This window comes from Arthrobacter sp. BE255, assembly GCF_031457335.1.
Classification (GTDB): Bacteria; Actinomycetota; Actinomycetes; order Actinomycetales; family Micrococcaceae; genus Arthrobacter.
The window spans coordinates 169,551-210,615 of record NZ_JAVDWK010000009.1 but is presented as its reverse complement, the minus strand read 5'-3'; the positions used below and the strand labels follow the sequence as shown (position 1 = coordinate 210,615).

Here is a 41,065-nt window from a genome sequence, read left to right as displayed (position 1 = left end):
CAATCAATAAAACAATTGGTATCAACAAACTTGGCACACTATTGAGTTCTCAAACAACAGACACACCCGGCACCACCACAACCAAACAAACAGCCGTGGATCGCTCCGGAGCAACCTCTCAAACTTACCCGGCTTCCCGCCCCGATGCAAATCCGTATTTCAGGATCTTCATCGGCAGGAAACGCGTCCCCACCGAATTGAGGCGCTCTCATGAGCTACCAGAATTTGGTCTTGAATTTGGGGGTTTGGCCGCCCGCGGTAACCAGCTCTTCGCTGTCTCCCTCGCGGCGACTTAGAAAACAATACACCCAGTGAACCCCCACGGCAAATCCACTCTTCAGGCGGCCCAAAACCCCGCCGTTCCGGGCTCGTAGGTCCAGTGCCCGGCTAAAGCCGGGTGCCGCCGTCGTACTTCGCTTCTGTGTGCTGCAGCACAGGTGGCCGGCAGGGCGGCATCGCCGGACAGGCTCGACCACCGGACTGGTTCGACCACCGACACCTTGGATCCCCGGACGAGACCGACCGCCGGATGCCTTAAACGCAGAAGGGCCGGCAACCAAATGGTTGCCGGCCCTTCTCAAGCAGCTGGAATCAGCGGTGCTGAATTACCAGGAAGACTTGGTGATGCCCGGAAGCTCACCGCGGTGAGCCATGTCGCGGAAGCGAACACGGGAGATACCGAACTTCTGGAAGGTACCGCGCGGACGGCCGTCGATGATGTCGCGGTTACGCAGACGGATCGGGGAGGCGTTGCGGGGCAGCTTCTGCAGGCCGAGGCGTGCAGCTTCGCGTGCTTCGTCGGTTGCGTTTGCGTCAACCAGGGTCTTCTTCAGTTCGAGGCGCTTGGCAGCGTAACGCTCAACGATGACCTTGCGCTGCTCGTTGCGAGCAATCTTGGACTTCTTAGCCATGGTTTAGCGCTCCTCTCGGAATTCGACGTGCTGGCGGATCTTGGGGTCGTACTTCTTCAGAACCATGCGGTCCGGATCGTTACGACGGTTCTTGCGGGTTACGTAGGTGTAACCCGTTCCCGCGGTCGACTTGAGCTTGATGATCGGACGTACGTCCTTGTCCTTAGCCATTAGAGCTTCACTCCCCGAGCAAGGATGGCGGCGACGACTACGTCGATGCCGCGTACGTCGATGGTCTTGATGCCACGTGCAGAAACCTGCAGCGTGACGTTACGGCGCAGGGACGGAACCCAGTAGCGCTTCTTCTGAATGTTCGGATCGAACCGACGCTTGTTGCGACGGTGCGAGTGCGAAATGCTGTGCCCAAAGCCCGGCTCGGCCCCGGTCACTTGGCAGTGTGCTGCCATGACTTCTCCTCAAGAATTGAATGTAATGATCCGCATATCTGCTGCAGGATCATGCGTCTAAGTGCGACCCAAAGTGATCAGGGTGAACGGTTAGTCACGCAACTTGAGCCCCTAACTACCGGCTACCCTGGAGAAAATTACCGGGCCACCGGAGCAATTGCGCACGCTCCGCGCACTTAGCGCCTACCAAGTCTACGAGTTCAGGCAATTAAAGACCAATCCGGCCGCAGATGGTGTATAGGCGCCGGAGCTGCGGATGGTCCAATTCATTGCTTCCGGGCGGGTAATTTCACAGCTGAATGAAAGCTTCCGCCCGCATCTTTGACTCATGAACACACAGCTTCTGCCGGCTCCTCCGGCGCACAAGAGACCTGATGGCCCCGGGCCGCAGCCGGATTCCGGACGTGGCGCCGGATCTGGCCGCTTCGCTGTCCAGCACCGGCGGCGCATGCTCCGGACGGACCTCCTGACTGTCGCCGCCTGGGCGTCGGCGGCTGCCGCCGTCGCGCTGTGGCTGGCCGACGGCGGCGCTGCCGGAATCAGTTCACCCGCCTCAGCTGTGACTGCGGCCGGGATCGTGGCCGGCCTGGTGGGCATGGACCTGGTCCTGCTGATGCTGCTCCTTGCGGCCCGCATTCCGCTCATCGACCGGACGATCGGCCACGACCGCGCCCTGGAGTTCCACCGGATGCTCGGCAAGCCGTCCCTGTACCTGCTCCTGGCGCACGGGCTCCTGATAGCCGTGGGTTACGGTATGGCAGAGGGCCTGGACCCCATCAGCGAGTCAGTTGCCCTCTGGGTGCTGGTGCCGGACATGTGGCTCGCGTTCGTGTCGATGGGGCTGTTCATCGCCGTGGTGGTGACTTCACTGGTGGCGGTCCGCCGCCGCTTCCCCTACGAGTTCTGGTACGCCGTTCACCTTCTGACCTACGTTGCCGTGGGCACGTCGATCCCGCACCAGTTCAGTGTTGGCGGCCTCTTCGCCGAGGGCACGTGGCAGCGCTGGTACTGGCTGTCCATCTGCGCTGTCACAGGCGCCGCACTGCTGTATTTCCGGGTGGTCCAGCCGCTGGCCGCCACCTCGCGGCACCGGCTGACGGTGAGCCGGGTGGAGAGAATTGCCCCAGGCGTTGTGAACATCGAAATGACCGGGCTTCAGCTCAACCGGCTGACCGGGAACGGGGGCAGGTTCTTCGTCTGGCGGTTCCTGGGCCGCAGGCTGTGGTGGCACTCCCACCCGTTCAGTCTCTCCGCCGAGCCGCTCGCAGCAGGGCCGGACGGTGCGGGCACGCTCCGCATCACGGTCCGCAACCTCGGCCGGGGCTCGGCCCAGCTTGCACGTCTCAGGCCAGGAACAAAAGTGGCCGTGGAAGGGCCACACGGGTTGTTCGGCACGGCTGCACGCAGCCGCGACAAAGTGGTGTTGATCGGCGCCGGAATCGGGATCACCCCCCTGCGTGCGCTGCTGGAAACGACCCCGTTTGCCCACGGTGACGCCACGGTCCTGCTCCGCGGGAGCACGGAGCAGGAGTTGTACCTCAGCGACGAGCTCCTGGAGATCTGCCGCCGCCGCGGTGTGCGCCTCTTCCACCTCGTCGGCCCCCGCGCCCGCTGGGACTCCCGCAGCTGGTTGCCCGCGGAGGCAGCCCGGAGCGGATACAACCTGGCCGCGTACGCACCGGACATCGCGGACGCAGATGTCTTTATCTGTGGCCCATCCCGGTGGGCCGGCAACGTCATCGCCGACGCCCGTGCAGCGGGGGTCCGGCCCGAGCAGATCCATCACGAAAGGTTTGACTGGTGAAAGCACGAGGAGCAGTTTCAGCGGCCCTGGCTTCTGCGGGCATCCTCCTGGCCGGCTGGCAGGCCGGCGCCCAGGTAGTCGAAACCGGCAGTGCCGTCGCGGCATCCGCAGGTACAACAGGCACGGGGACCACAGGGGCGGCCGGCTCCGGTTCGTCGGGAACCGGCGCCGCCGGGTCGTCCTCGAGTTCCGGATCCGGGAGTTCCGGCGCGGCCGGGTCTTCGGGGTCATCCGGCGCGGCGGCAGCGTCTGCCACGTACAAGGGCGCCGTGGTCCAGACCCGGTTCGGCGCCGTACAGGTGCAGATCACCGTCAGCGCCGGCAAGGTTACCGAGGTAACGGCCCTCCAGCTCACCGATGACGACCGCAAGTCCGTCCAGATCAGCAACCGGGCCGCCCCGCTGCTGCGGAGCGAGGTGCTGGCTGCCCAGTCCGCGGACGTCCAGACGATCGGCGGCGCGACGGTCACCAGCGACGCCTATCTCACGTCCCTCCAGGCAGCCCTCGATGCCGCGAATCTCTGACGCAGCATCTCCCCGGCACCACCTGCCCGCGCTGAAGGCCAGCACCTTCCGCTGCATGGGCACCGTGATCAGCCTGACCATGCCGGCCCGGCGCGCTGCAAATGGACCCGCCATGGAAGGGGACACTGCGGAAGAGCACACTGCTGAGGACGAGCTCGCGGCCGCTGCCGCCGTCGTCGAACGGCTCTTCCGGGAACTGGACCAAACCTTCAGCCTGTACCGTCCGGATTCGGAGGCGAGCCGCCTGGCCCGGGGCGAGATCACCCTGCGCGGCGCCTCGGACGCGATGCGCGAACGGTATGCCGAGGCGCTGGAATGGCGGCTCCGCACAGAGGGGGCGTTCACGCCGGAGCGGGCAGACGGCGTGCCGGATCTGTCCGGGCTGATCAAAGGGCACGCCATTCGGGAGGCGGGGACCTCGCTGCTGGCGCTGGGACGGGAGGACTGGTGCCTGAACGCGGGCGGCGACGTGCTGGTCAGCGGCTCCCCGGTTCCCGGCAGCGGGCAGACGTGGCGGGCCGGGATTGTGGATCCGGCGGACCGGCACACCCTGGTGGCCGGTTATCCGCTGGGCAATGGACGACGGCGGCGCCCCGCCTTGGCGACGTCCGGTTCGGCAGAGCGGGGAGACCACATCTGGTCCCCGGCAGGTGCGGCCCCGGCTTTTGTGCAGATATCGGTTGCGGCTGCCGACATCGTGACCGCGGATGTTCTGGCGACCGCCATTATTGCCGGCGGAAGGCCGATGCTTGACCGCGCCACCGACGCCTGGGACGTGGACGTCCTCGCGGTCAGCGCCGACGGGACACTGCTGGCGAGCCCCGGGTTTCGGGGCCAGGGGATTACGCCTGTAGGCGCGTGAGCTGGGCGTATTTCGGTGCCAGCCCGTCGCCGGAGGACTTGCCCGTCACGCGGCGGACCACCCACGGCCCGGCGAATTCCTTGACCCAGCGGGCGTTGGCCCGGAGGGCATCCACGCGGCCGAGTTCGGGCACCGGCGTCATGGGAGGGACCTCGATCGAGTGGTCGTGTTCGAGCACATCGAGGACGCGCCTGGCCATGTTCGCGTGCCCGGCAGCTGACATGTGCATCCGGTCCTGCGCCCACATGCCCCAGTCGTAGTACTCGTTGAAGCGCCAGTAATCCACCAGCAGCGCGCCGTGGTCCCCCGCGATTCCGCGGACCAGCTCGTTGTAGATGGCAGTGCGTCCCCGCATGGTGCTGAAGACTTTGGAGCCTCGGGCGTCGAACCCGGTGAAGAGGACCACCGTGGCGCCGGTGGCGCTCAGTTTGCGGATCCCGTCGTCGTACTCGGCCAGCAGATCGTCAATATCGATCCGGGGTCGGAGGATGTCATTGGCTCCGGCGTAGACGGTCACCAAGGTGGGTTTAAGTTCGACGGCGGCATCCACCTGTTCGGCCATGATCTGGCGGAGCTTCCTGCCGCGGATGGCGAGGTTGGCGTAGCCGAAGCCCGGGTCTGCTGCCCCCAGCTGCTCCGCCACCCGGTCCGCCCAGCCGCGGACACCGTTGGGACGGGCAGCGTCGTCGTCCCCGACGCCTTCCGTGAAGGAGTCACCAAGGGCTACGTACCGGGCCGAAAAATCCATAGCGCCAGTGTGTCATCTGTTGCTGGGAGCAACCAAGTGCTGTTCCCGCGCGCGGTCAGGGCTAGCCTGGCGCCGGCTCAGTTTTCGCGGAGGATCCAGTGGTCGTCGTCGAGGCGGGCCACGATTTTCTCGCCGATCCGCGCCAGGTCCGCCACGTCCCGCTCCGTCAGGGCATCGAGGAACTTCGCGCGCACCGCCTCCACGTGCCCGGGTGCGAGGGCCACCAAAGTGGCCATGCCGGCGTCGGCCAGGTGTGCAGTGGTGACGCGCGCGTCTCCCGGATGCGGCCTCCGCTCCAGCCAGCCGCGCTTCTCCAGCTTGGTGACCACGTGCGACAGCCGCGACAGCGAGGAACTGGTGCGGGCAGCCAGTTCACTCATGGGAAGGAAGCGGCCCTCGGCCTCGGAGAGCATGGCCATCACGTTGTAGTCGAACAGCGACACCTTGCCTGCGGTGTGCAGCTGGTTGTCCAGGGCTGCCGGGAGCATGGTGTTGATGCTCAGGAGGGCCAGCCAGGCACGGCGTTCATCGGCGTTGAGCCAGCGCGGTTCGGTCATGGATTCATTCTAGGAGCAGGCCGTGGTTGAGCGTTCAAGTGACGCACCGGACGTGGTGGCCCCGTCCCGGTAGGCTGGCCCTATGTTTGTTGTGTCGTTGACCTACAAGGTGCCCGAAGACATTGTTGACTTCCACCGCCCCGCGCATATGGCCTGGGTCAAGGAAGAGTTCGACGCCGGCGTGTTCCTCGCGTCCGGACGCAGGGTTCCGGCGGTGGGCGGCGTCCTGCTGTCCGGCGCCGACCGCGCCACCCTGGATGCGTCGCTGGCCCGGGACCCGTTCTTCAGCAACGGCGTGGCCGAGTTCGAGATCATCGAATTCAAGGCCACCAGCGTCGCGGAAGGCTTCGAGAACCTCCTGGACACCTAGAACCAGGCCACGCTGCTCCAGTAGGCGCAGGCTCCGGGGAACTGCCCGGCATCCCCGGCAGTTCCCCGGATGGACCTACTGTTCCAGAACCAGGAGCTGCGCCTTGTCCGGCTCCCAGGCGACGAACAGCTCCCCGCCCGACGCGGGCCGGACCGACGCATCCGAACTGAGTTCGCGGACCTGGAGTTCGTGGCCGCCGGCCGTCAGCCGGTGGCGCACCGTGGCGCCCAGGTTCGTCGAGGAGACCAGCGTTGCGCGGCCACAGTTGTCCGGGCTGGCCTCGGAGCTGAACTTGAGGTGTTCCGGACGGATGGACACGGCATACTTATCGCCGGTGACACCGCGGTCGCGCACCCTTCCTATGCCCAGGCCCCCGAGGTCAACCAGTGCCTCGCCGTCCCTGCGTTCCAGGACGGCGCACGGGATCAGGTTGGTGTCGCCCAGGAAGCTGGCCACCCAGTCCGTGAGCGGGTGGTTGTAGACCTCTTCGGGCGGGCCCGACTGGACGATCCTGCCGTCCTTCATCACCACGATCCGGTCGGACATGGCCATGGCCTCGTCCTGGTCGTGCGTGACGAACAGGACGGAAATGCCCAGGCTTTTCTGAAGCGTCTTGATCTCTTCCTGCATGTGTTCGCGGAGCCGCTTGTCGAGGGCAGCCATGGGCTCGTCCAGGAGCAGCGCGGCGGGGTTGAACACCAGGGCGCGGGCCAGGGCAACGCGCTGCTGCTGGCCGCCGGAGAGCTGGCGGGGCTTGCGGTCGCCCATCGTGCCCAGGCCCACGCGGTCCAGCGCGGTTTCCGCGCGTTGGCGCCGTTCGGCCTTGGGCACCTTGCGCATCCGGAGCGCGAACTCCACGTTTTCGCGGGCGGTCATGTGCGGGAAAAGGGCGTAGTTCTGGAAGACGACGCCGAGGTTCCGGTCCCGGGGCGGCAGCGCATCCACTGGCTTCCCGTCAATCAGGACGCTCCCGGAGGTGTGCTCCTCGAAGCCGGCCACCATCATCATGGTGGTGGTCTTGCCGGATCCGCTGGGTCCCAGCAGGGTGACGAATTCTCCCGGTTCCACCACCAGGTCAAGCTCGTCGACGGCAACCACATCGCCGTACGTCTTGCGGACCTGTCGGAGTTCTATCGAACCTTGCGCGGACGCCGTGGTCCGGGTGTTTGCTGCCGCGGAAATCACTGAAGTAGTCATGGGCCTTCCTTAGTTTGGTGCGGACACGGCCAGCGGCAGCATCCTGGCGGTGGAACGCCGTTTGAGAACGAACATGACCTGGAACAGGAGCCCCAGGGTGGCCACGGTGACCAGCAGTGCCGAGGACACAGCGATCTTGGGGGTCAGGTTGAACTGGATATCCGTGAACATTTTCACGGGCAGGGTCGTGGCGCTGGGCGTCTGCATGAACAGTGACATCACGGTCTCGTCAATGGAGACCGAGAAGGCGAACAGCGCCCCGGAAACCAAGCCCGGCAGGATGACCGGGAGGTAGACGTGCCGGAACACAGACAGCCATCCGGCGCCCAGGCTCTGTGCCGAACGGACCAGCGCCGGGTTCAGGCCTGCGAGGCTGGCCCGGGTGGTCAGGTACACGTACGGGGTGGCAATCACGGCATGGGCCAGGCCAATGGGGAGGATGCTGCCCAGCACGCCGAGCGAGATGAAGAACTGGTAGAACGCCAGGGCCAGCACCACGGTGGGGACGATCATCGGGGCCAGGATCAGCCCGACCACAGCCTGCTGCCCGGGAAACTTGCGCCCGTGCAGGCCGATCGCCGCCGTCGCGCCGAGAAGCACACCTATGACGACGGCGATCGCTGCCGACTGGAGGCTGGCCGTCAGGGCCGAGGTCCAGGCCTTGTCGGCGAAGAAGCCGGCGACGGCCGCGAACGAGATCCCTTCGGGCGGGAAGGTGATGTAGCGGCTGTCGTTGAGCGCAACGGGCACCACGATCGCCGTCGGGACCACCAGGAACAGGAACACCGGGATGGAAAGCAGCGTCAGCAGCCGCTGCCGGGGATTAGTTGTCTGCATGTTGGCCTCCCGCCTTGAGCACACGCTGGTAGATGGCAACGAGGATGCTGACCAGCACCGTCAGGATCACAGCCAGGGCCGCGGCTCCGGAGAAGTCGGTGAGCTGGCGCGCGTAGTAGTCGATCTGGTTGGCGATCATCATGTCCCCGGGTCCGCCCATGACCACCGGAGTGATGAAGAAGCCCGTGCTGATGATGAACACCAGCAGGCCAGCTGCGGAGATGCCGGGCGCACTGAGCGGCAGGGTGATCCGGCGGAAGATCGATGCTTCCTTGGCTCCCAGCGACCGGGCAGCCAGGGCCAGCCGGTCATCGATGGAGGTCAGCGACGAGAAGATCGGGAACACTGCGTACGGGAGCAGGCAGTGCACCATGCCGATGATCACGGCCAGGCGGTTGTGCAGCAGCTCGATGGGGGCATCGGTGAGGCCCACCGCCTGGAGGAAGGAGTTCACGATGCCGTTGTCCTGCAGGAGCACGGCCCACGCGAAGTTCTTCACCAGGATGCCCGTCCAGAACGGCAGGAGTACCACCGCGAACAGGATCACGCGCGTCACCGTGCCTGAATGCCACAGCACCAGTGCGATCACGTAGCCGAGGACCACTGTAACGATGGTCGAAGCCAGGCTGATGCTCAGGGTGTTTACCAGCGACCGGATCACCAGCGGGTCTTCGAGGACCCGCTGGTAGGCGTTGCCGGTGAAGCTCGAGCCCACCAGTTTGCCCAGCGGCGTCAGGAAGAGCAGGACGTCGAACGCCAGGATCGGGGCGAGGAGCAGCCACCAGGCGGTGCGCCGCCGTCGGGGTTTCTCCTGTTCAGGGGCCGGGGCGCGTCCCTCCGGACGCGCCCGCTGCAAGGTTGCGTTGCTCATGTCAGCTGGCCTGCCAGAGCTTGAACTGCTGCTCGGTCTTCTTCAGGTTTTCCGACCACCACTTGTCGTCACGGACCAGGATCTTGTCGGCCAGGCGCGGGCTGGTGGGCAGGGTGTCCGCGACCTCCTTGGGCAGCTTGGACAGCGCCGGCGTGTTGGCCAGGGTCAGGTTGGTGACCTGGTCGAAGGCGGCTCCCGCGTCGGCATCGTTGGACATGAAGTTCATCAGCTTGAACGCGGCTTCCTTGTTTTTGGCCCCCTTCGGCACCACGAAGTAGTCGCCGGCGAGGACGGCGTTCTCCGCGCTGAAGTTCAGCTTGGCGCCGTCGTTCCGGGCAGCGTTGATGCGGTTGTTGAAGCTGGTGGACAGCGAGACCTCGCCGGAGGTGAGCTGCTGGATGGGCTCCTGGTTGGCCGCATGGTAGAGCAGGCGGTCCTTGCCGGGATGGTGGCCCAGCACGCGAAGGGCGCGGTCGACGTCGAGCGGGTAGATCTGGTCGAACGGCACGCCGTCAGCCAGGAGGGCGGCTTCCAGGACGGAGCTGTCAGAGAGCTGGTTGTAGACCGAGCGCTTGGTGTCGTATTTGCCCTGGTCGAAGAACTGCGCCCAGTCCTTGGGAGCCTGCGCGTCCGGGATGGCTTTCTGGTCCCAGGCCATCACGAACAGGAAGCTCAGGTACTTGATGCCGTACTCGGCCTTGGCGTAACCGGGCAGGCCCTTGTCGCTGATGATGTCGTAGTCGAACGGCTCCAGGAGGTCCTCTGCCACGGCCGTTTCGTACTCTGGCGCTGTGATTTCAACAAGGTCCCACTGCACGTCGCCGGACTGCACCTGGGCCTTGAGGGCTGCCAGGCTGGTGTTGGCGAGCAGCGTGGTCTGGATCCCCGACTGTTTGGAGAAGGGGTCCAGGATGGTCTGGGTGAGCTGGTCATTGTAGGAGCCGCCGTAGGACGTGACCGTGACGGTCTTGTTGGCTGCCGCACTGTCCACGGGCTTTGCCCCGCAGCCCGACAGCGCCAGGCCTGCGAACGGGGTCAGGGCTGCTGCTTTCAGGAGCTTCCGGCGGTCAAAATGAAGGGAACTGTCAGTCATCGCGGTGGTGCCTCTCAAGGCTGTGGCCCGCCCGGCGCGCGCCAAATAACGCCGCGTGCCGGAGGGGGCAGGTTGGGGATTCCACGTTCACGCTGGGATCCCGACGGCGGCGGTTCACGCTTCCGTACGGTCCACGCAGCGTTGAGCGGACTTGGACTGACGGATTGAGTCGTCGCCAGTGCCGCAACAGTAACTGTGATGTTGCCCACAAGTCAACAGCTGTTTACGTATTAAATACTTTTGGACTTTCCTACAGTGCAGCGTCCCTGTCCATTAGCTTTTTCAGGCCGCCTTTCCGCGGCACCTTCACGGGCTGGGGCCAGCGCGGACTGAGCGCGTCCCCCAGCGTGATGCCCCTGATTTTCCGGCCGAACAGCGGCAGCACCCAGTCGTTCACCCAGCGGCGCTGCCGTCTCTCCCATTCGCGCAGGCTGAGCCTGGCGGGCGGATCCCAGTTCTTGGGCGTGATTTTGTGTGGAATCCCCAGCTGGTCCAGGACCTGCCCGGCGAGATACTTGTGGCCCGCCTTGGACATATGGAGCCGGTCCGAATCCCACATGCGCCGGTCGTGGAAAGCGTCCAGGCACCAGTAGTCCACCAGCACGGCGCCATACGTGGCGGCGATCTCCCGTACGCGCTGGTTGTATGCCGCGTTCCGTTTCTTCAGCGGCTCCAGCAAGGCCGACACCTTGACGTCGAAACCGGTGAACAGCACCACCGTTGCCCCCGTACCGGCGAGGCTGGCCACCAGGTTTTCGTAGTCGTCCATCAGGGCAGCCATGTCCGTGCCCAGGTCAAGGATGTCGTTCCCGCCGGCGTACAGCGTGACCAGCGTGGGCTTCATGGCCAGCGCCGGTGCGAGCTGTTCACTGATGACGTGCCGGAGCCGCTTGCTCCGAATGGCGAGGTTGGCGTACCTCCAGCCGGACTGGGCTTTCGCCAGCTTCTCCGCTACCCGGTCAGCCCAGCCCCGCACTCCGTTGGGCAGCCGCTCGTCCCGGTCCCCCACGCCCTCGGTAAATGAGTCCCCCAAAGCAACGAATACCCGCCGGCCCTCCCGGTCCGGAACTAAAGGATTGCAACCCATCCAATGAAGGTAAACGCCCAAAGAGACGCCAAGGTAAACGGACCGCAACAGGATGTGCAGAATGGCGACAGCAACAGGCGGAGTCCACGAATCGGGGCCGGATCGGTCCGATCAGCGGCTACTCGGCCGCTGTCATATTTTTGCGGCTGATGGTCACGATCAGGTAACGTTGGCGGCTGGCCCCAATGCAGGGCCCCGGGCGCCCGATCACTGGACCCCCGCTGCGCCCCTTCGGCGCCTGCTAGCTCCGGCCCCGCCAAGGGGCCCCAAGGATGCTTTCCGCACTCGTCAATGTCTCAAGTGCATCAGTAGTTTCTTCCTGCCCTAAGCCCGGAGGTATCTTGTTCAAGAAAATAGCCATCGTCATGACCATGGGTGCCGTGTCCCTGACAGGATGCGGCCTGGCCCCTACGACCAACGGGGCGTCTGAAACATCCTCGGCCGACGGCGCGTCCTCACCTGCCACTCCAGCCCCAACTGCCACGACCACGGCGTCACCGGCCCCCACGGCTTCGAGCACCGAGACTCCCGCTGCGGCGGCGGCAACCGAGGCGGCAGCCGTCACCTCGGCGCCGGCGCCTGCAGCTGCCCCGGCGCCCGCTCCTGCGGCCGCCCAGCCGGTCAGCCAGGCTCTCGCGACGACGGGTGACGGTGCGCAGGCAGCTACCGCCTTCGGTTGGGGCCCGGTCCTGACGGGCGACGAATTCTCCTACACCGGCGCACCGGACCGGACGAAATGGAGTGTTTATAACAGTGCAGGGCATGCAGGCAAAGGTCTGCGCAGTCCCCAGGCCTGGTCGGTTGCCAACGGCGTGGCCACCGTTAGCGGAGACGCAGCCGGCACCACTGGCGGCATGTCGGCAAAGTTCGCGGAACAAAGGTATGGCCGTTGGGAAACGCGCATGAAAACCAATGCGCGGGACCCGAAATACCACCCGGTCCTGATCCTCAACAACAACAGCGCCCCGAACTGCGCCGAGATCGATTATGCCGAGGGCAGCTCAGTCACCTCCGTGATGCGGTTCTTCCTGCACTACGCCTGTGGTGGAGCGGACTTCCAGACCACAGCGGCGACGCCCGTCGATGGCACCCAGTGGCACAACTACGCGGTGGAGTGGACCCCGGCCGGCATCAGCGGATACGTCGACGGAGTCAAGACCTTCACTGACACGAACCCGGCGCACCAGCCCTCTACCGTAATGAAGCAGACATTGCAGCTGGACTGGTTCCCGGACGGCTCCGCCACCAAGCCCTCGCAGATGCAGGTCGATTGGGTCCGCGTCTACAAGTGAGACAGCCCTTTCCGGCCGGGGCTAGAGCTCGGCCTTGCCCCGGCGCCAGTAACCCATGAACGCGACCTGCTTGCGGTCGATTCCGACGTCGCGCACCAGGTACCGGCGCATGTCCTTGATCACGGCGGCTTCCCCGGCGATCCAGGCGTAGAAGGGCATGGCGCCGGCGGGCATGTCGGGGTTCTTGGTGGCCTCGATCTCCGCTGTTTCCATCCGCGCGGGGGTCTCCCAGAGGATGTCCACGTCCACGTTGACGTCTTCGGGCTCCGGGCCGGCGCCGCCGTCGGACGCTTTGATGCCAACCCAGCCAGGTTCAGGAACCGCCGCCCGCACTGCCTGCTGCAGCAGCTCGCCGTGCGGGCGTGAGCGGCCGATCGCCGCGCCGCGGGCCAGCCAGGTGATTTCGACGTCGGCCGGCGAGGTGAGTTCCAGGAAGTCACCGGCCTCGGGGACCTCCAGGAAGGCGTGGCCGGTCATGTAGGACGGCAGGCTTTCCAGGATGGCGGAGATGGCCGGGACGGCTGTTTCGTCGCCGGCAAGCAGGATGCGCTGCGCCATTCCGGGCCGCCATTCGATGCCGCCGTAGATCTCGGCGGTGTAGCACTGGGCGTGGCGGTTGTTGGGGCCGATGATGGTGATCGCATCGCCCGGTTTGGCGTTCCGGGCCCAGTTTGCGGCAGGACCGCCGTGGCCGTCGGCGTCGAAATGCATCACGAAGTCGACGTCGATCTCCGGGTAGACCGAATCCAGCCGTGACTGGCGGACAGTGTAGGTCCGCATGGAGCCCCGTTCGGCGGGGTCCATGGCCAGCCACTCCCGGTACCAGCCGGACTGCGTCATTTCGAAGACCGGCAGCGGAAGCTCCGTGCCGTCCTCCGCCAGTGAGGGGATCATCAGCTTGATCCGCAGGTCAAGGGTTTCGCCGTTCACGCCGAAGTCGCGCAGGCAGTAGCCGCCGAACGTGATGCGGCGGAAGTTGGGGCTCAGCTCCTGCACGGAGGAGACAGTGACCTCGAAGGCCAGGGTCATGGGCTCGGTGGCGGCGATGTCGCGGGTTTTCATGAAACGAGCTCCAGTTCGGTGGCGGTGGTGTGGTGGCGGCCGATGGGAATGATCAGGGGCGTGCCCGAGACCGGGTCGGGTATCACCCGGGACTCAAGGCCGAAGACGGTGCGGACCAGCTTTTCGGTGACTACCGTCGTCGGGTGGCCGAGGGCAACCACCTCGCCGCCCTTCATGGCGATGACGTGGTCCGCGTAGCGGGCGGCAAGGTTGAGGTCGTGCAGGACGATCGCCACGGTGGTGCCGCGCTGGCGGTTCAGGTCCGTGATCAGGTCCAGGACTTCCACCTGGTGCGCCAGGTCCAGGTACGTGGTGGGTTCATCCAGCAGCAGGACGTCCGTCTCCTGGGCCAATGCCATGGCAATCCACACGCGCTGGCGCTGGCCGCCGGAGAGTTCGTCGACGTTCCGCCCGGCGAGTTCCAGCGTTTCCGTCGCTTCCAGCGCGCGCTGCACCGCGGCGTCGTCCTCGGTGCTCCAGCTGCGGAAGAAGCCCTGGTGCGGATAGCGCCCGCGGCCCACGAGGTCGCGGACGGTGATGCCGTCCGGCGCTGTGGGGTGCTGCGGGAGGAGCCCGAGGGTCCGGGCCAGTTCCCGGGCCGGGCGGGAGTGGATATCCTTGCCGTCAAGCGTCACCACGCCGGCCGCCGGTTTGAGGAGGCGGGACAGGCCGCGGAGGAGTGTGGACTTGCCGCAGGCGTTGGCGCCCACGATCATGGTCACCTTGCCCTCCGGGATTTCCGCCGTGAGGCCGTCCACCACGCAGCGCTGGTCGTATTTCAGCGTGAGGTCCTGGGCGCTGAGAACAGCCATGTCAGGCATCCTTTCGGTTGGCCGTGACCAGGAGCCACAGCAGGAACGGGGCACCGAGCGCGCCGGTGATCACGCCGACGGGCAGCACGGTGCCGTCCAGCAGCAAGGGGGCGAGGTTGGCGGCGAAGTAGTCGGCGGCGAGGACGATCAGGACGCCCACCAGGGCCGACGCCGGGAGGCTGGCTTTCCCGGTGAAGCGCCGGGCGATGGGGCCCGCCAGGAAGGCGACGAACGAGACGGGGCCGGCTGCCGCCGTCGCCACCGCGGCGAGTCCGACGGCGGTGATCACCACGGCGAGGCGGGTGAACCCGACCTGGATGCCCAGGCCGGCCGCGGCGTCGTCGCCGAGTTCCAGGATGCGGAGGGGCCCGGCCAGAGCGATGACGGCGGGCACCAGCACCAGGAGCGCCAGGGCAAGCATGCCGGCGCGGTCCCAGTTGGCGGAGTTGAGGGAGCCGTTGAGCCACACGAGCGCATCCGCCGCAGTGCGGATGTCCGCGCGGGTCATCATGAAGTTGACCACCGCATGCAGGGCGGCGGCAATGCCCACCCCTGCAAGGATCAAACGGCTTCCGGCGGCATTGCCCCGGCTGCCGCCGCCCGAGCCCAGTGACGGTCCGCGCGAGATGGCATAGATGAGCGCTGCGATTCCGAGCGCACCGCCCAGTGCCGCGCCGGACACGGCCGGGCCGGTGGCGCCGAAGACCACGATGGCGGTGACCGCGGCCGCGCTGGCACCGTAGCTGATGCCGATCACGTCGGGGCTGGCCAGCGGGTTCCGGAGCATGGTCTGGAACAGGCCGCCGGACAGGCCGAAGGCCACGCCGATCATGGTGCCGATGACTGCCCGGGGCAGCTTGTTCTCCATCACGATGAAGCTGGCCCCCGGAATCCTTTCGCCGCCGGTAAGGTGCGCGATGACGATTTTGAAGAAGTCCGGGATGGTCACGGTGTAGCTGCCCAGGAGGACGCCCGCGGCGAAGAGGAGAACGACGCCGAGGGCCAGGACTGCGGTCCGGTTCAGCAGGGTGCGGCGCAGCAGGGACGCGCGAACGTACAGATCAGACCCTGTTTCGGCGGCTTTCGGGGCATTACCTGTACGTTCGCGCCTGGTGGAGAGGCTCACAGTCCGACTCCCTTGCCGCGGCGGATCAGCCAGACGAAGACCGGCGCGCCCACCAGCGCCGTCATGATGCCGGCAGGAACCTCGCCGGGAAGCAGCACCACGCGGCCGAGGATGTCCGCGCCCAGAAGCAGGGCCGGGGCCAGCACCAGGGAGAACGGCAGGATCCAGCGGTAGTCCGGGCCGGTGAGTGACCGGACGGCGTGCGGTATTACCAGGCCAACGAAACCGATGGGACCGGCCAGCGCCGTCGCGGAACCGCAAAGCAGCACAATGCCGAGGGCCGTGACGCCGCGGGTCAGGCCAACGCGCTGGCCGAGGCCGCGGGCGATGTCGTCACCGAGGGCCAGGCTGTTGAGGATGCGGCCGGTGGCCAGGACGATGAGCGCACCCACGGCCAGGAACGGCAGGCCCGGAAGCACCACGGCCCAGTCGCGGCCGGCGATCCCGCCAACCTGCCAGAAGCGGAAGCGGTCCAGGGTGTCCTGGCTGGAGACGAGGATGACGCTCATCAGCGAATACAGTCCCGCGCTGAGCGCGGCCCCGGCGAGGGCCAGCTTGACCGGCGTCGCGCCGTCCCTGCCCATCGAAGCGACGAGGTAAACCACGACGGCGGCGGCTCCGGCGCCGATGAAGGCGAACCAGATGTAGCCGCTGAGGGAGGTCACGCCGAAAAGGTAGATGCCGGTCACCACGGCCAGCGCGGCTCCGGCGTTGACGCCCATGATGCCCGGGTCGGCCAGCGGGTTGCGGGCGACGCCCTGCATGGCGGCGCCGGCGAGGCCCAGCGCGCCGCCGGCGAGAATGCCCAGGACGGTGCGGGGGATGCGGGCGTGGACCACTGCGTGGTCACCGTTGGCGGCGTCGAAATGCGTCAGTGCCTGCCACACAGTGGCCAGCGAAAGACCGCGGGCACCGACGGCCAGGGACGCAGCGACTAATAAGGCAAGTACGACGACGGCGGCCAGCAGCCAGGCAGCCTGCCTGGTTCCGGCCCTCCCACCGGCGCGAACGTACAGCTGAGGCCCTCCTGGCGACCCGTGCGGGGCCCCAAGTGTACGTTCGCGCTGTCCGGCGCGTGCCGCCGTCGTACTTTCCGTCATGGGACGGTGCTTACTTCACTGCATCCGCTGCGGTGGCCAGCTGCGGCAGGAACGTGTCCAGTGACCACGGCAGGCTCAGCGGGGAGGAAGCCGAGATGGACAGCGTCAGCGTGTTGTCCGAATCGGCAACCAGGGCGCCGGTCTTGATGGCCGGGATCTGGCCGAGCAGCGGGTCCGACTTGATGGAATCGGTGGTGGCGGCGTCCGGAACCCAGGTGACGAAGATGTCGGATTCGAGTTCGTTGGCCTTTTCGGCGGACCACGGGATGAAGAATTCCTTGGAGCCCTTCGAGTTGTCCTCCACAACGGACGCGAGCTTCATGCCGATCTCGCTGAGGAAGCGGGGGCGGTTGTCGTTGGCGGTGTAGACGTTGACGCCCTCAGCCGAAGCGGGCTCCAGGTTGCCGTAGATGAAGCTCTTTCCTTCGATCTGCGGGTACTTGGAGACCTTGTCCTTGATGGTGGTCTCGGTGTCGGCGATGAGTTTGGTGGCTTCGGCTTCCTTGCCCAGCGCCTTGCCGATGATGGACGTTGAATCCTGCCATGAGGTTCCGTAGGCAACCTCAGGGTGGGCCACCACCGGTGCGATCTCGGTGAGCTTCTTGTAGTCCTCTTCGGTCAGGCCGGAGTAGGCGGCCAGGATGACGTCCGGGGTGAGCTTGGCGATCTCGGTGAAGTTGATGCCGTCGGCCTCGGAGAACTGGACCGGAGCCTTGTCCGAGCCGAAGCCTGCGCCGAGTTCCTTCAGGGCTGCGTCCTTCCACGGAGTGGAGCCCTGCTCGTTGCCGCCCCACTCGTTCTTGGGGACGCCCACGGGGACCACTCCGAGGGCGATGGCAACGTCGTCGTTGACCCAGGAGACGGTGACGACGCGCTTGGGCTGTTCCTTGATGGTGGTCTCACCGAACACGTGCTTGATGGTGACCGGGAACTGCGAGCTGCTGGAGCTGGAGGTGCTGGCGTCCGACGTGGAGGACGCGGGTCCCGTGGAGCAGGCGGAGAGGGTGAGTGCCGCTGCGGCCAGAACGGCCGTTGCCTTGCCAGCTGACTTTAACAGCGTGCGGCGGGTGGCACTCGGGCCGGAGAAGAGGGGGGAAGTCACGGAACTCCTTAGGTGAATGAAGCGAACCTAAGTAAGGCTAGCCTACCCTCCGCTGCATTACGCAAGGTTTGCGTAACTTAATTCCCGGACGTGACGAAGCACACAGCCCACCGCCCGAAACGCTCTCTCATTTCCTGCAGGAAAAACACGAATGCTCTTGCACCTGGTGCAAGAGCATTCATGAAAAACCGGCAGGAAGTGAGAGAGGATCGGGATCAGCGGAGCACGATGTCCACGGGGTTGGCCTCGGACCGCCACTCACCCTCCTGGCCCGGCCGGGGCCGGATCACCGGGGCGGTCAGGACGCCGGACCGGTTGGTGCGCTTGTCCCGCAGGATCTCGGTAACGGAACCCAGGTGCCGGGACAGGTCGATCACGTTCTCCGGCGCGGCCAGCAGCAGCTGGAACCCGAATTCGTGCAGCGCCTTGATGCCCGCACCCGCGAACTCCTCGGACGCCAGCACAAACGCTTCATCCATCATCACCGTGCCGTACGTGGTGAACCCCTGTTCGGCGATGCCCAGCTGGTAACTGAGCGCGGCGGCCATGATGAACGCGGTGAAGCGCTGCCGCTCGCCGCCGGACATGGAACCGGTGTCGGCGTGCATGTAGACGTCTGTCCGCCTGCCGCCGCGCGGGCCGGTCACCTCGCGGTGCTCCTTGCACTGGATAAACAGGTGGCCGCGGACGTCCAGCACCTCGGCACGCCAGCGCCTGTCCTCAGGGGTCTGGGAGCCCAGCCGCTTCACGAGCGTTTCGAGGGTCTTGTACCGGGCGGTGAGCTCGGCGTCGTCGGCTTCGGCGTTTTCCGCCCTGACGTGCCGGGTGTGCCGGGCCTTCAGCGCGTTCTGGATGGCGTCCTTGAACTGCTTTGCCGTGGCTGGCAGGGTCTGCTTGATGTCCAGTTCCAGGAAGCTGCCCTCATGGAAGTTGACCTCGGACAGGATGCCGTTGAGCGGCAGGATCCGGCTGGTGATGGACCGCCGTTCCTCGTCCAGCAGGTGCAGCAGCGTGCTGAACGACTCGTGCGTGCGCTGGTTGAAGAACTGCCGGAACTCGGTCTCCTGCGCGGGAAGGCCGTCGCTGACGATGGCATGGTAGCGGGATTCGAACTCCCCCGCCGCGCCGATCGACGTGCCGTGGTCCGCGGAGATTGCAGTTCCCCACTCCCGGACGAAGCCTTCAAAGATGCGCGTCAGCCGTTCGGAAGTTGCCTGGCCGCGTGTCTCGGCGGCGTGCAGTTCCCCCAGCAGTTCCGTCCGGACGCGGTTGGCCAGGTTGTCCAGCTCATGCATCTCGCTGACATCGCCGAAATCCGTGAAGTACGGTTCCAGCGCGGTCACAGTGGCGTCCGACGGCGGCGCCTGCTCCAGCCGGGCCCGCGCGGCTTCCAGCATTGAATCCGCGTTGCTCAGCTGCCGGTCGAGTGCCTTGTATTCACTCTGCAGGACGGCCGCGGCCTCGGTGCTGGCCTGGTGCTTCTGCCGCGCCGCCTCGATGTTGGCGCGCAGCGGTTCCAGGTCGGCCTGGGCGGCCAGGGCGTCCTTGAGCCGCAGTTCGATCCTGGCAAGTTCCTCGGCCGCGACCGCAGCCGATACCTGCTCCCAGGGGCGGTGGTCCTCCGCAATCAGCCGCAGTGCATCGAGCTGCCGACTCATGCCCTGGTGGGACGCTTCGCGGCTTTGGGCCAGCTCGGCAGCCTTGGCCAGTTCCTGCTGCAGGTCCTCCACCTGGGTGGCAACCAGCTCAAGCTTGGCGGCGTTGTCGAAGCCGAGGACGTAGTCCTGGCGGCCCGTGAAACGGTCGTCCTTTTCCACCGTGTGGCGGTTGCGCTTTACCACGCCGCCCAGGCTCAGGCCCTTGTCCAGGGTGGCCAGTTCATCGGGGTCCGCAACGCACGGATAGGCGAAATCGAGGGCGATCCGCTCCCGGATCCATTCCCCGGCTTCCGTCACCGCGCCGCTGGCGAGAATATCCAGCTTGGTGAGGAGGTCGCCGTCGCGCACGTCCTCCACGGCCAGCGCGCCGCCCGCGAGCGGCTTGGACACGTCCACGGCGCGCAGGGCCCCGCGGACCTTGTTGTCGTTCAGGTATCGAGTCACCGCGGCGAAATTTTCGCCGGGGACCAGCAGCGTGGTGGCGAGGTTCCGGAGCGCCCGCTCCGCGGCGGGACGCCACTGCTCCTCCCCCTCGGCGAGGTCGATCAGCTCGCCGCCGAACGGCATCCGGTCCTCAGCGACGCCGGTGGCCGCGGCAATTGCCGCACGGTTCTCAATGCTCGACGGCGGCAGCAGTGACTTGCGTGTCTTCAGCGACACGAGCTCCTGCTGGGCAGCCGCCAGCTCGCGTTTTTTGGTGGCGTGGCCATCAAAGGCCTCGAAACGGAGTTCCTGCAGCGCCTGCGAGTCATCCTTGAGCTCGGCCGACCGGGTGGCCGCCTGCTCGTGTGCCTGCTCCCAGCCCTCGGCGGTCCACTCAAGCTGCAGGCCGGCGTCGAGCAGCGCCTTGCGGGCCGCTTCCTCCACCTGCCGCCCGAGCCTCAGGCCAACCCTCGCGTTCTCCAGCGACTGCTCGATCGCTGAGATCGCGTTGCCGCCCTGGCTGTTGTAGTCGGTCTCCAGCTGCCGCAGTTCCTTGGCCAGCCCGTCACGGACCGAGCGTTCCGCACCCAGCTCCTTGGCCTTGACCTGGGCCAGCTCCTTGAACCGGGCGAGGGTCTTCTGGTGCACGGTGACCGCGAGCCGCTGCCTGTAGGCCTCAAACTCCTCGCCCGCCAGCTCACGGAGCCTGTTCGCGTCAAGGAGCGACTGCGCATAGTCCTTGTTCAGCCCGGGCACCGGCGCCAGCTGGTCCCGCTGCTGCCGCACGTCCTCCAGCCGCTGCCGGATGGACATGAGGTTGCTGAACTCCTCCACCACGTCATCAGCTGCGGCGAGGGTGGCCGGGGCATCCAGGACCTGGTCGCGGAAGAAAGTGTTGACGCTGCCGCCCAGGCCTTTCCCGGCCTGGATCACGCGGAGCAGCGGCAGGGCCTGGTCCGAGTTGATGCCCAGGAGCCGGCGGAAGCGCTCCGCGAAGGCCTTGTGGACGTCGAAGACCTGGGCGTCCGGGAAAATCGCCTCCAGCGCGGCCTTGGTGAAGCGCTTCTCCGCAATGTCCTCGATGGCCGGCAGGTCCAGCGGCTTGGTATCAATCAGGTAGAAGCGCCCGACACTGGACTCCGTGCCGTTCTTCGGCAGGTCGAACAGTGCCGACACCGTCACACGCGTCCCCGCCGCGTTATCAAACGTCAGCGCGACTGCGGACCACGTGGCACCCGGGCGCTGGAACGCACTGGCCGAGCCCTCGCCCACCGCCTTGTCGCCCACCTTGCCGCGCATATACGTGAACGTGGTCCGCTTGTCCTCCACGGCACCGCCGGCACGCTGCGCCGCGGCCTCGTTGGACCGCGGCCGGGCATCGAACACCCGCAGCATGGCATCAAACAGCGTCGACTTGCCCACGCCGGAGTTACCCGTCAGCAGGGTTCCGTTACGGTCCACGTGCATCGTGTGGGCCCCATGGAACGTGCCCCAGTTGACCACCTGCACCAAGGCAAGGCGCATCTGGCCGGGGTTCGTGAGCTCGCCCATCGGCAGCATGGTTGCGATGCTCACTTGGCTTCCTCCTCGATGGCGTTGGGGGACGCCGACGACGATGCCGCCCCCGCCCCTTCGCCGGACGGCACTGTTGCAAGCAACAGGCCGTCCGGCTCCGACAGGCCCGATGCCACCCCCGGGGCGGCATCGCCGTCGTCGTCGTTGGGCGCGTCACCTGCTGCGTCGTCGTCCTCCGCACCAGAGTCTGTGTCGAGCTCTATCAGGGGTTCTGTGCCTGCGGGGTCGGCTGTTGCTGCTACCAGGGCTTCGATTTGGGCAGGGATGTCGCCGATGTTTTCGAACGGCAGGGCCAGCGGGAGGGCGTTGGAGATCGTGTAGACGTCGTCCAGGCCGGTGGTGAGGAGGAGTTGGCGGGCCAGGAGCTTCGTAATGGCGCGGGTGACCACGTCCGAATCCCTCAGGGCGTCCTGCTGGCCGGCGGGCTGGTAGTGGGCCACGAGGTCCGCTATTTCCTCGCGGGTGATGGTGGGATCGGTCTGGGCGGTGACGTGGCGGTCCAACAGCAGGCGCAGGCGAAGCAGCACGATGGTCTCAACCCGGCTCAGCGCACGCTGCTGGCGCAGGATGCTTGAGCGCGAACTGCCGCCGATCGCCTCCGGATCCACCGGGCGCAGGACCGCGATCTTGCGTTCGTGATCCAGCTGGAGCGTCAGGAAGAGCTCGGACAGGCGGCTCCGCAGGATCAGCTGGTTATCCAGGAGCGTGGTCCACAGCTTTTCGTCGCGGCCGCCGTCGACATACGGGCCCTTCAGCAGCTTCACCAGCGCCTGGCGCACCTTCATGGAGAGCACGCCTGTGTCGCCGGGGAACAGTGCCGCACCGTCCACAAAGGTGTCCCTGGGTGTGACTCCCCCGGGGAGTGGAGCACCAAATGCCGGCGCCTCAGGAAGGGGCGCGACCTCCTCAACGGGAGGTGCCGCCGTCGTGGTTTCTTCAGTCATCGTCAATCCTTCTTGAGGGTGACCACCGGCAGGAATGCCTTGCGGGTGGTGCCGTCTATCTGTTCGAAGTCGAGGCCGTCCCAGGCGAGCCGGTCAAAGTCCGCGCCTTCGTGGAGTGCGTGCGACAGGAGTGCCCGGATGGAGTTGATGTGCTGTTCGTCCGGCGGCAGCTGGGCCCAGGCCTCGGCCAGCGTAGAGGCACCGGCGAAGGCCGCCTTGATCGCCTCGGGCCGGGCCTTGCCCGTTCTCGGCGAGCGCACGCGGTCGGAATCGCTGAAGGCGATGGGGTCCGCGAGCCTGGGCGGAACGGCAAACTCGTCGGGATCGTAAAGCTTGACCATGGCCAGCGATTCGAACCCGGCGTTGAACAGCACCGGACCGCGGACCAGGCCGGGCCGTTCCCGTTCGTAGGGCAGCGACCGGATGGCCTGCTCGGCCTCGCGCAGGACTTTCCGGAGGCGGACGGACTGGCGGAAGTCGTCGCTCTGGACGTAGGTGTTCAGGCTTTCGCTGAGCTTGCCGTAGATCCGCTGGATCTGGCTGTGCTGGTGGCGGAGCTCAGCCACCAGGTTCTTCAGGGTTTCCCGGTCCTCCGGCGAGAGGTCGTCGGCGAACTGCCGGCTGAGGACCTCGCCGATCGCGGAACGGAACCGCATCTGCTGCTGCGGGTCCTCCAGGAACGCGGTGAATGACCGGAACGTCCTGCCCTCGGGGCTCTGCCGCAGCCGTTTGTCCGCCTCAAGCACCTGCGCCATGGTGGCGCCCTTGCTGAGCGACTCCTCGATGATCTGGTTGCGCAGCTCGCCCACCAGTTCCTCGATCCGGTCGCGCATTTTCTTGTAGTCCGCGGGCAGGCTCGCGGCCAGGTCCAGGATGTTGCCTGCGGCTTCCACGGCTTCGTCGTCATCGAGCAGGCCGTCAAAGTCGCCCGAACTGATGTCCTGGATCAGCTGCTGCCGCTCCCCGATCTCTTCGGCCAGGGATTCCAGCCGGGCACTCTGGTCCGGGTTCGTCTCGTTGGCCAGCTTCTCCACATCACCCAGGAGCGTGCCCAGCCGGGAACCGTTCAGCGTGGAACGCTCGCTGGAGAGGCTGTCAAGGAAGGCGAGCACACGGGCGGCAGGCTCGGTGACCTCGTAGACAATCTGGCCGGACTGGTTTCGGCGGGTCAGGAAATGCTTGCGCGTCCACTCGTCGCCGAAGGACTTCCCGTTGGCCACGCCACCCAGCCCGGGTTCGTCGCGGCGGAGCTGCTCCAGGAAGGAGTCGACGTCGGCATGGAACTCCTCGAGCGGAAGCTGCGGGCGGGTGCGGGTGAAGGACGCCTGCAGCACGGCGATGACCCAGGGAGCGGAGCGGGTCAGCGCCCACGCCGGTCCTTTGGTAAGGAGTTCGAGGTCCCTGAGCCGGGCGCTGATCGCGTCAGCGGATGACCTGGCGGAGCGGGGCACGCACTCTCCTTCAGCTGCTGGGGTGGTTGGGCAGCGCGGATCGCGAAAACTGCCAACTACAAGGTTAACGCAGGCCCCGCGACGGATTAATCGTTGTAGCCCACTCGCCGGGGGAGCACACTGAATAAATCACCTGAAGGGAGTTTTGACATGCGTGAGAAAGCTGCTCTGGTCACGGTACTGGCGGCTGCGGCGGTGATTCTGGGTGGCGCGACAGTGGCGGTCGCTGCGAGCACCCGCACGGGCGGAGACCAGGACCTGGGCAGGATCGGAGTCAACGTCGACCGGTCTTCGCAGATGTCCACCACCACGGGGTCCAGGCAGGACGACGACGACACCAACCTCGCACCCCTGAACACTGCGGACCGGGACCAGGCCGCGAACGCCGCACTGGCCAGGGTGGGCCAAGGCACTGTCACCGAGGTGGAACGTGAAAATGACGGAAACGTCGCCTACGAGGTTGAAGTCAGGCTGGACAACGGTTCTGAGGTTGAAGTGGGGCTCGGCGCCGACTTCGCGGTCCTGAACCAGGCCGCCCCGGAGTTCGACGACGATTAGGGCAAGCGGGGACAGTGACTTCCGCTACCGCTCCGTGACCTACGGGCCGGTAGCATTGCGATCCCATATCAACCCGTTGCGCCGGCGTGCCGGGTCTGGCTGACGGCGGGCGGCAGCCCCTACGCTCGTGCTACTGATCCAACCGAAGCAACGGCGCAGCAGGGGGAAGCATGCAGTTCGACCTAAGTGCAGTGGAGACGGCCACCATGGTTTTCATAGGAACCCTGGTGTTTGCCCTGGTCCTGGCGGCCTTCGTCGTGGTGGCGGGATTCCTGGCCCTGGTCCTGGTAGGCGTGGGCAAGCTGGGCTGGTTCGTCGCCTCCACCACGTTGCTGGCTGTGGTCCACGGAATCAACCATGGATGGGACCGGCTGGTGCATCATGCGTCCACGGTGGAGATTCCCGGTGACTTCCAGGGCCAGCCATCCCCTAGCACCGGAAGCTACCCGCGGGTAATATTGAGAGACAGCTAAAGGGTTCTCCAACCCGGCGGATCCATGGCTTGAACCGGCCATCCCGGGCAGAGGAGATACCCCATGAGCTCCGCCACTGACAGTCCCGCCGCCAGCTCGCCACTCACCGACGCGCCGGACGCAGATGTCCCCGTCGCGTCGGGCAACATCGGATCCGAAGCCACCGCGGCGGATGCCCGTGCCATAACCGAGGCAGCCCGCCAAACCGACTGGGACCGGCCCAGCTTTGCCAAGGGACTCTACCTGGGCAATTTCGACCTCAGCCTCGTCCACCCCTGGCCCACCGCCAAACCCGATGACGTGGAACGCGGCGAAGCGTTCATGGCCCGCATCGAGGCGTACGCCCGCACCATGTCCGGGCGCGTTATAGAACGTGATGCCATGATCCCGGACGAATACCTCAGGGGCCTGGCTGACCTCGGCGTCTTCGGCATGAAGATCCCGCAGGAGTACGGCGGCCTGGGATTGTCCCTGGTGTACTACGGCCGGGCGCTGGCCCTGCTGGGCAGCGTGCACCCCAGCCTCGGCGCCCTGCTGTCCGCCCACCAGTCCATCGGCGTGCCCGAACCTGTCAAAGTGTTCGGAACACCGGAGCAGAAGAAGGAATACCTGCCCCGCTGCGCCGCCGGCGCCATCACCGCGTTCCTGCTCACGGAACCTGACGTGGGCAGCGATCCGGCCCGGATGGGCAGCACGGCAGTTCCCACGGACGACGGCGGGTCCTACCTTTTGGACGGCGTGAAGCTTTGGACCACCAACGGCGTCATCGCCGAACTGGTGGTGGTGATGGCCCTGGTCCCTGCCCACACTGACGCCGACGGCACAAAGCACAAGGGCGGCATCAGCGCCTTTGTGGTGGAAATGGACTCCCCGGGCATCACCGTGGAGAACCGCAACACGTTCATGGGGCTGCGCGGCATCGAAAACGGCGTGACCCGGTTCCACCAGGTCCGGGTTCCGGCCGCCAACCGCCTGGGGCGCGAAGGGCAAGGCCTGAAGATCGCGCTCACCACCCTGAACACGGGCCGGCTTTCCATTCCGGCGCTGTGCGTCGCGTCCGGCCGCTGGAGCCTGAAGATCGCCCGCGAATGGTCCAACGCCCGCACCCAGTGGGGCCAGCCCGTGGGCAAGCATGAGGCAGTGGGCAAGAAGATCGCCTTCATCGCGGCGTCCGCCTTTGCCCTGGATGCCGTCTTCGAGCTGTCCGCCGAGCTCGCCGACGCCGGGCAGAAGGATGTCCGGATTGAAGCCGCCCTGGCCAAGCTGTGGTCCACGGAAATCAGCTACCGGATCGCCGACGAACTGGTGCAGATCCGCGGCGGCCGGGGCTTCGAGACGGCGGAGTCCCTCCGGGCGCGCGGTGAACGGGCGGTTCCGGCAGAGCAGCAGTTGCGTGATCTCCGGATCAACCGGATCTTTGAGGGGTCGTCGGAAATCATGAAGCTCCTCATCGCCCGCGAAGCGGTGGACGCCCACCTGGCGGCTGCCGGCGACCTCGCTTCGGTGGACGCAAGCCTGCAGGACAAGGCGAGGGCCGCCGTCGGGGCTTCAGGGTTCTACGCCCGGTGGCTGCCCAAACTCGTGGCCGGCGCCGGCATGGACCCCCGCTCCTACAGCGACTTCGGGCGGCTGGCCAAACAGCTGCGCTTCGTGGAGCGGTCCTCGCGCAAGCTGGCCCGACAGACCTTCTACGGGATGGGACGCTGGCAGGCCAGGCTCGAGTACAAGCAGGCGTTCCTGGGCCGGGTGGTTGATATCGGCGCGGAGCTCTATGCCATGGCCGCGTGCTGCTCCCGGGCCGAGATGATGCTCCACACCGCGCCGGAACAGGCTGCCGGCGCCTACGAACTCGCCGAGGCGTACTGCGAGCAGGCCCGGGTCCGCGTCGAGGAGTACTTCGACCAGCTCTGGCGCAACACCGACGACGGCGACCACGACCTCTCCCGCAAGGTCCTGGCCGGCGACTACACCTGGCTTGAGGCCGGGGTCCTGGACCAGTCGGAAGGCACCGGGCCGTGGATCGCGGACGCCACTCCGGGTGCCTCCACGAAGGAAAACCTGCACCGCGACTACCGCTAGCAATTGATAAGCATCCTTGTTATCGCAGGTCACCAGTGGTTGAGTTGACCCATGAGCAACCAAACAGGCCCAGAGGACAGCTTTCCGCGGCGCGCCCGGAATGAGAATCTACGGAGTGAGACTGCTCGTGACGAAGCCTTCGCCGGAGGGGAACCCACACGCGCTTTCGACCGGACCCCGCCGCCCTCCGCCGAGCGGGAGTACCGGGCGGACACCCCGGTGACGGATCCGGCCCCCCCGGACCCGAACGTGACCGACCGGCAGACGGCCGTGGCCCGGGAAAAGGAGCAGTTCGGCGGCATCAAGGTGGGCTCAGCCTTCTTCGGCTGGCTGGCCGCCACCGGCATGGCCGTCCTGCTGACCGCCTTCGTGGCCGCAGCAGGCACCGCCGTCGGGCTGGCCAACAACACCGACGTCAACGACGCCGTCAACCAGGTGGCCACGAACGGCACGGTCGGGCTGGTGGGCATCATCGTCCTGCTGGTGATCCTGTTCGTCTCCTACTATTCGGGCGGCTACGTTGCGGGCCGGATGGCACGGTTCAACGGCGCCAAGCAGGGATTCATGGTGTGGATCTGGGCGCTGATCGCCGCGGTGGTCATCGCCATCGTGGGCCTCATCGCCGGCCAGCAGTTCAACGTCCTGGCCAACCTGAACAGTTTCCCGCGGATCCCCATCAACGAAGGCGAACTGACCATCACCAGCATCATCGCGGCTGTTGTGGTGGCCTTGGTGGCGCTCGTCGGCGCCGTCCTGGGCGGGCTCGCGGGCATGCACTTCCACCGCAAGGTGGACCGGGCCGGCTTCACTCCGGACGAAACGTACAGCGAAGGCTAGGCGAGGAGTACGGCGTCCACGTAGTACCAGCGGCGGTCCTCGCGGACGAAACGGCTGGTTTCGTGGTGGACTCCGCGTCCGCCGTCGTGCCGGAAGTGGGCTTTGAACTCCACGGTCCCCTCGGTATCTAGCGGGCCGCCGCGGCTGGTGGACAGGATGTCCAGGCGCCGCCATTCCATGGCCGGGTCCAGTTCCAGCTCCGACGGCGCCGTGTCCGGATGCCACGTGCGCAGCAAGTATCCGGCGTCGAGCAGGACAAAAGCGCTGTACCGGGACCGCATGAGCTGCTCGGCTGTCGCGGCGTCGGACTGGCCGCTGTGGAACCGTCCGCAGCACTGCGCGTACGCCTCCCCGGACAGGCAGAAGCAACTTCTCTGCGTGGCTGGATTCTCGGACATGGTGCTCCTGTCAGGGTGGTCCGGGGCTGCATTCGAGCCTCCTTCGGGATCTCTGTCCGACTATAGGCGGCCCCGGCGTTGTCATATCCGGTAACAGGTTCGAAACAACCCCGGACGCACCCCACCCACGGTCGGCAGGGCCCAAAAATAGTCCGTAAGGTAGTGGAGGGGCTGTTGCCCGTGGTGATGGGTGCCGGCACGGACTCCGCTGCTGGCAGATTGGAGAGGTGACGTGGGAGATTCAACGACCATCGCTCTTAACCTGACTTTTTTCGGAACCCTGGGCCTGGCGTTCCTGATGTTTTTTGGCCTGTTCCTGCTGGTGGTCGCAACGCTGGTCCTGGCCGGCGTCGGCCGCCTGGTCGCCCTGACAGTCATGGCCCTGTTCGGCAGGCTTCACCGGCAGGAAACCCTTCCCCTGGTCCGCCTGACCGGCCACCCTGCGGGTACCTCGTCGGCTCCGGCCGCGGGCACCGCTCCGGCAGGGCACGACGACGGCGCTGCCGCCCACTCTCCCGCGAAACCACAGCGCGCCGGTGTGCTCCACGCGAAAGCCGGTGCCCTGCGTGCAGACCTGCGGACACGAACCGGCGCCGCGCTGACCACCGTGCGCGCCCACAGCAGCGCCGCCGTCGCCACGCTGACGGCACCCCGCGACTGGCGCAAGGCCCTGCGCGCCGGCCGCGATGCGCTGAAACCGTCTGAATTCAAGCCGCGGTTCCGGTACGCCGTCGAGCACCACCCCCTGCTCACGGCGGCGCGCCGTGAGCCTCCGGTGCTAGCGGAAGGCTGGGCCGCGGCAGTGGCGGAAGCCGACGCCCGTGCCGTCGCGCGTGCACGGGCCGCCGCGCCGGAGATCAGGATCTCCGTACGGGACCTGCCCGATCCCGGCGTGCCCGCGGAGAAGGTGGTGGCAGTCGCCCCGCTCGTTGAGTCGGCGCTGCACCAGGACCACCCGGTGCGGGACGTACCGCGGTCCTTCAAGAAACCCTCCGCTCCCGCACCGCTGTCCCCACTGGACACCGGTTCGCTGATGTCCCTCTCCGGACACGCCAAAGTCCTCAAAGGCAAGCTGCCCGCCGACCGGCACTGACCTTAACAAACCGTCATCACCGGCCGCTGCGTTACCCCGTGCTACGAAAAGCGAAGCACTGTGGCACTTTCCTGCAGCGCATCGCCGAATTTGTGTAGCGTCGTGACGATCCACAGCAATCCGCGTGGGGAATCGATTTGTGAGGAGCCGGGGATGAGCCTCAGCGAACTTCGTGTGTTCGGGCGGTCCGGCACGCCCATCAGCCCGCTGACGCTGGGCACCATGAACTTTGGCGAAGGGCCCGGCGGCGCATCCGGCGGCGCCCCCACCGGAGCGGACGAAAGCATCCGCATCATCCACGCCGCCCTTGATGCCGGCATCACCGCGGTGGACACCGCCGACGTCTATTCGCAGGGTGAGTCCGAGCAGGTGGTGGGCCGTGCACTGCGCGGCCGCCGCGACGACGTTTTCCTGGCCACCAAGTTCCACGGCCAGATGAGCGCCAACCCGGCCCACTCGGGAAACTCCCGCCGCTGGATCATGCAGGCGGTGGAGGGCAGCCTCCGGCGGCTGCAGACGGACCGGATCGACCTGTACCAGGCGCACCGGCCGGACTACAACACTGACGTGCTGGAGACCATCACCGCCCTGAACGACCTCATCCGGCAGGGCAAGATCCTCTACTACGGCACGTCGGTGTTCACCCCCGCGCAGCTCGTGGAGGCGCAGTGGCTTGCCACCACCAACCACCTGATCCCGCCCGTTGGCAACCAGGTCCCGTATTCCATGCTGGTGCGCGCCAACGAACGCGATGTCCTGCCCATATCCCAGCAGTACGGGCTCGGCGTGCTTGCCTACGGGCCCCTGGCCGGCGGCTGGCTCTCCGGCGACTTCGTCCTGGACGCCGGCAAACCGCCCGCACGCGTGCACTCCCTGCCGGGCCGGTACGACATCTCCGGGCCTGCCAGCGAGCGGAAGCTGCTGGCGTCGGATTCCCTCGCCCGGCTCGCGGACAAGCTGGAAATCTCCCTGGTTGACCTCGCAGTGGGGTTCGCCCTGAACCATCCATCCATCAGCAGCGTGATCATCGGCCCGCGCACCGAGGAACACCTGAACGCCTACGTCAAGGCTGCGGACACGCTCCTGGGCGTAACCGTGCTGGACGCGATCGACGAACTGGTGCCGCCGGGGACCAACTTCGTGGAACGCGATGCCGGGGCGATCGTCCCGTCCCTGGAGTACGCGGAGCTCCGCCGCCGCTGACCGCAGGAGCCGGCTGCCGCCGTCGTGGTTTTGGAAAGCCCTTACCGTGAGCCGGCATCTCCGCTAGCGTGAAAACCATGGAATTCAGATACCTCGGAAACAGTGGCTTCAAAGTCTCGGAAATCACGTTCGGCAACTGGCTGACGCACGGCTCACAGGTGGAGAACGACGTCGCCACCCAGTGCGTGCGGGCCGCCTTAGACGCCGGCATCAGCACTTTCGACACGGCGGATGTCTACGCCAACACCGCTGCGGAAACAGTCCTCGGTGAAGCGCTGAAGGGCGAGCGGCGCGAGTCCCTGGAAATCTTCACAAAGGTCTACGGCCCCACCGGCCCCAAGGGCAAAAACGATCTGGGCCTCTCCCGCAAGCACATCATGGACTCGATCAACGGTTCTCTCCGCAGGCTGCAGACGGACTATGTGGACCTCTACCAGGCCCACCGGTACGACTTCGAGACGCCGCTGGAGGAAACCATGCAGGCGTTCGCGGACATTGTCCGGCAGGGCAAGGCCCTCTACATCGGTGTCAGCGAGTGGACCGCGGAGCAGCTGCGCGAAGGCCATGCCCTGTCCAAGGAACTGGGCTTCCAGCTGATCTCCAACCAGCCGCAGTACTCCATGCTGTGGCGCGTCATCGAGGCCGAGGTTGTGCCGGCGTCGGAGGAGCTGGGCGTGTCCCAGATTGTCTGGTCCCCCATGGCGCAGGGCGTCCTGAGCGGAAAGTACCTGCCCGGCCAGCCTGCCCCCGAGGGCAGCCGCGCCACCGATGACAAGGGCGGCGCCAAAATGATCCAGCGCTGGATGCGCGATGACGTGCTGGCCGGCGTGCAGGAGCTCAAGCCGATCGCCGCAGAGGCCGGGCTCACCATGCCGCAGCTCGCGGTGGCCTGGGTCCTGCAGAACCCGAACGTGGCCTCCGCCATCGTGGGCGCGTCACGCCCCGGGCAGATCGCGGACAGCGTTGCCGCCGCGGGCGTGGTCCTGGAGCCTGAGGTCCTGAAGAAGATCGACGACGTGATCGGGTCCCTCGCCGAGCGTGATCCGGCGCAGACCAAGTCGCCCGCCGCCCGCGAAGCCTAGGAGCGCAGCACACCAATTCCACTCGCCAAGCGCGAACGTACAGTTGAGGCCCTGTTTTTCATGGAAAACGGGGCCTCACCTGTACGTTCGCGCCGTTGACGGGGGCGTGCACCGCGGCGTAAACCTGTCAGGAGGAAGACCCGCCCGCGTCATCGAGCAGAATCGCACCCGCCATGAAGCAGATCTACAGGCAACGCCAGTCAGCCCGCACCGCCCCGCCCGCAGGTGTTCCCACGTCGGGGCCCTTGACCCCGGAGGAGCTGCAGCTGGCTGCCCGGAACCATGCCATGCCGCTGGAAGCGCTGCGCCGGGACATCACGCCGCCCGGGCTTCACTACGTCCTCACGCACTTCGACATCCCGGACATTGACGCGTCGTCCTGGCGGCTGCAGGTCAAAGGGGCCGTGGAGCGGTCGCTGGAGCTGAGCCTGGCCGCGCTCAGGAAGGACCCGGCCATCACCATTCCCGTCACCCTGGAATGTGCGGGCAATGGACGGTCCTTGCTCAAACCGCGGCCGCTGAGCCAGCCCTGGGTCCAGGAAGGGGTGGGGACGGCGGAGTGGAAAGGGGTGCCGCTGGCCTACCTGCTCGCGAAGGCCGGCGTCCTGCCCGAAGCTGCCGAGGTGGTCTTCACAGGCGCCGACGCTGGAATCCAGGGCGGCATCCGGCATCCCTATGCGCGGAGCCTGCCGATCCGCGAGGCGATGCGGCCCGACGTCGTGCTTGCCTACCGGATGAACGGCAACGAACTGCCGCCGCAGCACGGCTACCCCGTCCGCCTGGTGGTGCCGGGCTGGTACGGCATGACCAGCGTCAAGTGGCTGGAGTCCATCGACGTGGTGACGCACCCGTTCACCGGGTTCCAGCAGCAGCATGCCTACCGGTACCAGGACAGCGCGGACGACGCCGGCACACCCGTTTCGCGGATCAGGGTCCGCTCGCTGATGGTTCCGCCGGGAGTTCCGGACTTCTTCACCCGCAACCGGGTGCTCCAGCACGGGCCGGTGATGCTCCAGGGCAGGGCCTGGTCCGGCCACGGCGCGGTGACCGGCGTTGAGGTGGGGATCGACGGCGGGTGGGTGGCGGCCCAGCTGGAAAAGCCGGCCGGACCGTTCGCCTGGTGCAAATGGACGCTGCCGTGGGTGGCCGATCCGGGCGAGCATGAGCTCGCCTGCCGCGCCACCGATGCCACCGGTGCTGCCCAGCCCCTGGAGCAGAACTGGAATTACCAGGGGATGGGCAACAACATGGTGCAGCGGGTCCGCGTCACCGTCGAGTAGGCAACTGAGAACCGGGGCGGCAGAACAGGTCCGTCAGGACACTGACGCGGACAGAACCGCTGACCGGGACCGTGAGTCGGGGCCTGAGGCGGCGAGGATCAGTTCGGCCGCCTTCTCGCCGATCATGATCGCCGGCGCGTTGGTGTTGCCGCTGGGCACTGACGGGATGATGGACGCGTCCGCCACGCGCAGGCCCTCGATGCCGTGGACCCGGAGCTCCGGATCCACCACCGACAGGTCGTCAATGCCCATCTTGCAGGTGCCAACCTGGTGGTGGTACGTCCCGGCCGCCTGCCGGACAAACTCCCGCACGCTGTCCCGGCCGGTGATGCCCGACGGCGTGAACTCGGCTTTCCGGTACGGCGCGAAGGCGTCCTGCTGCCCGATCTCGCGGCAGAGTTCCACCGCATCCACGAGGGCTTCGACGTCGTAGTCGTCGGCGAGGATGTTGGGGTCAACCAGCGGCGCCGCCGACGGGTCTGCCGAGGCGAGCCGCAACGATCCGCGGGAGCGGGGACGGACGATGCCCGGCGCGATGGTGTAGCCGTGTTCCGGGGCCGCGCCGCCGTCGGTCGGGTAGGGAAGGTGAAGGAACAGCGGCTGGAGGTCCGGGGCTTGATCGTCCGTCTGGTTACTGTGCGCGTAAAGCTGGCTTTCGAGCAGGTTGTGCCGGCCTGCCGCGAGCGGCTGCCTGGCTTCGTAGATGTTGCCGGCCAGGAGGTGGTCGTGCAGGTTTTCGCCGACGCCGGGGAGATCGGCCACGGGGACGATGCCGAGCTGCTGCAGCTGGTCCCGGGGGCCGATGCCGGAGAGCAGGAGAATCTTCGGCGACCCGATGGCTCCGGCCGAGACGATGATCTCGGCGTCGGCGGCTGCGCGGCGGGCACCGCCGTCGGACTGGTACTCGACTGCGACGGCACGGCCGGCCTCCACCACAATCCTGGTGACCAGCGCACCGGTGGTGACCGTCAGCCTCGGGTGGTGCTGCACCGGCGCCACAAAACTCTGCCACGCGCTGGCACGCTTCCCGTCGCGGGTGGTGGTGTGGTTGAAGCCGACGCCGGCCATCCGGCTGCCGTTGAAATCATCCGTTTCCTGGTGGCCCAGCGCCTTGGCAGCATCCACGAAGGCCTGCGCGGCCGGGTGGCGGTTCGCAATGCGCTCCACATGGAGGGGACCGCCCTGGCCGTGGAACTCGCTGGCGCCGTCCGCGTGGTCCTCGGAACGTTTGAACAGCGGCAACACCTCGTCCCATGACCAGCCCGTTGCGCCGTTGGCTGCCCAGGCGTCGTAGTCGGTGCGGTGGCCGCGGATGTAGATCATGCCGTTGAGGGAGCTGCTGCCGCCGAGGACTTTCCCTCGCGGCCAGTACAGGACGCGGTTGTTGGCGTGCTTCTGCGGGGTGGTCATGACGGCCCAGTCGTTGGCGCCGGTCAGCAGCATCGGCCAGCCCTGCGGGCTGTGGATGTTCGGATCGGTGTCCGCCGAACCTGCCTCCAGGACGTGGACGGAATGGCCGGCGTCGAGCAACCGGCGGGCAATGACGCTTCCGGCCGAGCCTGCTCCGATGACGATGTAATCGCTGGACACGGTGGTGGATGAATTGCTGGTAGCCATGGGTTCCTCCTTGAACGCGGCGTGGGGGCAAGCGGTATGCCTAGAACTCTGCTCCGCCGGGCGCCACTCCGCGTTGGCCGGATGCGCACAGCGCTGTGCCCGAGGCGCAGGAAGGTGATGCAGATCACGCCCGGCAGGGACGCTGTGCCACACTGGAATGAGCCCATCAAGGAGGATTGCGGTGTCTGAACTTGCCCTCTCGCCACGGCGCGAGGTGTTTGATGCGTCCCCGCTGGCCAGTACTGAGCGGTTCGATGCCTGGAAGGACGCAGTGAACGCGGCGTTTGTGCCGCTGTCTGTCGCGAGCGCTGAGCCGGGCAGCTTCAACGGCTCGCTGATCTGCCAGGGCATGGGCACCACCCACGTCAGCGAAGTATCCGGATCGGCCAGCCAGGTGCGGAGGACCTCCCGTGAGATCGCGGACAACGATCCCGGCCTGATCAAGCTCGGGCTGCAGCTGCGCGGCTACTCCGTGGTTGCCCAGGACGGCCGGGAAGCGGCGCTCACCCCAGGCGACTTCGCCATTTACGACACCAGCCGGCCCTACGACCTCTACTTCGACGACAGCTTCCGGATGCTTGTGGTGATGTTCCCGCCCGAGGCACTGCAGCTGAGCCGCCGCGACATCGCCTCGCTGACGGCGTCCCGCGTTTCGGGGCGGCAGGGCCTGGGATCGCTGACGTCCACCCTGCTCGGCGCCATGGGCCAGCAGCTGCACGACGGACAGGTGCCGGCCGCCGCGACCGTATCGGATGCGCTGCTGAGCCTGGTGTCGGCGGCGTTCGCCGAACGCATCGACCTCGGCTCCCCATTGAACTCGCAGCGCTTGGTGCTGCTGGCCCGCGTCCAGGCGTACATCTCATCGCACCTGTGCGACCCCGACCTGACCGTGACGGAAGTGGCAGCGGCCCACCATGTTTCCGTGCGGTACCTGCAGAAACTCTTCGAGGAACACGGCGAGACGGCGAGCGCCTGGATCCGGCGCAAACGGCTGGAAAAGTGCAGGCTTGACCTCCAGAACCCGCAGCTGCGGGACCGCCCGGTGTCCGCCGTCGGAATGCATTGGGGCTTTACGGATGCGTCCAGCTTTTCGCGGGCGTTCAAATCGGCGTTCGGGCAGGCCCCGGCGGAGTACCGCTATTCGTTCAGCCCCGCCGGGGCTTCTGTGTAGCAGCTGCCCGGGCCCACCGGCGGGAGCCGCCGTGCATCGCGTTGACCGCATCCCGGACAATACGCACGCCGTATACTCGGTGCCAGCCATGACAAGCCTTCCTTCCTCCCCCGCCAGCGTCCGCGTCGACGCCTGGCTGTGGGCGATCCGCGCCTACAAGACACGTTCCATGGCCACGGCAGCGTGCCGGGCCGGCCATGTGCGGCTGAACGGCAGCCCCGCCAAAGCCTCCGCCACCCTGGTTACGGGCGACACCGTGGTCGTCCGGATGTCCGGCTATGAACGGATCCTGGAAGTGCGCCGCCTCATCGCCAAACGCGTCGGCGCCGAAGCCGCCTCGCATTGCTTTACCGACCACACGCCGCCCCGGCCCATCGCGCCGGCGCTCGGGCTCCCGCAGCGGGACCGTGGTGCCGGGCGTCCCACCAAAAAGGACCGCCGCGAGATGGAGCGGCTCAAGGGATCGCCATGACGGACCTGATCCTGGCCTCCGTGCGCCAGCCCGGCGAGGACTCCGTCTCAGACCTGCACATTGTGGATGGCGTGGTGGACGGGATCAGTGCCGGCGGCGCAATCCCGCGCGGCGCCCGCGTGGTCAGCCTGGACGGGCGCTACGTCATTCCGGGGCTCTGGGACGAGCACGTCCACATGACCCAGTGGGCGCTGCACTCCAACAGGCTGGACCTGTCCGCCGCCGCATCCGCGCGCGAGGCCGCGGCCGCCGTCGGACATCATGTCCACGACGCCGATCCGTCGGTCACGTCCGTGGGCGTTGGCTTCCGCGACGCCCTGTGGCCGGACGCCCCCACCCTGGAAATGCTGGACGACGCCACCGGCAACCAGCCCACCGCCCTGATCAGCCACGATCTTCATTGCGTGTGGGTAAACAGCGCGGCGGCCAGGCGGTACGGGGTGGAGGTTGGCCCCGGAGGCCTGCTCCGGGAGGAACCTGCTTTTGCGCTGACCCGCGAGCTGGGCAACCTGCCGGACTCTGTGGTGGACGCCTGGGTCGGCGACGCCGCCCGGGCGGCTGCTGCGCGGGGCATCGTGGGCATCGTTGATTTCGAGATGACCTGGAACCGCGACGTCTGGCTGCGGCGCATCGCCGGAAGTTTCGATGCCCTTCGGGTGGACGCCGGCGTCTACCCCGGGGACCTGGAACGGGCCCGCCACGAGGGAATGAGCACGGGCCTGGAGCTCGACGGCGGCAAGGGGCTTCTGCGCGTCGGCCCACTGAAGGTGCTCATTGACGGTTCGCTGAACACGCGGACGGCGTTTTGTTCGGATCCATACCCCAACGGCAGCTACGGGCTGCTGACTGTCAGCGAAGGCGAACTGCTGGCGCTCCTGGAGCAGGCGAAGGCGGTGGGATTTGTCCCGGCGGTCCACGCCATCGGCGACGCCGCCAACCGCGTGGCGCTGGACGCGTTTGAACGTGCCGGGATCGGCGGCCGGATTGAACACGCCCAGTTTGTCCGGACGGAGGATTTCGGCCGCTTTGGTCCGCTGGGCATCACCGCCAGCGTGCAGCCAGTCCACGCCCTCGATGACCGTGACGCGGCGGAGTCCAACTGGGGCGGCCGCACCCACCGGGCGTTTCCGCTGAGGTCGCTGCTGGACGCCGGTGCCACACTGGCGTTGGGTTCGGACGCGCCGGTTGCGCCGCTGGATCCGTGGGCGGCGATGTCGGCCGCCACCACCAGGTCCCGGCAGGACGGCAGAGGGCCCTGGCATCCCGGGGAATGCATCAGCCGGCAGCAAGCACTGGCCGCGTCAGCAAGGGGCCGGAGCCGGATCAGCGTGGGAGACCCTGCGGACCTCGTGGTGCTGGATGCCGACCCGCTGGCCGCGCCGGATGCCGTGTACGCCGCCATGCCGGTTGCGGCAACGCTCGTGGCTGGCCGCTTCACGTACGACGGCGGCCTGGTTTAGTAACCCGCCGCGTTATTTCCTCAACCGCGCCTGGACGAGGTTCGCGAACGGCAGCTTGCCGTGGTCCGCGAGGAAGGCCGCGTGGAGCCGGGCCTCGGTGCCGTTGACCTCCCCAGCCGGGACCTCTTTCCACGCAATGACCAGCGATTCGGACGCCGCCAGCTGCCACACCAGCCTGCCGTCCCAGTGGCCTGGCGGCTTCCCCTTGCCGAAGTCCAGGAATTCCTGGATCTGCCGGCGGAGCCCTCTGTTGCCTTTGCTGCCGGGGCCCGCCTTGCCGAGGTAGAGGACGTCCGCGTCCCCGACCCATTCGGCAACCAATGCCGCTTCGGGCAGCGAGGGGTCCTTCTTTTTGAAGACGCCGGCGGTGCTCTTCTTGAGGAAACGCGGCTCGAAGCCGTCCGGCCGGAGCACGGCGAAGACACCCGTGCCCTGCGGGATCCGCATGATCTCAAGGCTGCCGACGGTCCTGAACCCGGCGAACCGTTCGGCCCTGAGCGATGTCCTGCTGACCATTGGTGTGGTTCCTTCGTTCGGTGGCGTCCGCGGTGTGGGGCCGCCGTACCATTCTTCCGCACCGTGAACTCAAGGGAATGGAATAACTTCCGGCCTGCGCAGCCCCACCTCCAAAAGCGTAGAGTGGCCTAAGACGCCTGATTCTGGACGCCGTGCTGCTGAGGGAGAGATCGTGACGATTGACTGGGACGAAAAAAAGGCCCTGCTACAGGAACCAAACATCGCGGCGGTAACGCAGCTCTGTGACGAACTGATGGAAAAGAAGCCAGGGTCTGTCGTCCCGTACATCGATCCCGTGCACGACGAGGATGAATGCCGGATCGTCAGCCTCCAGGTCAGTCCCGGCAAAGGCACCGAATCCGGGTTCGTCTCCCACAACAACGACGACGAAGCCGCCCGCCGCGCCACCCAGATCTACGAACTCGCTGAACTCGATCCCCGTTACGTGATGCCATGGAACGCGTACCCGTGGGTCCGCGACCCCGATCTTCCCACCGCGCTCAACGTCCAGGAAAAGACCGACGGCTTGCGCCCCTTCCGCCAGTTCCTGAAGATCAATTCCCGCGTTTCGGCCATCATCGCCCACGGCACCGACGCTTCAACGTTCCTCACCCTCTTCGAGAAGACCTACCATTCCTCCCTGAAGAACAGCGGCATCAAAATCTACAAGGCCAGCGCGCTCGGCGGGCGGGCCTTTGCTGTTTCTGAAGCCAAGCAGGAAGAGCTGCTTGCAAAGAGCGTCGAGGTCTACAAGGACGCCATGCAGCGCGCAGGTATCCAGCACCTCTAACTTTCCCCCGCTGACCGACTCTGGGTCAGCCTTCAAGCAGCCTTCGCCGGTGCTTCAGCTCTTTGACCCATGCCCGGGTGACCATCTCCGGGAACGGCGATCCGCCGTCGTCGGTCCGCCCGGAACCTGCCACGCCCGCAAAGGCGGCGTCCGCCTCCAGGTCGGCGATCAGCGGGCCGGAGGCCTTCAGGGCCAGCTCCACCACCTGGGCCGCCGTGCGGGCCGGAAGTCCCTGTTCCTGGGCCCAGCCCAGGAAGTGCCGGCGCGAAATTCCGCTGCGCTTGCCTGCCAGGGTCAGCGCCAGGGTTTTGTCGCCGTAGACCACGGTGGAGGGAATGTCGTAAACCGGGGCGATGGTCCACTCCCCGTGCGGCTGCTGGACCATGGAGACATTCTTGGCGTGCAGGTCGCCGTTGCCGCTCAGCCACGCAAACGCCCCCTGGATGGCCAGGTTCCTTAGTGCCGGCAACGGTGCCGAACAGTAATCCGCCAGAGCATGGCACACCAGGCCGTAGCCCACGTTGTACTTGTCCGCCGGGTAGAGCTTGAGCACCTGCGCCCCGTCCTCCACAGCCAGGCGCCGCACGTCGTCCGGACCTGCACCGGGGACGGGGACCCGGTCGAAGCGCTCGACGAGTAGGCCCGGCCGGCCCGCCACGTCCCGGATCAGCTGGACCCTGCTGAGCGGGATCCGCAGTTTGGCGGCGTATCTGAACATGACAAGCTCGTTTTCCACCACATGCGGAAATTCGGGGGCGTTGAGCTTGAGGATGAACCGCCTCCCGGCGCTGGCCACGGGCAGCGAGATCATGCCGGCCGACAGCTTGTCCTGCACGCCGGCCAGGGCCACGGGGTCGATCAGGTCCGGGTCGCCCAGGAGCTGGTCGAAGTCAACCGGCAGCTTGGGATCCAGCTGGACGGCGTGCTCGTCCGGGTCCAGCGGTTCGCCGTGGCCCACAATCTGCACGTCGCCCACCGGATTGCCGCCGGCCGCGATGAGCAGCGACAGGTCGTCGTCGGCGCTTGTTTTGATGGAACGCCGCAGCGCGTTGAGCCGGCGGCCTTCCGGCAGCAGCCCGGTGAAATAGGGCGGCGCCGCGCCCGCTGCCGACAGGACCGGTTCGCTGGTGAGCGGCAGGGAACTTGCGACGGCGGGTCCCCCGGACGCAAGGTATGCCGGGAGGTAGCTGAACCGGGTGCCGCCGTCGTGCCGTTCAAGGCGCGCAGCCAGGACACCGCCCTTATAGATGTCGGCGATGCGGTGTTTCATGGCGCTGATTCGTGTTGGCTGGCGGGGCCGCCGAGTGCGCGTGCGGCCTGGCTGGTCCTGGTGGCCAGCTGCAGCTCCAGTCCCAGGGTTTCCAGCAGCGCGGTCAGCGAATCCAGCTGAACGCTCGGCTTGCCCTGCTCAACGAACCGGACAAATCGCTCGGATACGCCGGCCATGTCCGCCAGGTCCTGCTGGGTGAGGCCCAAATCAGACCTGCGCGTGCGCACCTCCGCGGCCAGGAGGTCGCTGATGCTTTGGGACATGGCGCTCCAATAGGTACGTTCGTGCCGATTCTCTTGCAGTCCTGAGCCTACGCCGAATCATCATCCGCGGGAAGGGTCGGTTCGGAACGAACGTGCCGATGACTGTCAGCACGTTCGTTCCCTGGTTGCACGATGCGTCCATAACCGCCGCTGCCAATTGACACCGCGTGTGACCCGTGCCATATTTTAAGCGTGAACCTGTCAGACAGCCGGACAGCAGGACAGCCTGCCGAGTCCGCCGCGGACCCGACCGCCGACGGCCAGACCCCGGCCCAGCGCGCTCCGCAGCCGCTTGCCCGGCTCAGCGCCGCCGAGGCGGTGTTCAAGGCCATCCGGACCGACATCGAATCCGGACAGATCCCTGTCGGCGGCAAACTCAGTTCCGAGGCGATGCTCTCCCAGAGCTACGGCGTCAGCCGCTCTGTCATCCGCGAAGCCCTCCGCTCGTGCACCGCCCTGGGCCTGACCGTCACCAAAACCGGCAAGGGCACGTTCGTTGTGGCCGACAAAGTAGCCAACGACCTCACACTGGGCCAGTACTCCGCCCGGGACCTCACCGAGGCGCGTCCCCACATCGAGGTCCCCGCAGCAGGATTGGCCGCGGAGCGCCGGACCGATGAAGAACTGGAGACGCTGCGCCACATCGTCGCCGCCATGACCACGGAAACGGACCCCGAATCCTGGGTTGCC

General features: G+C 66.7%; 42 protein-coding genes (1 of these 42 running past the window's edge). 19 read left to right on the top strand and 23 right to left on the bottom strand.

The features are described from left to right. The coding region (locus tag J2X42_RS16175; protein WP_310166790.1) for a hypothetical protein at positions 1-296 on the top strand (296 nt) is incomplete at its 5' end. Between the two features lie 309 nt (positions 297-605). Here the strand turns inward: J2X42_RS16175 and rpsN are convergent. The 3 genes from rpsN to rpmB are packed head-to-tail and all read right to left on the bottom strand — an operon-like array spanning position 606 to position 1,318. Further along, entirely contained in the window at positions 606-911 is a 306-nt protein-coding gene (rpsN, locus tag J2X42_RS16170; protein WP_050687445.1) for a 30S ribosomal protein S14, read from the bottom strand. Positions 912-914: 3 nt separating this feature from the next. Beyond that, positions 915-1,082, bottom strand: coding sequence for a 50S ribosomal protein L33 (rpmG, locus tag J2X42_RS16165; protein WP_013602737.1), 168 nt, complete (start codon positions 1,080-1,082; stop codon positions 915-917). Then, positions 1,082-1,318 carry a 50S ribosomal protein L28 gene (gene rpmB, locus J2X42_RS16160; protein WP_011693744.1) on the bottom strand — a complete coding sequence of 79 codons (237 nt, stop codon included), beginning with the start codon at positions 1,316-1,318 and terminating at the stop codon, positions 1,082-1,084. Before rpmB ends, rpmG begins: the two co-directional genes overlap by 1 nt. Positions 1,319-1,646: 328 nt before the next feature. Between rpmB and J2X42_RS16155 the strand changes: the two genes are divergently transcribed. Genes J2X42_RS16155 through J2X42_RS16145 form a run of 3 tightly spaced genes read left to right on the top strand, consistent with a single transcriptional unit; the run spans position 1,647 to position 4,508 of the window. Continuing rightward, the gene (locus tag J2X42_RS16155; RefSeq protein WP_310166788.1) at positions 1,647-3,122 is read left to right on the top strand and encodes a ferredoxin reductase family protein; all 1,476 of its coding nucleotides are present in this window, start codon (positions 1,647-1,649) and stop codon (positions 3,120-3,122) included. Continuing rightward, a complete protein-coding gene (locus tag J2X42_RS16150) occupies positions 3,119-3,646 on the top strand; it encodes an FMN-binding protein (protein ID WP_310166787.1) in 528 nt (175 codons plus the stop codon). The genes J2X42_RS16155 and J2X42_RS16150 overlap by 4 nt, the downstream gene beginning before the upstream one ends. A gap of 55 nt (positions 3,647-3,701) precedes the next feature. Continuing rightward, the gene (locus tag J2X42_RS16145; RefSeq protein WP_310166797.1) at positions 3,702-4,508 is read left to right on the top strand and encodes an FAD:protein FMN transferase; all 807 of its coding nucleotides are present in this window, start codon (positions 3,702-3,704) and stop codon (positions 4,506-4,508) included. Here J2X42_RS16145 and J2X42_RS16140 read toward each other — a convergent pair. Next, the gene (locus tag J2X42_RS16140) at positions 4,489-5,256 is read right to left on the bottom strand and encodes an SGNH/GDSL hydrolase family protein (protein WP_310166786.1); all 768 of its coding nucleotides are present in this window, start codon (positions 5,254-5,256) and stop codon (positions 4,489-4,491) included. The two genes, J2X42_RS16145 and J2X42_RS16140, sit on opposite strands and share 20 nt — an antisense overlap. A gap of 77 nt (positions 5,257-5,333) precedes the next feature. Further along, a complete protein-coding gene (locus J2X42_RS16135) occupies positions 5,334-5,813 on the bottom strand; it encodes a MarR family transcriptional regulator (protein WP_310166785.1) in 480 nt (159 codons plus the stop codon). A gap of 82 nt (positions 5,814-5,895) precedes the next feature. On the opposite strand from J2X42_RS16135, the gene J2X42_RS16130 reads away from it, so the two are divergent. Next, positions 5,896-6,183: a YciI family protein gene (locus tag J2X42_RS16130; RefSeq protein ID WP_131135450.1), complete on the top strand. Its 288-nt coding sequence runs from the start codon at positions 5,896-5,898 to the stop codon at positions 6,181-6,183. Positions 6,184-6,258: 75 nt separating this feature from the next. Here J2X42_RS16130 and J2X42_RS16125 read toward each other — a convergent pair whose 3' ends face one another. The 5 genes from J2X42_RS16125 to J2X42_RS16105 all read right to left on the bottom strand — a co-directional run bounded on the left by J2X42_RS16125 (position 6,259) and on the right by J2X42_RS16105 (position 11,268). Next, a complete protein-coding gene (locus tag J2X42_RS16125) occupies positions 6,259-7,380 on the bottom strand; it encodes an ABC transporter ATP-binding protein (protein WP_310166784.1) in 1,122 nt (373 codons plus the stop codon). Positions 7,381-7,389: 9 nt separating this feature from the next. Further along, complete coding sequence (locus tag J2X42_RS16120) at positions 7,390-8,217, bottom strand: ABC transporter permease (RefSeq protein WP_310166783.1); 828 nt, start codon at positions 8,215-8,217, stop codon at positions 7,390-7,392. Next, positions 8,204-9,088, bottom strand: coding sequence for an ABC transporter permease (locus J2X42_RS16115; RefSeq protein WP_310166782.1), 885 nt, complete (start codon positions 9,086-9,088; stop codon positions 8,204-8,206). The genes J2X42_RS16120 and J2X42_RS16115 overlap by 14 nt, the downstream gene beginning before the upstream one ends. Before the next feature lies 1 nt (position 9,089). Then, complete coding sequence (locus J2X42_RS16110; protein WP_310166781.1) at positions 9,090-10,181, bottom strand: extracellular solute-binding protein; 1,092 nt, start codon at positions 10,179-10,181, stop codon at positions 9,090-9,092. A 250-nt stretch (positions 10,182-10,431) separates the two neighbouring features. Beyond that, the gene (locus J2X42_RS16105; RefSeq protein ID WP_310166780.1) at positions 10,432-11,268 is read right to left on the bottom strand and encodes an SGNH/GDSL hydrolase family protein; all 837 of its coding nucleotides are present in this window, start codon (positions 11,266-11,268) and stop codon (positions 10,432-10,434) included. 341 nt (positions 11,269-11,609) lie between these two features. On the opposite strand from J2X42_RS16105, the gene J2X42_RS16100 reads away from it, so the two are divergent. Beyond that, positions 11,610-12,560 carry a glycoside hydrolase family 16 protein gene (locus tag J2X42_RS16100; RefSeq protein ID WP_310166779.1) on the top strand — a complete coding sequence of 317 codons (951 nt, stop codon included), beginning with the start codon at positions 11,610-11,612 and terminating at the stop codon, positions 12,558-12,560. Between the two features lie 21 nt (positions 12,561-12,581). Here J2X42_RS16100 and J2X42_RS16095 read toward each other — a convergent pair whose 3' ends face one another. From J2X42_RS16095 to J2X42_RS16060, 8 genes are all read right to left on the bottom strand, one after another. Beyond that, positions 12,582-13,622 (bottom strand): siderophore-interacting protein, encoded by a 1,041-nt coding sequence (locus J2X42_RS16095; protein ID WP_310166778.1) that lies wholly within the window; start codon positions 13,620-13,622, stop codon positions 12,582-12,584. Next, entirely contained in the window at positions 13,619-14,434 is an 816-nt protein-coding gene (locus tag J2X42_RS16090; RefSeq protein WP_310166777.1) for an ABC transporter ATP-binding protein, read from the bottom strand. Before J2X42_RS16090 ends, J2X42_RS16095 begins: the two co-directional genes overlap by 4 nt. 1 nt (position 14,435) lies before the next feature. Next, on the bottom strand, positions 14,436-15,494 hold the full coding sequence (locus J2X42_RS16085; protein WP_310166796.1) for an iron chelate uptake ABC transporter family permease subunit: 1,059 nt from the start codon (positions 15,492-15,494) through the stop codon (positions 14,436-14,438). A gap of 62 nt (positions 15,495-15,556) precedes the next feature. Next, positions 15,557-16,660: an iron chelate uptake ABC transporter family permease subunit gene (locus J2X42_RS16080; RefSeq protein ID WP_310166776.1), complete on the bottom strand. Its 1,104-nt coding sequence runs from the start codon at positions 16,658-16,660 to the stop codon at positions 15,557-15,559. A 10-nt stretch (positions 16,661-16,670) separates the two neighbouring features. Beyond that, complete coding sequence (locus tag J2X42_RS16075; RefSeq protein ID WP_310166775.1) at positions 16,671-17,762, bottom strand: iron-siderophore ABC transporter substrate-binding protein; 1,092 nt, start codon at positions 17,760-17,762, stop codon at positions 16,671-16,673. A 215-nt stretch (positions 17,763-17,977) separates the two neighbouring features. Then, positions 17,978-21,418, bottom strand: a complete 3,441-nt coding sequence (locus tag J2X42_RS16070) for an ATP-binding protein (protein ID WP_310166774.1) — start codon at positions 21,416-21,418, stop codon at positions 17,978-17,980. Next, the gene (locus tag J2X42_RS16065) at positions 21,415-22,362 is read right to left on the bottom strand and encodes a DUF4194 domain-containing protein (RefSeq protein WP_310166773.1); all 948 of its coding nucleotides are present in this window, start codon (positions 22,360-22,362) and stop codon (positions 21,415-21,417) included. Before J2X42_RS16065 ends, J2X42_RS16070 begins: the two co-directional genes overlap by 4 nt. A gap of 2 nt (positions 22,363-22,364) precedes the next feature. Next, positions 22,365-23,813 (bottom strand): DUF3375 family protein, encoded by a 1,449-nt coding sequence (locus tag J2X42_RS16060; RefSeq protein WP_310166771.1) that lies wholly within the window; start codon positions 23,811-23,813, stop codon positions 22,365-22,367. Positions 23,814-23,963: 150 nt separating this feature from the next. On the opposite strand from J2X42_RS16060, the gene J2X42_RS16055 reads away from it, so the two are divergent. The 4 genes from J2X42_RS16055 to J2X42_RS16040 all read left to right on the top strand — a co-directional run bounded on the left by J2X42_RS16055 (position 23,964) and on the right by J2X42_RS16040 (position 27,760). Then, positions 23,964-24,371 (top strand): PepSY domain-containing protein, encoded by a 408-nt coding sequence (locus tag J2X42_RS16055; protein ID WP_310166769.1) that lies wholly within the window; start codon positions 23,964-23,966, stop codon positions 24,369-24,371. Between the two features lie 170 nt (positions 24,372-24,541). Continuing rightward, on the top strand, positions 24,542-24,844 hold the full coding sequence (locus J2X42_RS16050) for a hypothetical protein (protein WP_310166767.1): 303 nt from the start codon (positions 24,542-24,544) through the stop codon (positions 24,842-24,844). Between the two features lie 63 nt (positions 24,845-24,907). Then, a complete protein-coding gene (locus J2X42_RS16045; protein ID WP_310166765.1) occupies positions 24,908-26,923 on the top strand; it encodes an acyl-CoA dehydrogenase family protein in 2,016 nt (671 codons plus the stop codon). A gap of 51 nt (positions 26,924-26,974) precedes the next feature. Further along, positions 26,975-27,760 carry a TIGR04086 family membrane protein gene (locus J2X42_RS16040; RefSeq protein ID WP_310166763.1) on the top strand — a complete coding sequence of 262 codons (786 nt, stop codon included), beginning with the start codon at positions 26,975-26,977 and terminating at the stop codon, positions 27,758-27,760. Here J2X42_RS16040 and J2X42_RS16035 read toward each other — a convergent pair. Then, on the bottom strand, positions 27,757-28,158 hold the full coding sequence (locus tag J2X42_RS16035) for a YchJ family protein (protein ID WP_310166760.1): 402 nt from the start codon (positions 28,156-28,158) through the stop codon (positions 27,757-27,759). The genes J2X42_RS16040 and J2X42_RS16035 overlap by 4 nt on opposite strands. A 232-nt stretch (positions 28,159-28,390) precedes the next feature. Between J2X42_RS16035 and J2X42_RS16030 the strand changes: the two genes are divergently transcribed. The 4 genes from J2X42_RS16030 (at position 28,391) to J2X42_RS16015 (ending at position 32,816) form a co-directional block, all read left to right on the top strand. Next, positions 28,391-29,251: a hypothetical protein gene (locus J2X42_RS16030; RefSeq protein ID WP_310166758.1), complete on the top strand. Its 861-nt coding sequence runs from the start codon at positions 28,391-28,393 to the stop codon at positions 29,249-29,251. A 153-nt stretch (positions 29,252-29,404) separates the two neighbouring features. Then, entirely contained in the window at positions 29,405-30,454 is a 1,050-nt protein-coding gene (locus J2X42_RS16025; RefSeq protein WP_310166756.1) for an aldo/keto reductase, read from the top strand. A gap of 77 nt (positions 30,455-30,531) precedes the next feature. After that, entirely contained in the window at positions 30,532-31,536 is a 1,005-nt protein-coding gene (locus tag J2X42_RS16020) for an aldo/keto reductase family protein (protein WP_310166755.1), read from the top strand. Between the two features lie 173 nt (positions 31,537-31,709). Then, positions 31,710-32,816, top strand: a complete 1,107-nt coding sequence (locus J2X42_RS16015; protein WP_310166754.1) for a sulfite oxidase — start codon at positions 31,710-31,712, stop codon at positions 32,814-32,816. Positions 32,817-32,849: 33 nt separating this feature from the next. Here the strand turns inward: J2X42_RS16015 and J2X42_RS16010 are convergent, their stop codons facing one another. Further along, positions 32,850-34,433, bottom strand: a complete 1,584-nt coding sequence (locus J2X42_RS16010; RefSeq protein ID WP_310166752.1) for a GMC family oxidoreductase N-terminal domain-containing protein — start codon at positions 34,431-34,433, stop codon at positions 32,850-32,852. A gap of 181 nt (positions 34,434-34,614) precedes the next feature. On the opposite strand from J2X42_RS16010, the gene J2X42_RS16005 reads away from it, so the two are divergent. The 3 genes from J2X42_RS16005 to J2X42_RS15995 all read left to right on the top strand — a co-directional run bounded on the left by J2X42_RS16005 (position 34,615) and on the right by J2X42_RS15995 (position 37,536). Continuing rightward, a complete protein-coding gene (locus J2X42_RS16005; protein ID WP_310166750.1) occupies positions 34,615-35,604 on the top strand; it encodes a helix-turn-helix domain-containing protein in 990 nt (329 codons plus the stop codon). Positions 35,605-35,692: 88 nt separating this feature from the next. Then, positions 35,693-36,076 (top strand): RNA-binding S4 domain-containing protein, encoded by a 384-nt coding sequence (locus tag J2X42_RS16000; RefSeq protein WP_310166748.1) that lies wholly within the window; start codon positions 35,693-35,695, stop codon positions 36,074-36,076. Further along, a complete protein-coding gene (locus tag J2X42_RS15995; RefSeq protein ID WP_310166747.1) occupies positions 36,073-37,536 on the top strand; it encodes an amidohydrolase family protein in 1,464 nt (487 codons plus the stop codon). The genes J2X42_RS16000 and J2X42_RS15995 overlap by 4 nt, the downstream gene beginning before the upstream one ends. Before the next feature lie 12 nt (positions 37,537-37,548). Here J2X42_RS15995 and J2X42_RS15990 read toward each other — a convergent pair whose 3' ends face one another. Continuing rightward, positions 37,549-38,052: a hypothetical protein gene (locus J2X42_RS15990; RefSeq protein WP_310166746.1), complete on the bottom strand. Its 504-nt coding sequence runs from the start codon at positions 38,050-38,052 to the stop codon at positions 37,549-37,551. Positions 38,053-38,224: 172 nt separating this feature from the next. Between J2X42_RS15990 and J2X42_RS15985 the strand changes: the two genes are divergently transcribed. Further along, on the top strand, positions 38,225-38,842 hold the full coding sequence (locus J2X42_RS15985; protein WP_131135425.1) for a uracil-DNA glycosylase: 618 nt from the start codon (positions 38,225-38,227) through the stop codon (positions 38,840-38,842). A gap of 25 nt (positions 38,843-38,867) precedes the next feature. On the opposite strand, the gene J2X42_RS15980 is transcribed toward J2X42_RS15985, so the two are convergent. Then, positions 38,868-40,112: a HipA domain-containing protein gene (locus tag J2X42_RS15980; RefSeq protein ID WP_310166742.1), complete on the bottom strand. Its 1,245-nt coding sequence runs from the start codon at positions 40,110-40,112 to the stop codon at positions 38,868-38,870. Next, positions 40,109-40,375 carry a helix-turn-helix transcriptional regulator gene (locus tag J2X42_RS15975; RefSeq protein WP_310166740.1) on the bottom strand — a complete coding sequence of 89 codons (267 nt, stop codon included), beginning with the start codon at positions 40,373-40,375 and terminating at the stop codon, positions 40,109-40,111. The genes J2X42_RS15980 and J2X42_RS15975 overlap by 4 nt, the downstream gene beginning before the upstream one ends. A 192-nt stretch (positions 40,376-40,567) precedes the next feature. Between J2X42_RS15975 and J2X42_RS15970 the strand changes: the two genes are divergently transcribed. Next, positions 40,568-41,065, top strand: partial view of a FadR/GntR family transcriptional regulator gene (locus J2X42_RS15970; protein WP_396134090.1) — the 5' portion only. Its footprint extends 261 nt past the window's final position; only the first 498 of its 759 coding nucleotides appear in the window; it begins with the start codon at positions 40,568-40,570; its stop codon lies beyond the right edge, outside the window.

Excerpts from the sequence above, each read along its gene's own strand:
- J2X42_RS16025 (WP_310166756.1), top strand. The coding sequence starts at position 29,405 with ATGAGCCTCAGCGAACTTCGTGTGTTCGGGCGGTCCGGCACGCCCATC.
- J2X42_RS16080 (WP_310166776.1), bottom strand. The coding sequence starts at position 16,660 with ATGACGGAAAGTACGACGGCGGCACGCGCCGGACAGCGCGAACGTACA.
- J2X42_RS16050 (WP_310166767.1), top strand. The coding sequence starts at position 24,542 with ATGCAGTTCGACCTAAGTGCAGTGGAGACGGCCACCATGGTTTTCATA.
- J2X42_RS16145 (WP_310166797.1), top strand. The coding sequence starts at position 3,702 with ATGGGCACCGTGATCAGCCTGACCATGCCGGCCCGGCGCGCTGCAAAT.
- J2X42_RS16010 (WP_310166752.1), bottom strand. The coding sequence starts at position 34,433 with ATGGCTACCAGCAATTCATCCACCACCGTGTCCAGCGATTACATCGTC.
- J2X42_RS16140 (WP_310166786.1), bottom strand. The coding sequence starts at position 5,256 with ATGGATTTTTCGGCCCGGTACGTAGCCCTTGGTGACTCCTTCACGGAA.
- J2X42_RS16055 (WP_310166769.1), top strand. The coding sequence starts at position 23,964 with ATGCGTGAGAAAGCTGCTCTGGTCACGGTACTGGCGGCTGCGGCGGTG.
- J2X42_RS16155 (WP_310166788.1), top strand. The coding sequence starts at position 1,647 with ATGAACACACAGCTTCTGCCGGCTCCTCCGGCGCACAAGAGACCTGAT.
- J2X42_RS15980 (WP_310166742.1), bottom strand. The coding sequence starts at position 40,112 with ATGAAACACCGCATCGCCGACATCTATAAGGGCGGTGTCCTGGCTGCG.
- J2X42_RS16130 (WP_131135450.1), top strand. The coding sequence starts at position 5,896 with ATGTTTGTTGTGTCGTTGACCTACAAGGTGCCCGAAGACATTGTTGAC.
- J2X42_RS15995 (WP_310166747.1), top strand. The coding sequence starts at position 36,073 with ATGACGGACCTGATCCTGGCCTCCGTGCGCCAGCCCGGCGAGGACTCC.
- J2X42_RS16035 (WP_310166760.1), bottom strand. The coding sequence starts at position 28,158 with ATGTCCGAGAATCCAGCCACGCAGAGAAGTTGCTTCTGCCTGTCCGGG.
- rpsN (WP_050687445.1), bottom strand. The coding sequence starts at position 911 with ATGGCTAAGAAGTCCAAGATTGCTCGCAACGAGCAGCGCAAGGTCATC.
- J2X42_RS16135 (WP_310166785.1), bottom strand. The coding sequence starts at position 5,813 with ATGACCGAACCGCGCTGGCTCAACGCCGATGAACGCCGTGCCTGGCTG.
- J2X42_RS16110 (WP_310166781.1), bottom strand. The coding sequence starts at position 10,181 with ATGACTGACAGTTCCCTTCATTTTGACCGCCGGAAGCTCCTGAAAGCA.
- J2X42_RS16065 (WP_310166773.1), bottom strand. The coding sequence starts at position 22,362 with ATGACTGAAGAAACCACGACGGCGGCACCTCCCGTTGAGGAGGTCGCG.
- J2X42_RS15990 (WP_310166746.1), bottom strand. The coding sequence starts at position 38,052 with ATGGTCAGCAGGACATCGCTCAGGGCCGAACGGTTCGCCGGGTTCAGG.
- J2X42_RS16040 (WP_310166763.1), top strand. The coding sequence starts at position 26,975 with ATGAGCAACCAAACAGGCCCAGAGGACAGCTTTCCGCGGCGCGCCCGG.
- J2X42_RS16000 (WP_310166748.1), top strand. The coding sequence starts at position 35,693 with ATGACAAGCCTTCCTTCCTCCCCCGCCAGCGTCCGCGTCGACGCCTGG.
- J2X42_RS16105 (WP_310166780.1), bottom strand. The coding sequence starts at position 11,268 with ATGGGTTGCAATCCTTTAGTTCCGGACCGGGAGGGCCGGCGGGTATTC.
- J2X42_RS16120 (WP_310166783.1), bottom strand. The coding sequence starts at position 8,217 with ATGCAGACAACTAATCCCCGGCAGCGGCTGCTGACGCTGCTTTCCATC.
- J2X42_RS16090 (WP_310166777.1), bottom strand. The coding sequence starts at position 14,434 with ATGGCTGTTCTCAGCGCCCAGGACCTCACGCTGAAATACGACCAGCGC.
- J2X42_RS16015 (WP_310166754.1), top strand. The coding sequence starts at position 31,710 with ATGAAGCAGATCTACAGGCAACGCCAGTCAGCCCGCACCGCCCCGCCC.
- rpmG (WP_013602737.1), bottom strand. The coding sequence starts at position 1,082 with ATGGCTAAGGACAAGGACGTACGTCCGATCATCAAGCTCAAGTCGACC.
- J2X42_RS16125 (WP_310166784.1), bottom strand. The coding sequence starts at position 7,380 with ATGACTACTTCAGTGATTTCCGCGGCAGCAAACACCCGGACCACGGCG.
- rpmB (WP_011693744.1), bottom strand. The coding sequence starts at position 1,318 with ATGGCAGCACACTGCCAAGTGACCGGGGCCGAGCCGGGCTTTGGGCAC.
- J2X42_RS16095 (WP_310166778.1), bottom strand. The coding sequence starts at position 13,622 with ATGAAAACCCGCGACATCGCCGCCACCGAGCCCATGACCCTGGCCTTC.
- J2X42_RS16115 (WP_310166782.1), bottom strand. The coding sequence starts at position 9,088 with ATGAGCAACGCAACCTTGCAGCGGGCGCGTCCGGAGGGACGCGCCCCG.
- J2X42_RS15975 (WP_310166740.1), bottom strand. The coding sequence starts at position 40,375 with ATGTCCCAAAGCATCAGCGACCTCCTGGCCGCGGAGGTGCGCACGCGC.
- J2X42_RS16020 (WP_310166755.1), top strand. The coding sequence starts at position 30,532 with ATGGAATTCAGATACCTCGGAAACAGTGGCTTCAAAGTCTCGGAAATC.
- J2X42_RS16045 (WP_310166765.1), top strand. The coding sequence starts at position 24,908 with ATGAGCTCCGCCACTGACAGTCCCGCCGCCAGCTCGCCACTCACCGAC.